The sequence below is a fragment of the Clostridium sp. AM27-28 genome (genome assembly GCF_003480955.1).
GTDB classification, from domain to species: Bacteria; Bacillota; Clostridia; order Lachnospirales; family Lachnospiraceae; genus Otoolea; species Otoolea fessa.
In genome coordinates this window covers 2,580-60,250 of the sequence record NZ_QUJT01000006.1, presented here as the reverse complement: position 1 = coordinate 60,250, position 57,671 = coordinate 2,580, and the positions used below count along the sequence as shown (strand labels likewise).

At 48.7% G+C, this 57,671-nt stretch carries 51 protein-coding genes, 2 tRNA genes, 1 rRNA gene and 2 riboswitches (1 of these 56 only partly in view); of the genes, 5 read left to right on the top strand and 49 right to left on the bottom strand.

The window, feature by feature from the left end; all coding sequences use genetic code 11:
• Positions 1 to 84 precede the first annotated feature (84 nt).
• Positions 85 to 975: a S8 family peptidase gene (locus DW720_RS08105; RefSeq protein WP_022359678.1), complete on the bottom strand. Its 891-nt coding sequence runs from the start codon at positions 973 to 975 to the stop codon at positions 85 to 87.
• Between the two features lie 71 nt (positions 976 to 1,046).
• Entirely contained in the window at positions 1,047 to 1,997 is a 951-nt protein-coding gene (locus DW720_RS08100; protein ID WP_118482373.1) for a polysaccharide deacetylase family protein, read from the bottom strand.
• 448 nt (positions 1,998 to 2,445) lie between these two features.
• Here DW720_RS08100 and DW720_RS08095 point away from each other — a divergent pair, with 448 nt between their 5' ends.
• Positions 2,446 to 3,852, top strand: coding sequence for an amidophosphoribosyltransferase (locus DW720_RS08095; protein WP_117796354.1), 1,407 nt, complete (start codon positions 2,446 to 2,448; stop codon positions 3,850 to 3,852).
• Between the two features lie 149 nt (positions 3,853 to 4,001).
• Here DW720_RS08095 and DW720_RS08090 read toward each other — a convergent pair whose 3' ends face one another.
• The 8 genes from DW720_RS08090 to pruA form a co-directional block, all read right to left on the bottom strand.
• Positions 4,002 to 4,325 (bottom strand): DUF3870 domain-containing protein, encoded by a 324-nt coding sequence (locus DW720_RS08090; RefSeq protein ID WP_022359681.1) that lies wholly within the window; start codon positions 4,323 to 4,325, stop codon positions 4,002 to 4,004.
• A 320-nt stretch (positions 4,326 to 4,645) separates the two neighbouring features.
• A complete protein-coding gene (locus DW720_RS08085; protein ID WP_118749495.1) occupies positions 4,646 to 5,656 on the bottom strand; it encodes a GGGtGRT protein in 1,011 nt (336 codons plus the stop codon).
• Between the two features lie 33 nt (positions 5,657 to 5,689).
• Complete coding sequence (locus DW720_RS08080) at positions 5,690 to 6,382, bottom strand: hypothetical protein (RefSeq protein ID WP_022359683.1); 693 nt, start codon at positions 6,380 to 6,382, stop codon at positions 5,690 to 5,692.
• A gap of 114 nt (positions 6,383 to 6,496) precedes the next feature.
• Positions 6,497 to 7,849: an MATE family efflux transporter gene (locus DW720_RS08075; protein WP_347560709.1), complete on the bottom strand. Its 1,353-nt coding sequence runs from the start codon at positions 7,847 to 7,849 to the stop codon at positions 6,497 to 6,499.
• A gap of 14 nt (positions 7,850 to 7,863) precedes the next feature.
• The gene (gene gltA / locus DW720_RS08070; protein ID WP_118749493.1) at positions 7,864 to 9,261 is read right to left on the bottom strand and encodes an NADPH-dependent glutamate synthase; all 1,398 of its coding nucleotides are present in this window, start codon (positions 9,259 to 9,261) and stop codon (positions 7,864 to 7,866) included.
• Positions 9,261 to 10,151 carry a sulfide/dihydroorotate dehydrogenase-like FAD/NAD-binding protein gene (locus DW720_RS08065; RefSeq protein WP_118491812.1) on the bottom strand — a complete coding sequence of 297 codons (891 nt, stop codon included), beginning with the start codon at positions 10,149 to 10,151 and terminating at the stop codon, positions 9,261 to 9,263. The genes gltA and DW720_RS08065 overlap by 1 nt, the downstream gene beginning before the upstream one ends.
• Before the next feature lie 91 nt (positions 10,152 to 10,242).
• Positions 10,243 to 11,631: a dihydrofolate reductase gene (locus DW720_RS16195; RefSeq protein ID WP_347560708.1), complete on the bottom strand. Its 1,389-nt coding sequence runs from the start codon at positions 11,629 to 11,631 to the stop codon at positions 10,243 to 10,245.
• A 661-nt stretch (positions 11,632 to 12,292) separates the two neighbouring features.
• Complete coding sequence (pruA, locus tag DW720_RS08055) at positions 12,293 to 13,918, bottom strand: L-glutamate gamma-semialdehyde dehydrogenase (RefSeq protein ID WP_118749492.1); 1,626 nt, start codon at positions 13,916 to 13,918, stop codon at positions 12,293 to 12,295.
• Between the two features lie 539 nt (positions 13,919 to 14,457).
• On the opposite strand from pruA, the gene DW720_RS08050 reads away from it, so the two are divergent.
• Positions 14,458 to 15,081 (top strand): hypothetical protein, encoded by a 624-nt coding sequence (locus tag DW720_RS08050; RefSeq protein WP_107000350.1) that lies wholly within the window; start codon positions 14,458 to 14,460, stop codon positions 15,079 to 15,081.
• A gap of 425 nt (positions 15,082 to 15,506) precedes the next feature.
• Here the strand turns inward: DW720_RS08050 and DW720_RS08045 are convergent, their stop codons facing one another.
• From DW720_RS08045 to pfkB, 9 genes are all read right to left on the bottom strand, one after another.
• Entirely contained in the window at positions 15,507 to 16,868 is a 1,362-nt protein-coding gene (locus tag DW720_RS08045; RefSeq protein WP_243099724.1) for a L,D-transpeptidase family protein, read from the bottom strand.
• A 420-nt stretch (positions 16,869 to 17,288) separates the two neighbouring features.
• Positions 17,289 to 18,179, bottom strand: coding sequence for a cation diffusion facilitator family transporter (locus DW720_RS08040; RefSeq protein ID WP_022359193.1), 891 nt, complete (start codon positions 18,177 to 18,179; stop codon positions 17,289 to 17,291).
• 101 nt (positions 18,180 to 18,280) lie between these two features.
• Positions 18,281 to 18,365: riboswitch (NiCo riboswitch) on the bottom strand.
• 89 nt (positions 18,366 to 18,454) lie between these two features.
• Positions 18,455 to 19,648 carry a VWA domain-containing protein gene (locus tag DW720_RS08035; protein ID WP_107000351.1) on the bottom strand — a complete coding sequence of 398 codons (1,194 nt, stop codon included), beginning with the start codon at positions 19,646 to 19,648 and terminating at the stop codon, positions 18,455 to 18,457.
• On the bottom strand, positions 19,638 to 20,453 hold the full coding sequence (locus DW720_RS08030) for a MoxR family ATPase (protein WP_022359195.1): 816 nt from the start codon (positions 20,451 to 20,453) through the stop codon (positions 19,638 to 19,640). The genes DW720_RS08035 and DW720_RS08030 overlap by 11 nt, the downstream gene beginning before the upstream one ends.
• Positions 20,454 to 20,702: 249 nt before the next feature.
• A complete protein-coding gene (locus DW720_RS08025) occupies positions 20,703 to 21,449 on the bottom strand; it encodes a DeoR/GlpR family DNA-binding transcription regulator (RefSeq protein ID WP_118749490.1) in 747 nt (248 codons plus the stop codon).
• A gap of 80 nt (positions 21,450 to 21,529) precedes the next feature.
• Positions 21,530 to 23,155, bottom strand: coding sequence for a phosphoenolpyruvate--protein phosphotransferase (ptsP, locus tag DW720_RS08020; protein WP_118482372.1), 1,626 nt, complete (start codon positions 23,153 to 23,155; stop codon positions 21,530 to 21,532).
• Positions 23,156 to 23,235: 80 nt separating this feature from the next.
• Positions 23,236 to 23,493 carry an HPr family phosphocarrier protein gene (locus tag DW720_RS08015; protein ID WP_022359198.1) on the bottom strand — a complete coding sequence of 86 codons (258 nt, stop codon included), beginning with the start codon at positions 23,491 to 23,493 and terminating at the stop codon, positions 23,236 to 23,238.
• 94 nt (positions 23,494 to 23,587) lie between these two features.
• The gene (locus DW720_RS08010) at positions 23,588 to 25,597 is read right to left on the bottom strand and encodes a PTS fructose transporter subunit IIABC (protein WP_118749489.1); all 2,010 of its coding nucleotides are present in this window, start codon (positions 25,595 to 25,597) and stop codon (positions 23,588 to 23,590) included.
• Positions 25,598 to 25,690: 93 nt separating this feature from the next.
• On the bottom strand, positions 25,691 to 26,611 hold the full coding sequence (gene pfkB, locus DW720_RS08005; RefSeq protein ID WP_118524616.1) for a 1-phosphofructokinase: 921 nt from the start codon (positions 26,609 to 26,611) through the stop codon (positions 25,691 to 25,693).
• Positions 26,612 to 27,014: 403 nt separating this feature from the next.
• Between pfkB and DW720_RS08000 the strand changes: the two genes are divergently transcribed.
• Both DW720_RS08000 and DW720_RS07995 read left to right on the top strand, forming a co-directional pair.
• Entirely contained in the window at positions 27,015 to 28,256 is a 1,242-nt protein-coding gene (locus DW720_RS08000; RefSeq protein ID WP_243099723.1) for a cell wall hydrolase, read from the top strand.
• Between the two features lie 218 nt (positions 28,257 to 28,474).
• Positions 28,475 to 29,044, top strand: a complete 570-nt coding sequence (locus DW720_RS07995) for a hypothetical protein (protein WP_118749488.1) — start codon at positions 28,475 to 28,477, stop codon at positions 29,042 to 29,044.
• Between the two features lie 150 nt (positions 29,045 to 29,194).
• On the opposite strand, the gene DW720_RS07990 is transcribed toward DW720_RS07995, so the two are convergent.
• The 10 genes from DW720_RS07990 to purE all read right to left on the bottom strand — a co-directional run bounded on the left by DW720_RS07990 (position 29,195) and on the right by purE (position 37,775).
• Positions 29,195 to 29,659, bottom strand: a complete 465-nt coding sequence (locus DW720_RS07990) for an Hsp20/alpha crystallin family protein (protein ID WP_022359203.1) — start codon at positions 29,657 to 29,659, stop codon at positions 29,195 to 29,197.
• 318 nt (positions 29,660 to 29,977) lie between these two features.
• A complete protein-coding gene (locus DW720_RS07985; protein ID WP_182427930.1) occupies positions 29,978 to 30,187 on the bottom strand; it encodes an EamA family transporter in 210 nt (69 codons plus the stop codon).
• Between the two features lie 17 nt (positions 30,188 to 30,204).
• The gene (locus tag DW720_RS07980; RefSeq protein ID WP_118742721.1) at positions 30,205 to 31,293 is read right to left on the bottom strand and encodes a DNA/RNA non-specific endonuclease; all 1,089 of its coding nucleotides are present in this window, start codon (positions 31,291 to 31,293) and stop codon (positions 30,205 to 30,207) included.
• 165 nt (positions 31,294 to 31,458) lie between these two features.
• Positions 31,459 to 31,914 (bottom strand): ribonuclease Z, encoded by a 456-nt coding sequence (locus DW720_RS07975; RefSeq protein WP_118742683.1) that lies wholly within the window; start codon positions 31,912 to 31,914, stop codon positions 31,459 to 31,461.
• A gap of 36 nt (positions 31,915 to 31,950) precedes the next feature.
• Complete coding sequence (locus DW720_RS07970; RefSeq protein ID WP_182436532.1) at positions 31,951 to 33,045, bottom strand: NlpC/P60 family protein; 1,095 nt, start codon at positions 33,043 to 33,045, stop codon at positions 31,951 to 31,953.
• A 545-nt stretch (positions 33,046 to 33,590) separates the two neighbouring features.
• Positions 33,591 to 34,130 carry a rubrerythrin gene (gene rbr / locus DW720_RS07965; protein ID WP_118742685.1) on the bottom strand — a complete coding sequence of 180 codons (540 nt, stop codon included), beginning with the start codon at positions 34,128 to 34,130 and terminating at the stop codon, positions 33,591 to 33,593.
• A 190-nt stretch (positions 34,131 to 34,320) separates the two neighbouring features.
• A complete protein-coding gene (purD, locus tag DW720_RS07960) occupies positions 34,321 to 35,595 on the bottom strand; it encodes a phosphoribosylamine--glycine ligase (protein WP_118742686.1) in 1,275 nt (424 codons plus the stop codon).
• Positions 35,596 to 35,605: 10 nt separating this feature from the next.
• Positions 35,606 to 36,199 (bottom strand): phosphoribosylglycinamide formyltransferase, encoded by a 594-nt coding sequence (gene purN / locus DW720_RS07955; RefSeq protein ID WP_118467813.1) that lies wholly within the window; start codon positions 36,197 to 36,199, stop codon positions 35,606 to 35,608.
• Positions 36,193 to 37,224: a phosphoribosylformylglycinamidine cyclo-ligase gene (gene purM, locus DW720_RS07950; protein WP_118570052.1), complete on the bottom strand. Its 1,032-nt coding sequence runs from the start codon at positions 37,222 to 37,224 to the stop codon at positions 36,193 to 36,195. The genes purN and purM overlap by 7 nt, the downstream gene beginning before the upstream one ends.
• Positions 37,225 to 37,262: 38 nt before the next feature.
• The gene (purE, locus tag DW720_RS07945) at positions 37,263 to 37,775 is read right to left on the bottom strand and encodes a 5-(carboxyamino)imidazole ribonucleotide mutase (protein WP_107000367.1); all 513 of its coding nucleotides are present in this window, start codon (positions 37,773 to 37,775) and stop codon (positions 37,263 to 37,265) included.
• 293 nt (positions 37,776 to 38,068) lie between these two features.
• Between purE and DW720_RS07940 the strand changes: the two genes are divergently transcribed.
• Positions 38,069 to 38,956: an RluA family pseudouridine synthase gene (locus DW720_RS07940; RefSeq protein WP_118749486.1), complete on the top strand. Its 888-nt coding sequence runs from the start codon at positions 38,069 to 38,071 to the stop codon at positions 38,954 to 38,956.
• Here DW720_RS07940 and DW720_RS07935 read toward each other — a convergent pair.
• The 20 genes from DW720_RS07935 to DW720_RS07835 all read right to left on the bottom strand — a co-directional run.
• On the bottom strand, positions 38,953 to 40,344 hold the full coding sequence (locus tag DW720_RS07935; RefSeq protein ID WP_182436531.1) for an RsmF rRNA methyltransferase first C-terminal domain-containing protein: 1,392 nt from the start codon (positions 40,342 to 40,344) through the stop codon (positions 38,953 to 38,955). The genes DW720_RS07940 and DW720_RS07935 overlap by 4 nt on opposite strands.
• A gap of 189 nt (positions 40,345 to 40,533) precedes the next feature.
• On the bottom strand, positions 40,534 to 40,761 hold the full coding sequence (locus tag DW720_RS07930; RefSeq protein ID WP_118673451.1) for a hypothetical protein: 228 nt from the start codon (positions 40,759 to 40,761) through the stop codon (positions 40,534 to 40,536).
• Positions 40,762 to 41,419: 658 nt separating this feature from the next.
• On the bottom strand, positions 41,420 to 42,076 hold the full coding sequence (locus DW720_RS07925; RefSeq protein WP_118749485.1) for a DUF6465 family protein: 657 nt from the start codon (positions 42,074 to 42,076) through the stop codon (positions 41,420 to 41,422).
• A 355-nt stretch (positions 42,077 to 42,431) separates the two neighbouring features.
• The gene (locus DW720_RS07920; protein ID WP_117796330.1) at positions 42,432 to 43,751 is read right to left on the bottom strand and encodes a sodium-dependent transporter; all 1,320 of its coding nucleotides are present in this window, start codon (positions 43,749 to 43,751) and stop codon (positions 42,432 to 42,434) included.
• A 249-nt stretch (positions 43,752 to 44,000) separates the two neighbouring features.
• Positions 44,001 to 45,074, bottom strand: coding sequence for a tryptophan--tRNA ligase (trpS, locus tag DW720_RS07915; RefSeq protein WP_117796329.1), 1,074 nt, complete (start codon positions 45,072 to 45,074; stop codon positions 44,001 to 44,003).
• 391 nt (positions 45,075 to 45,465) lie between these two features.
• Complete coding sequence (locus DW720_RS07910; protein ID WP_243099722.1) at positions 45,466 to 46,533, bottom strand: ABC transporter substrate-binding protein; 1,068 nt, start codon at positions 46,531 to 46,533, stop codon at positions 45,466 to 45,468.
• 236 nt (positions 46,534 to 46,769) lie between these two features.
• Positions 46,770 to 47,510, bottom strand: coding sequence for an ABC transporter permease (locus DW720_RS07905; protein ID WP_118491998.1), 741 nt, complete (start codon positions 47,508 to 47,510; stop codon positions 46,770 to 46,772).
• 35 nt (positions 47,511 to 47,545) lie between these two features.
• A complete protein-coding gene (locus DW720_RS07900) occupies positions 47,546 to 48,298 on the bottom strand; it encodes an ABC transporter ATP-binding protein (protein WP_118742688.1) in 753 nt (250 codons plus the stop codon).
• 2 nt (positions 48,299 to 48,300) lie between these two features.
• A complete protein-coding gene (tenA, locus tag DW720_RS07895) occupies positions 48,301 to 48,963 on the bottom strand; it encodes a thiaminase II (RefSeq protein WP_118467803.1) in 663 nt (220 codons plus the stop codon).
• Entirely contained in the window at positions 48,960 to 49,769 is an 810-nt protein-coding gene (gene thiD, locus DW720_RS07890; protein WP_117796327.1) for a bifunctional hydroxymethylpyrimidine kinase/phosphomethylpyrimidine kinase, read from the bottom strand. Before thiD ends, tenA begins: the two co-directional genes overlap by 4 nt.
• Positions 49,770 to 49,951: 182 nt before the next feature.
• Positions 49,952 to 50,587, bottom strand: a complete 636-nt coding sequence (gene thiE, locus DW720_RS07885; RefSeq protein WP_118467799.1) for a thiamine phosphate synthase — start codon at positions 50,585 to 50,587, stop codon at positions 49,952 to 49,954.
• A 54-nt stretch (positions 50,588 to 50,641) separates the two neighbouring features.
• Positions 50,642 to 51,463, bottom strand: a complete 822-nt coding sequence (gene thiM, locus DW720_RS07880; RefSeq protein WP_117796325.1) for a hydroxyethylthiazole kinase — start codon at positions 51,461 to 51,463, stop codon at positions 50,642 to 50,644.
• Positions 51,456 to 51,992 (bottom strand): energy coupling factor transporter S component ThiW, encoded by a 537-nt coding sequence (thiW, locus tag DW720_RS07875; protein ID WP_117796324.1) that lies wholly within the window; start codon positions 51,990 to 51,992, stop codon positions 51,456 to 51,458. The genes thiM and thiW overlap by 8 nt, the downstream gene beginning before the upstream one ends.
• A 393-nt stretch (positions 51,993 to 52,385) precedes the next feature.
• Positions 52,386 to 52,492, bottom strand: a riboswitch (TPP riboswitch).
• 457 nt (positions 52,493 to 52,949) lie between these two features.
• Positions 52,950 to 53,882: a translation elongation factor Ts gene (tsf, locus tag DW720_RS07870; protein WP_117796323.1), complete on the bottom strand. Its 933-nt coding sequence runs from the start codon at positions 53,880 to 53,882 to the stop codon at positions 52,950 to 52,952.
• Positions 53,883 to 54,006: 124 nt separating this feature from the next.
• Positions 54,007 to 54,738, bottom strand: a complete 732-nt coding sequence (gene rpsB / locus DW720_RS07865) for a 30S ribosomal protein S2 (RefSeq protein ID WP_022359217.1) — start codon at positions 54,736 to 54,738, stop codon at positions 54,007 to 54,009.
• Positions 54,739 to 55,361: 623 nt separating this feature from the next.
• A complete protein-coding gene (locus DW720_RS07860) occupies positions 55,362 to 56,138 on the bottom strand; it encodes a transglutaminase domain-containing protein (RefSeq protein ID WP_118749484.1) in 777 nt (258 codons plus the stop codon).
• 368 nt (positions 56,139 to 56,506) lie between these two features.
• Entirely contained in the window at positions 56,507 to 56,782 is a 276-nt protein-coding gene (locus DW720_RS15610) for a hypothetical protein (protein WP_147355507.1), read from the bottom strand.
• A 404-nt stretch (positions 56,783 to 57,186) separates the two neighbouring features.
• A tRNA-Gly gene (locus DW720_RS07845) sits at positions 57,187 to 57,259 on the bottom strand.
• A gap of 13 nt (positions 57,260 to 57,272) precedes the next feature.
• A tRNA-Pro gene (locus DW720_RS07840) sits at positions 57,273 to 57,347 on the bottom strand.
• A 135-nt stretch (positions 57,348 to 57,482) separates the two neighbouring features.
• Positions 57,483 to 57,671: ribosomal RNA gene (locus DW720_RS07835) — 23S ribosomal RNA — on the bottom strand; its annotated part runs 2,579 nt beyond the window's last position; the annotation flags it as partial.

The window sequence follows — 57,671 nt, the reverse complement described above, 5'->3', positions numbered from 1 at the left end:
TTACGCTGCCACCATTACTGTTCACACAAAACCTTCCGTTGCAAAAATGCCTGCCTGTACACGTCATCTGGCACCGCCCCGCTTCTACTCTAACAGCCGCCCGATATCCAGCGCCCCCCAGCCCTGTTGGTTGCGCGGCAGCCCCAGATCCACTGCCCGCTCTTTAAAGCGAAGCTTCACATCCCGGTTCGTCATGTCCGGGTTCTGCTCCAGCAGAAGCGCCGCCGCCCCCGCGACAAGCGGCGTAGACATGGACGTCCCGCTTTTAAAACGGTACCCGTTCCGCCGCAGGTTACAGCTCACAATCCGTGATCCAGGCGCCACAATGTCCGGCTTGCAGATGCAGGCGTCCGTCGGCCCCCGCCCCGAATAGTCCACCATCCGGCTGCCTGCCACCTCTACCTCCCGGTCATCATCCGCACATCCCACCGTGATGACCTTCCGGCTGATCCCCGGCGTTGTGATCGTGTGCGCGGCTGGACCATTATTTCCCGCTGCCACCACGACCACATACCCGGCATCCCACGCCGCATCGACACCGCGCACCAGCGCCGAATCCTCGCTCATTCCCTTCGGTGTAAAGGAGCCAACCGATATATTGATAATCCGGATCCCGTACTGGCTGCCATTCTGGCGCACCCAGCGAAGCCCTGCCAGCACATCCGATACATACCCATTTCCCCTCTGATCCAGCACTTTCAGGCAGACCAGCTGCGCCCCCGGCGCCACACCCTGATAGCGTCCCGCCGACGCCGTGCCGCTGCCGGCAATCATCCCTGCCACATGCGTTCCATGCCCATTGTCATCATACGGCTGCTGCTTTTTCTTAAGGAAATCCCGAAATCCGTAAACGCAATTTTCCAAATCCGGATGCAGAAATACCCCTGTGTCCAGGATCGCCACCCCGACGCCTTTTCCTGTCAGTCCTCGTCTGTACGCCTCATTGCAATGAATCCATTCTCTCGCCCGGTTCACAGGAAAAAGCCCCCATATTCTTCCCTTACTGTTAGAATATGGGGGCTTTCGCCGTATGTGAATGCAGCCTCTTATTTGTGGAAGCTGTAATAGACGGTTCCGCCTGCCAGTCCACCGCGGAACTGCGCCAGCTCACTGACCGTCACCAGCTGATAGCCACGCTCCACAAGCGCCGGAATGATCGTGACTGCCGCATCACCGGAAGCATTGTAAAGCTCATGCATCAGAACCACCGAGCCATCTTTTACCTGGTTTAACACGGTCTGCACCGATGAAGCCGCATTGCGCGTCTTCCAGTCCAGCGTATCCACATCCCAGAGTACGATCGGCTGGCTGATATTGGCAAGCACAGTGCTGTTTTTTCCACCGCCCGGAAGACGGACTGTTTTCGGTGCCTCGCCTGTGATCGCGGCAACCGCCTGATTGCAGGCCTCCACCTGCTGACGAATCTCCTGTGGGCCTAACTTCTGGAGATACTTGTGATCCTGCGTGTGATTTCCAATCTCATGCCCATTGGCATACATCCGCTGAATCTCACTCTTATAGGAATTCACACGGTTTCCGACCACATAAAAGGTCACACGGCCGCCGTACTGTTCCGCGCAATCCATGATGCGGTTTCCAACCGGGGCATACGGACCATCATCAAAGGTCAGTGCCACCATCGGTGCATTCGGATCGATATAACGACCGCCGCTGGCTACCATTCCATCCGGAACCTGGCTGTCCCCCTGCTCCGTTCCCTGTGTCTCAGAAGCAGTCTGTCCGTTATTTCCTGTCTCCTGGTTCTCTGTTGTCTGCTGTCCTTCCGCTGCGCCAGCATGATTCTCGCTGCCAGCAGCCGTCTGTGCATCCCCCGCCTCATTCTGGGAACCGGACGCCTGCTCCCGCCTCTGAATCAGCTCCATATCCGATGCCGGTCCGGACGGCACATCATCCGCATACGCCGCAAACGACGCCCCTACCGTACAGACCGCCGTAAGTAACAGTGCTACTGCTCTCATTTTCCATGTTTTTCTCATACCGCTCCAAACCCTCCAAATTGTTTTCTTTTTCTTCTGCCATTCCGATGCAATCCGGAACAGCCGACCATGTGACATACTCACGTACAATGGTTTTATTATATCACACTCTTCCTTTATTAAGAACACTTCGTCCCATTTTACTTCTTACATTTTTCTGACAAGGTTAGTGTTCACGCATACGTGCCCGGTAACGGAATTTGACGTGGTTTCGCATTTAAATACGGCAAATTCCTGCTACCTCCACGTTCTCTTATGACGCTTTCGATCCCAAATGTGCCTGCCTGTAAACAGCTCCAAAGAATATTCATAAGTATTTTTAATAAATATTTCATATTGTGTAATACACCTAATATATGCTATGATAAAAATGATGTCGTTACGCATCACAACGCGTGCAACGTAACACATGGAGTTTATTGACAAAAGAGTTGAAAGGAAGTAACAAATGGGCGGATTTTTTGGTGTCACATCAAAAACAAACTGTACACTGGATCTTTTTTTTGGTACGGACTATCATTCCCATCTGGGAACACGACGCGGTGGTATGGCGGTTTATGGAGAAAACGGTTTCAGCCGTTCTATCCACAATATCGAGAATTCCCCGTTCCGTACAAAATTTGAGCACGATGTCGATGAAATGCAGGGTAACATGGGCATCGGCTGTATCTCAGATATGGAACCGCAGCCTCTGTTAATTCAGTCGCACTTAGGAAGCTATGCCATTACCACAGTCGGCAAGATCAATAATGAAAAAGAGCTGATTCAGGAAGCATTTAAGAACGGGCATATTCATTTCATGGAAATGAGCGGCGGCAAGATCAATGCAACCGAGCTGGTCGGCGCCATCATCAGTCAGGCAGATTCCCTTGTTGAAGGTCTGAAACTGGCACAGGAAAAAATCAAGGGTTCCATGACCATTCTCCTGCTGACCCCGGAGGGCATCTATATCTCCCGTGACCGCCTCGGACGTACCCCGGCGATCATCGGACGCAAAGATGGTGCGTTCTGTGTTTCCTTTGAAAGCTTTGCATACATCAACCTTGGATACACGGACTACAAAGAACTGGGACCGGGCGAGATCGTCCGCATGAACGCCGACGGCGTAGAGGTACTCAGCCCGGCTCGCAAGGAAATGAAAATCTGTTCTTTCTTGTGGGTTTACTACGGTTATCCGACCTCCTGCTACGAAGGAATCAACGTCGAGGAAATGCGGTACCACTGCGGTCGTATGCTTGCCAAACGCGATCAGTCCGACGCCGATCTGGTAGCCGGAATCCCCGATTCCGGTATCGCGCATGCAGTCGGCTACGCCAATGAATCCGGCATTCCATTTGCCCGTCCATTCATTAAATATACCCCAACCTGGCCGCGTTCCTTCATGCCGACCACCCAGAGCCAGAGAAACCTGATCGCACGTATGAAGCTGATCCCGGTAGACGCCCTGATCCGCGACAAGAGTCTGCTCTTAATCGACGATTCCATCGTCCGCGGCACCCAGCTCGGCGAAACAACCGAATTTCTGTATCAGAGCGGTGCCAAAGCAGTACATATCCGTCCGGCTTGTCCGCCGCTGCTGTTTGGATGTAAATATCTGAACTTCTCCCGCTCCAATTCCGAGCTGGACCTCATCACACGCCGCATCATCCGCGACCGTGAGGGCGACAATGTTTCCCCGGAGCTTCTGGATGATTATGCAAACCCAGACAGCCAGAATTATAAGGAAATGGTCGAAGAAATCCGTAAACGCTTAAACTTTACCTCCCTGCAGTTCCACCGCCTCGACGATTTAATCGAGTCGATTGGTCTGGAACCGTGCAAGCTGTGTACGTATTGCTGGAACGGAAAAGAATAATGTTGTAGAATACGTTTCTATGATAACCAAAATGGCAGCCCATCAATTTCTGCTGATGAGCTGCCATCTTTATTCTGTTAATTCTCTGCCAATCGTTTTATCAGCACCGTGCCTTTATAGTTTATACAAGCACACCGCCAATACCCACATCACTTCTGCCCTGTCACCATCATATAACGGTTATGTGCGTCCTTCAGACAGGCAATGAGCGGCTTCTGAGTCAGTGCAAAATACCTTTCCCGGATACTCTGCTGCATCTCGTCCAAATCCGTTTTCAAACTCTTTCCAAGCAGCATCGACACAACAAAATTGCGCGTCACCGACAAAATCGTATTGCACTCCAGATCAAGAATCTTTCCCGTCGCCCGTTCTACTACAAAACTCACATAAAACTCGCCGTGCAGGCTGTAAATCGCGTCCTCCTTGCTCGGTTTCGCCTGACCTACAACCAGAATCGTATCATCCTTATACATTATATCGTTTCCCCTTTTCTTCGAAACTGCCCTGATAAAAGCAGTTTCATCCATATACTGGTTTTATGATACCATGTTCTTAGGAAAGGTACAAGCTACGCTTCCTCGAAACCATATAAAATATGTAGGATTACAATACATCGTAAAAGGAACCAAACGCTCTCACGAGAAAAGGGATCGAAATCGATCCCTTTTCTCACTCTTCTTAGGTTAACAAGTATGGTTAACAAATAGTTAACAAGTAATTAACAAATGATGTACTTTTTACTGCTTTTCACCACATCTAACCACCCTTAAAACCCTTGAAAAATCAATAATTTTTAGAATTTCCCAGCCTTCGCAGCTTCCTCAATACCTACCGCAACCGCCACAGTAGCGCCGACCATAGGGTTATTACCCATACCGATCAGTCCCATCATCTCTACATGAGCCGGTACAGAGGAAGAACCTGCGAACTGTGCATCGGAGTGCATACGTCCCATGGTATCAGTCATACCGTAAGAAGCCGGACCTGCTGCCATGTTATCCGGGTGAAGGGTACGTCCTGTACCGCCGCCGGATGCTACGGAGAAGTATTTCTTGCCTTTCTCTACGCATTCCTTCTTATATGTACCTGCTACCGGATGCTGGAAACGGGTCGGGTTGGTGGAGTTACCGGTGATGGAAACGTCTACGCCCTCTTTCCACATGATCGCTACACCCTCGGTAACGTCATTCGCACCATAGCAGTTTACTTTCGCACGAAGTCCCTTGGAGTAAGATTTTCTCCACAGTTCTTTTACTTCACCTGTATAGTAATCCATCTCTGTCTCTACATATGTAAAGCCGTTGATACGGGAAATGATCTGAGCCGCATCCTTGCCAAGACCGTTTAAGATAACGCGAAGCGGTTTTTTACGAACTTTGTTTGCTTTCTCTGCGATACCGATCGCACCCTCTGCGGCTGCAAAGGACTCATGACCTGCCAGGAAGCAGAAGCAATCGGTCTCTTCTTCCAGAAGCATCTTGCCTAAGTTTCCATGTCCCAGACCTACTTTACGCTGATCTGCTACGGAACCCGGAATACAGAATGCCTGCAGTCCCTCGCCGATCGCTGCAGCCGCATCGGCAGCTCTGCGGCAGCCCTTCTTAATAGCGATAGCTGCACCTACGGTGTAAGCCCAGCATGCGTTCTCAAAACAAATCGGCTGGATCTTCTTAACCTGCTCATATACATCCAGTCCGGCATCCTTCGTGATCTTTTCTGCCTCTTCGATCGAAGCAATGCCATAGCTATTTAATACGGAATTGATCTTGTCAATTCGTCTCTCGTATGATTCAAATAATGCCATTGTGATGTTCCTCCTTAACTATGTACCCTGTGCTTATTCCTGTCTCGGATCGATAATCTTAACTGCATCGTCTACACGACCGTACTGACCTTTTGCCTTCTCATATGCAGTGGTCGGATCGTCGCCCTTCTTGATGAAGTCGGTCATCTTACCTAAGTTTACAAACTGGTAACCAATGATCTGATCTTCTTCATCCAGTGCAATTCCTGTTACATAGCCTTCTGCCATCTCAAGGTAACGCGGACCTTTTTTCAGAGTTCCGTACATCGTACCTACCTGAGAGCGAAGTCCTTTTCCAAGGTCTTCAAGGCCGGCACCAATCGGAAGCCCCTCTTCAGAAAACGCACTCTGCGTTCTGCCATATGCGATCTGGAGGAACAGCTCACGCATGGCGGTGTTGATTGCATCACAGACAAGGTCTGTATTTAATGCTTCCAGTACGGTTCTTCCCGGAAGAATCTCTGCTGCCATCGCTGCAGAATGGGTCATACCAGAACATCCGATCGTCTCTACCAGAGCCTCCTGAATGATACCTTCCTTAACATTCAGGGTCAGCTTACAAGCACCCTGCTGCGGCGCACACCAGCCAACACCGTGTGTTAAACCGGAAATATCCTTTACTTCTTTGGACTTAACCCACTTTGCTTCCTCCGGGATCGGAGCAGCGCCGTGATTTACGCCCTGGGCTACTGGACACATATTTTCTACTTCTTGTGAATAAATCATTGTAAGACTCCTTTCGAAATGATTGGATTTTGTACTTTGTTAATTTTATCACATCAATCCTGTCCCTATTATCTCACGAAATTCTCAATTCGTCCATAGGTTTTTTGTAACTTTTCAGACGGTTTTCTCATCTTTCTTTCTCTCCAAAAAAACATACAAAAACAGGACAAAACTAACGAACAGAATACATCCCTTTACCATGCTGGAAATACTTAACGCCCACCAAATACCGCTAAGTCCCATCACCGAGGACAACAACACCGCCACTGGGATGCGCGCGGAGGTAAAGGTCACGCTGACGATCGACGGATACAGCGTCCGCCCCAGACCGGAAAACGCACCGATCGAGGTCTGTTCCACCATCATAAACATCTGGCTCAGTCCCACGATCCGCAGGTAATTGACGCCGAGCGCCATGACCTCTTCTTCCTGCAAAAAGATCGAGAACAGCGGACGCGCCATTCCGATCAGCAAAAATGTCGTGCAGAGTCCCCACGCCGCCGTCATCGCGATCGCACAGAAATAGCCGCGGCGCACACGGTCATACCGCTTCGCCCCATAATTCTGTCCGAGGAATGCATTGACTGCCGCCGAAAAGCCATCTCCGACCATCCAGGAAACGGATTCAATCTGACTGCCAACACGCTGTGCCGCCACTGCCAGATCACCCCATCCGGTGATAAGGCGGGTCAGAATCATCGAAATTCCTGCGTAAATCAGGTTCTGCACCGCCGACGGCACACCGATCCGCACGATCTCCCTCCAAACCTTCACTGGAACCAGCACCCAGAGACGCAGATGCGGAAACAGCACCTTTTCTCGCAGGACTGCCCGGAAAAACAGAAGACTTACGAGCGCCTGTGCCGTGACCGTCGCAGCCGCTGCTCCGCTGACTCCCAGTTCCGGAAATGGTCCGATTCCAAAGATCAGCACCGGATCCAGCACAACATTGAAGACAAGCCCCGCCACGTTGACGATAAACGGTGTCCGGCTGTTTCCCGCCGCCGTCAAAAGTCCGGTCAAGATCGCATTTAGATAAGAAAAGATCACAAGCCCACAGGCGATCCGCACATACCATTCTGCCTGTGCAATCACCTCCGGGCTGTTTAATTTAAAAAATCCAATTAACCGACTGGCTCCAAAGAGCGAAACCAGCCCATACAGCACGGCAAACAAAATTCCCAACTGCAGCGCACCTCTCGCATACTGCGCCGCACTGTCATTTTCTCCCGCACCAAGACAATGGGCGGTCTTTACCTGACCGCCCGTCCTCGCCAAAATCGCAAATCCCTGTGAAAACCAGGTATACATACCTGCCGATCCCACCGCCGTGACGGCGCCTGCCCCGAGACGTCCGATCCACGCCATATCAGTCAGATTGTAAAGCATCTGAACCAGAGAGGTCGCCATGATCGGAAGCGCCAGCCGGGTCAGTGCCGGGGCAATTGCTTCATTCAGCAAATCCACATGATGAGATTTCATTATTTTTCAGAAAGATACTCGTCGATGCCTCTTGCACCTGCTCGTCCGGCTTCCATCGCGAGAATAACCGTAGCCGCGCCAGTCACTGCGTCGCCTCCGGCGTAAACGCCCTCTTTCGTTGTCTTTCCATTGCTCTCATCCGCCACGATACATCTCCAGCGGTTGATCTCCAGACCTTTGGTCGTATTGGAAATCAGCGGGTTCGGGGAAGTACCCAGCGCCATGATAACGGTATCTGCATCGATCATGAAATCAGAACCGACCACCTCAACCGGACGTCTTCTTCCAGATTCATCCGGCTCGCCAAGCTCCATACGGCGGCATACGATACCTTTGACCCATCCGTTCTCATCCTCGAGAATCTCAACCGGGTTGGTCAGAAGGTCAAAATGGATGCCCTCCTCTTTTGCGTGATGTACTTCCTCCACACGTGCCGGAAGCTCTTTCTCACTTCTTCTATATACAATATGAACTTCTGCACCGAGACGCAGAGCCGTTCTTGCCGCATCCATCGCTACGTTTCCGCCGCCGACTACAACTACCTTCTTCGATTCCATGATCGGTGTGTCATAATCATCGCGGAATGCCTTCATCAGGTTATTTCTGGTCAGGTACTCATTTGCAGAAAATACGCCGTTGGCATTTTCACCCGGAATACCCATGAACTTCGGAAGTCCGGCACCAGAACCGATGAAGACTGCCTGGAAACCTTCTTCATCCATCAGTTCGTCGATTGTGATAGATTTTCCGATAACTACGTTTGTCTCAATCTTAACGCCCAGCTTGCGGACATTCTCGATCTCCGGCTGTACAACGCCGTCCTTCGGAAGACGGAACTCCGGAATGCCGTAGGTCAATACTCCGCCCGGCTCATGAAGTGCCTCGAAAATGGTTACTTCATAGCCCAGTTTTGCCAGATCGCCTGCACAGGTCAGACCTGCAGGACCGGAACCGATGACTGCCACTTTCTTTCCGTTTGTCTTCTCCGGCGCTGCCGGTACAAAACCATGCTCACGGGACCAGTCTGCCACGAAGCGCTCAAGTTTACCAATGGAAACCGCCTCGCCTTTGATACCGCGCACACACTGTCCCTCACACTGGGATTCCTGTGGGCAGACACGTCCACAGACTGCCGGAAGTGCCGAAGAAAGTGCGATGACTTTCGCTGCCTCTTCAATATTTCCCGCTTTTACTTCCTGGATAAACGCCGGAATATTGATGGAAACCGGGCATCCAGCGATACATTTTGCATTTTTACAGTTCAGACATCTCTCAGACTCCGCAACTGCTTCTTCCATATTATAGCCGAGACATACCTCTTTAAAATTAGTCGCACGTACCTTCGGATCCTGCTCTCTGACCGGCACCTTTTTCATCATATCTCTCTTTGCTTCCATTATTTGTCACCTCCGCACTGTCCGCATCCGCCGTGATGAGTATCGCCCTCTTTCAAGCGCAGCATCGCTCTGCCTTCCTGAGTCTTATAAATTCTCTGACGTTCCATCGCCTCGTCAAAATTAACAAGATGTCCATCAAACTCCGGTCCGTCTACGCAGGCAAATTTGACCTGATCGCCTACGGTGACACGACAGGCACCACACATACCGGTTCCATCTACCATGATCGGGTTCAGGCTGACAATCGTCGGAATCTCCAGTTTTTTCGTCAGCAGGCAGACAAATTTCATCATGATCATCGGTCCGATTGCAACACAGACATCGTACTTGCGTCCCTGTTTTTCAACTAAATCCTCGATGACACCTGTAACCATACCTTTAATGCCAAAGCTGCCATCGTCGGTTGTGATGTAAAGGTTTCCGGCTGCCTTCTCCATCTCCTCGGTCAGGATCAGCAGATCTTTGGTCTTAGAACCTACGATAACATCTACATCAATGCCGTGCTCATGCATCCATTTTACCTGCGGATAAACCGGAGCCGCACCGACGCCGCCGGCTACGAAGAGGTATTTCTTCTTTTTCAGCTCTTCTATATTCTCATGGATAAACTCGGACGGATTTCCAAGCGGTCCTACGAAATCATGGAATGCATCCCCAGCCTTGAGGGTGCTCATCTTCTCGGTAGAAGCTCCCACGGTCTGGAATACGATCGTGATCGTTCCTGCCTGACGGTCAAAATCACAGATGGTCAGCGGGATTCTCTCGCCCTCTTCGCCCATCTTGACGATGACAAATTCGCCCGGCTCACATGCACGCGCTACACGCGGTGCTTCTACAACCATCAGATAAATCTTATCTGCCAGTTTTTCAGCTTTTAAAATCGGGTACATTCTATTCCTCCTTACTGTTATATGAACATTTTATTGTTTGACTTTTCAGAATTCTCAATTATTTTACCACTTTGTCCTATTTTTGACAACCTTAGAGCGATTCCTTTTCCAGCTTCCGATATTCCCTGAATTCATAGCACAAATTGAAAAATGTCTGCTCGCCGCTTCGTCTTACCAGTTCCCAGCCTTCTTTCTCCAGATCAACCATATGTGTGTCTGCCACATAGGAAAAATCAATCCAGGTGATCTGCGCTGTGTCGCAGAACGGAAGGAACTGCCGGTAAATCGACTCGCCGCCGATGATGACGACATCTACATCTGTCAGATGTTTTTCCTGTTTCAGCTCGTCAATCCGCACCAGCGCCTCCTCGACACTGTGGCAGATCTCTGCCCCCTTTACGCTCAGAGCCTTCTTTTTTGTCAAAATCAGGTTGATTCTGCCATCCAGCGGTCGCTGAGCCGGGAAAGTCAGAAACGTTTTATAGCCCATCACGATGATTTTTCCCATCGTTTCCTGCCGGAATAATTTCTGATCCGCCGGGATCACCGTCAGCATCTGCCCTTTATTGCCGATACCCCAGTTCCGATCCACTGCCGCAATCAGCTGAAAATGTCTCGGAAACCGTTCCGGAAACTGTCTTTTGAGTGTCTTCATCATGCTCGCCGCATTGATATAGAATGCCTCGTCTGGCTGTTCTTTCTTATCTACATGAGAATGGAACACGCGCTCCATCTCCCGAAGCGCCGTCTCTTCTTCCGGGAACCGGTTCATAATATCAATCATTGCATCACGGCTGTCACGAAGCTTCTGCATCAGGACATCCCAGATCGTCGCCTTATCCGCTTCACTGACAAAGCCATAGTGGTTTAAAATAATCTCTTTTGCATCCAATTCCGATGAATACTCGATGGATTCTTCTGCCGCCTTATAGTCTACCAGAAACGACGGCATATAACTCCCATCATGCCCCATGACGCCTACCGTCTCACTGCACAGCATCAACTCATCGTCAATCAGGTAAGACATGGAACATTTCGTGTGGCCGATCGTCGCAAACGCGTAGATCGTATGGTCGCCCAGTTCGATCGTCTCACCGTCCTCCAGCGATACATCAATCTGTAAATCTGCATCGTCATATTCCGAATCCCATGGAAGCCCCGCCGCTTCTGCCGCCTCGCCGCTTAGACGCCGGATCGTCTTCAAAGCGCCCGGTTTCACTAAAATTTCTTTTGCGCGCTCGGAAGCATATGTTTTCACCCCCGGCCATGCTTTCCGCACCACCGGAAGCCCCGCTACATGATCATAATGGGAATGGGATAAAAGAACCGCGTCTAACTCTGCATCGCCCAGTTCTCTTTTTATATTTTCCACCATCTGATCGGCAGCATACGCCATCCCCGCCTCGAACAGGAGATTGGCTTTTCCCTTTATCAAAAACACTGCACCGCTTCCGCAGCCAGATACATCAATCACCGTCATTGCTTTCTCATCCTTTTTGTTTGAATTTAAAATCGAACTGAGAAAATTTGAACAAAAACAAATCCTCAAATCCATATTTCGTATTTGATTTTACTGGATCTTTATGAAAAATACAAGGACTGGTTCAAATCAGATGAATGTAAGGAATAATAGGGTAACTGTTCACAAATAGGAATTTTCTGAACTGAAAATTCTGTACGATACAGTTCTCGCAGCAGATTTTGCCGATTTGGAATGCGCAGCATCGGCAAAATCCCGTTGCTGGGCACACATGTGTGAGCAGTAACATAATGGGATTTTTAATAACAGAATGCCGCAATTTCATTCCAAACAAACGGAACAATATCTGAGCGGGTGTGGCTGGGATACTCGGACAGATTTTCTAAATTATAAAAAGGATCGGCACCGATATGAAATCGTGTGTTTCGTTACACAGATTCCGGATCAGCGCCGATCCTCTGGGTGGTTGGTTTTAATTTAGTAAATTATGGGGAAGAGCTGCACCCCAGCATGCTCAGTGGCTTCAGCGTGCTCAGTGCCCCAGCTCAAAAAAGCTGCGCTTTTCTTCGCTGGACGGGCTGCGCCCTATAAATCAGTCCAGCAAGACAGTTCCTTATGTGCAAGCACAACGTTCCTGTCTTACTGCCCTGCTTTGCACTGCTTATGCCTCAACCATGTACGGATATGTTACATCCAGGCACGGTACTCTGAGTTCTTTGATGGTTCTCGGGCTTAACCAGCGATACATGTTGATCTCGCTGCCGGCTTTGTCGTTGGTTCCGGATGCTCTTGCACCACCGAACGGCTGCTGGCCGATAACTGCACCGGTCGGCTTGTCGTTGATGTAGAAGTTTCCGGCTGTTCCTTTAAGTGCATCTTCCATCTTAACGATAGCTTCGCGGTCATCTGCAAAGATTGCTCCGGACAGACCATAGGACGTTGCGGTATCGCAGCTTGCCAGAGTCTCATCCAGTTTGTCATCCGGATATACATATACGGTCATAACCGGTCCAAAAATTTCCTCTACCATAGTCTTGAAATCTGGCTTCTTAGCCTCAATCAGGGTCGGATATATGAAATATCCCTTGGAATCATCGTATCCGCCGCAGATAACTTCTGCATCCTCGGATGCTTTTGCATAGTCGATGTACTCTTTGTTGGTCTTGAATGCGGATGCATCGATAACAGCGCCCATCAGGTTTCTGAAATCGGTTATATCGCCAATTTTAATCTTCTCAATCTCTGCCAGCATACCCTCTTTAACCTGCGGCCAGATGCTTGCCGGAACAAATGCACGGGAAGCTGCGGAGCACTTCTGTCCCTGATACTCGTAGGATGCTCTTGTCAGAGCTGCTACCAGACCCGGTACGTCTGCGGAATTGTGAGCAAAGATGAAGTCCTTTCCACCAGTCTCGCCAACCAGACGCGGATATGTTTTGTATTTCTTGATGTTCTCGCCTACTAAGGAGTAAACACCGCTGAACACTTCGGTAGAACCTGTGAAATGGAATCCTGCCAGGTTCGGATCGCTTAATACGTACTTGCTCATGTCAGAACCACGGCTCGGTACGAAGTTGATAACACCTGCCGGAAGTCCTGCAGCCATCAGGGCCTGCATTACATAGTAGTTGGAAAGAACTGCTGTGGTAGCCGGTTTCCAGAGAACTACGTTACCTGCGATCGCCGGAGCGGTCGGAAGGTTAGCACCGATGGATGTGAAGTTGAATGGGGAAATCGCGGTTACGAAACCTTCCAGTGGACGGTACTCGATGCGGTTCCAAACATTTGGTGTGTTGTTCGGCTGTCTGTCATAAATCTGCTGTAAGTAGTATACGTTGAAACGAAGGAAATCAATCAGCTCGCAGGTATCAATCTCAGCCTGATATGCGGTCTTGCTCTGTCCTAACATGGTAGCTGCATTTACTTTATCTCTCATCGGACCAGCGATTAAATCAGCTGCTTTTAAAAAGATAGATACGCGATGTTCCATCGGCATCTCGGTCCATGCTTTTCTGGCTGCCAGAGCCGCTGCGATTGCATCCTTTAACTCTTTCTCACCGCCGGAAGCTGCTTCTGCGATTACATGAGCATGGTCATGCGGCATAACTGCTTTGGTCTTTCTCTCTGTCCAAACTTCCTTACCACCGATGATCATCGGAACCTGAACAACCTGTGCGGACTGGCGCTCCAGTTCTTTCTTTAAGCTGGCTCTCTCCGGGCTTCCCAGAAGATATGCTTTTACCGGCTCATTTTTCGGCATCTCTACTTTGAAATATCCATTGCTCATTGTTCATCTCTCCTTTTTGACATTTTGTCTCATTCGTGATTATGATATGAAATTTTTTCTCACTTAATTTTCGTAAAATCTAATTTTTTCTTTTTAATTTTCATATCAGTGAATTTCTATGGCTAAATATTAGCATGTTTTTCATTTTATGTCAATACTATTTCATATTTAAAAATACATACTTTCATTATGTTTTTCTGTGCATATCGCATAATCTCTTTGCTTTTTCCTGTATTCTGTTTTGGATTGTAATTTTTATCGATCTTACTGTTCACGCATACGTGCCCAGTAACGGAATTTGCCGTGACTTCGCATTTAAATACGGTAAATTCCTGCTGCCACCACGTTTTCTTACGGCACTTTTGCTTCCAAAAGTGCCCACCCGGGAACAGTAACTATCGATTCTTGTAATTCTGTATGTTTTTTTATGCTTTGTTTACGGAACATGGTTTTTGTGGTATACTGATCCCGCCTGAAACAACTCACAAAAGTGAGTTTATCCTGAAAATAATTCACTTATATGAAAAAGGAGTTTGATTATGCTTAAATTAGAACGTACCAGCGTCATGAATCTGGAAAATGCCATGCGCGGTGCCCGCAATCCGATGAACAGCTGGGGACGGATGGACAGCTTTTATGATGAGAATGGCGAATATAAACTGGGACCGAACGATCTAGACCTTGCGAAACGTCTCCGCAAAGCAGGCAGCGACCACCGCAAGTTTCTGCGCCAGGTATTTGTCTCAGTCGATGTGACCGCACCTCTCTACTGGTGGAAAGAATATGATACTTATAAAGTAGCGACCGTCGCCAATTCAACCAGCACGATGCACAAAATCGCCAGCAAACCGTTTTCGATGGACGATTTCAGCTGCGACCACATGACAGCCGGAACACGCGCATTTATGGAAACAGTTATCGCCAAGCTGGAGGAAATCCGCCTGCGTTATCTGGAGACAAAGAATAAGGATGACTGGTATGATATGATCCAGCTGCTGCCGAGCAGTTATAATCAGATGCGGACTTGTTCGTTTAATTATGAGACACTGATTAATATTTATTATGCCAGAAAGGATCATAAGCTGGCGGAGTGGCATACATTCTGTGACTGGATCAAGACCTTGCCGTATGGGGAAGAATTGATTATTGGGGAAGGAAAATAGATAATTAGTTTGATTTTCGTGAGAGGGACGGAGAAAAAGCCGCCCGGGCAAAAATGATCAGGTTTCGAGGACTGGGATTTTCTAGGCATCTTCGGTTTGATTAAAAACAAAAAGAAATCCTCACAAAGCAAGTTTGTTGCGGTTTCTTTCAACATCAAATCCGAATCTGCCAAGTAAATCCACAGTCTCGAAAATTCCATTTTCGCTCGGGCGGCTTTTTCTCCTGTTTATTGGATGATAACTTGGTAAAATTTAAGATCCTGGTGTCATCCAGCGCATGAATGCGGCTGGATGACGACGTAGGATCTTTTTTCGTTCCGTATGGTAAATTACTTTATCCACCATCTACTTTCTTATCTAACTATATTCAAGAAAGTACCCCATGTCTTTCTTCTAAATACCGAATGTGCGCTTAGAGGAAATGTTTAGTTGTGACAGAGAACTGGCATTCCCTTGTATACTTTCTCGTAGAGAAGTTTTGCTTTATCAACCGGCAGATTGATGCAGCCGTGGCTGCCGGAATACTGGTAGATGGTTCCGCCGAATTTACTTCTCCAGCTTGCGTCATGGAAACCGATGCCGCCGTTGAATGGCATCCAATAGTCTACGTGACTTTCATATTCATATGTGCCGTCTGCCTGTTTGGCGCCGCGCAGAACGCGGTCGGCCTGCTTGTAGGTCAGGCTGTAAATACCTTCCGGGGTTGTGTAGTTTTTGGATACGTTTCCGGTTACGCACGGAGCATCCCAGGTCAGGGCGCCGTTTTCATACATATATACATGCTGGGCGCCGAAATCAACTTCTGCGTAGGTATTGCCCCAGTCTGCGTCTGAATGGCTGGCTGCCTGCTGGGAAAACTGGACTTCACGTTCCTGATTGATGCCTGTCTGCGCCATCAGAACCAGGTTGTCTGTCTCTGCAGTCTGGTCAATCTTCCATCCATAAGGGCCTGTCAAGGCAACCTCTTTTCCGGAAGTGGTATGGAAGGTACGGGTAGTTCCAGCTGTGTCGTATTTCGCTGCCAGCGCCTTGATGTAGGCAGCTGCCTTATCGCGGTCTACGGTAATGACACCATTCTCGCCGCCTGTATACCAGCTGACATATTCAGTACCGGACAGTGTCTCGGTTGCATCACCGATATGGAAGGTGATGGTCGCATTTTTAGCCTGGTTCATCTGGGCGCAGAGTGCTTTTAAGGATGCATCGTCGGAAGTCACCTGGATCGGTGTGTAACATCCTAATGCTTCCAGATCGATCTCTGTCATGCCGGAGGCGATCGCCGCATTGATCGCCGTCTGTACCTTTGCCTTATCCACAGATTCTCCCTTTACTTCCGGAACAATCGTGAAATCTTTTCCTTCTTCCCAGGCGGATATATGGGCATCTACCGTCGGTGCTGCACTATCTGACATACAATTTAAGGAAGCAATGCGGTTTGCAAGCATCGTCTGATCGCAGGAAAGCGGCATCGCGATCGTCAGCGCTCCTGCTCCAGCTGCCCCTGCTGCCTGCTGGTCAATCGCTGCCTGCAGCTCATTTGTAATCACTACTTTATAGCCGATCTCCGCTGCGGTGATCTCTTCTGTCTTGCCTCCGCGTTCTTTGATCGTTAATTTATAAGAACCGTAATTCTGCTCCAGCTTTGCCTTTGCTTCCTCGTTGCTCATGCCGCCGACTGCGACGCCATTTACACTTGTTCCATTTGCAAAACTGCCATCTGCCAGTACTGGCTGTGCAAACATCAGCACCAGTGCAGCTGCCGCACCAGTCATTTTAAGTATACTCATACTTTTATTTTTCATTTTTTCACAAACCTCTCTGCCGCGCCATATGGCTGCGGCCTGCATATATGGATTCTGAATCCTTATTATAGCAGAGTCGGAAAAAAAGTCCAGATCGATTCTAAAAAAGATCGCCAAAAGATCCGATTCGTAAGAATTTCTTAACGGTTCCTTTTTTCTTTCCTTTTTCTTTCATTTTTTCCATATTCATGATTGTAGTTTTTCCATTTTGCAGTATGATGGTATTCATTGCAAATGGGAAGTATAACTTTCAGGACGTCCTTAAAAATGTTTAAAATTTTCATGTTCCCAAAAGCGCCAAAAGGACCGCCGCATCTGGCATGCCCTCTTCTAAGTAAACAAGATTTTTATTGTTATCTTGGTCTGCTTAAAAGGAAATATGCCAGTCTGCGGCAGTCCTTCTTTCTATTTCCGGTCAATTTCCGGATTGACATGCACCATAATGTGTTTTACCTTCGGAAATGTCTTTTCAATGCTGTTATGCACCACCTCGGCAATCTTGTGCGCCTCCCGCAGCGGCATGGAACCATCTACCTCAATCTCAATGTCCGCATAAATTTTATTGCCAAAGATCCGCGTCTGAAGCAGGTCAATCCGCGCCACATCTGGATTCTGAAGAACGCAGGCGCGCAGCTGTTCTTCGGTCTTCTCATCACAGGAATGATCGACCATTTTATCCATCGCATCTTTAAAAATCTCATACGCCGCTTTCACGATAAAGACGAAAATAACCAGACTCGCGATCGGATCCATGACCGGAAATCCCATTCTCGCGCCCACGATTCCGACCAGCGCACCGATCGAGGAAAACGCATCGGAACGGTGATGCCATGCATCTGCCATCAGTGCGCTGGAATCAATCTTTTTCGCATAATATCGGGTGTACCAGTACATCGCTTCTTTACTGACAATGGATATAACAGCCGCTGCCAGCGCCAGCATTCCCGGAACCTGCAGGTGACTGTATTCTCCCTTGAGCACGTCCGTAAGCGCCTCCACGCCAATCCCCAGACCTGTCATAAAGAGAACCATCGAGAGGACAATCGCAGCCACACACTCCATCCGCTCATGTCCATACGGGTGCTCCTTGTCCGGCTGTTTGGACGACAGCTTAATTCCAATCACCACGATCATCGTGCTGAACACATCGGACGCCGAATGGATACTGTCACTGATCATCGCATTCGAATGTGCGAACACGCCGGCTAACAGCTTCATAAACGCCAAAAGGATGTTCACTACTATCGTTACAAAAGACACTTGATTTGCCACCTTCTGAAAATCATTCTGTTTCATATTCGTTACCTCCAAAAAATATCTCATGGCACTAACGATAGGTGGGTGCTGCAAACCCATAAAAAAGTATAAAAAAACACCCACGAACCAGTATGAGTAACTACTGTCCCGTGGATGAAACTAACTTCCACTGTCGCTTCTGCGACCCGACCCCATGATATTCACGGTCTGCTCAGTTTGTACTGTAGTTTGATATGCAGTGCAAAGAGTTTATGATGAATAATAGCACAAATTTACTTTGTTGTCAATATCGGGAACCGCCCCTTTTTCCATATTTATTTTTTCAATTCCTTAATTCCAGCCTCAAGTCCTGCCGCCGTCAGCGGAAACATCGGAATCTCCTCGCGGATCAGACTGATCGTGTACGCACCGTAGGCATATGCCCAGTTATTTTCCCGCATCGGGTTCAGCCAGATCGCCGACGGAAAACGCCGGTGCATCTCCTGCAGCCAGTAAATGCCCGTCCGCTCGTTGCTGTGGAAATAGTCGAGACTGCCGCCGCGGTACAGAAGTTCCGACGGCGCCATCGACGCATCCCCAACCAGAATTACCTTGTATTCCGGTTTCAGGTTGTGAAAGACCCACTCGGTCGAGATCTTATCCCTCCAGGAGCAGGACGGCGTCGTAAACAGCTGATCGTAGAAACAGTTGTGGAAATAATAAATCTTCAAATCCTTAAAATGGGACGACTGATTGACCGCCTGGAACAGCCGGTTGCACAGATCCGCATATGCCCACATCGACCCGCCGCTATCCATCAGAAGCAGAAGCTTCGTCTGGTTCTTTCTCGGGCGCTCCATGACGAGCTCCAGACGTCCGCCTTCGTCACAGGTCTTCTCGATCGTTTTCTCCACATTGAGTTCCGTTTTCGGTCCATCCTCACGGCAGGATAAAAGACGCAGCTTTTTGAGCGCCACCTGGAACTGCCGGATCTGGATAACCGCATCGTCGCGGAAATCGCGGTAATTCCGCTGTTCCGCCACCTGCAGCGCGCTCCGGTTTTTGCCCGGTCCGCCCACGCGGATGCCCTTCGGGCTGTAACCGGAATGTCCAAATGCCGACGTACCGCCGGTTCCAATCCACTTATTGCCGCCGTGGTGCTGCTCATGCTGCTCTTTCAGTCGTTCCGCCATCATTTTACGGATATCGTCCAGATCAAGTCCCGCAAACCGCGCATCGACCTCATCCTTATCATACGGCGTCTGCGCGTGCGCCTTGGCAAGCCAGTCTAAGACCTCCTTCGGAAGTTCCTCAAACGTCTGCACATTTTTAAAATATGCCAGAAATGCCTGGTCAAATTTGTCATATTCGGACTCTTTTTTGACCAGAACCGCCCTCGCCATATAGTAAAACTCCGTCAGGCTCGCGTCGTTCAGGTTCATTTCCAGCGCATCCATCAGGCTGTTCCACTCATTGAGGCTCGTCTTCATCCCGTAAGAACGGAGTAGATACAGAAAATCAGTAAACATATCGGTTATTCTCCACCAGCTTTAAATCCTCTGTCTTTTTTAAGAGTACCCCCGCAAACGGGATCTCCTTTTCCAGCTTCTCCACCGGCACGCCGCCGATCACAAGCGCCTGAATCCAGTCCAACACCTCGGAGGTACTTGGCTTCTTCTGCAGGCCGCGCAGATCGCGCACCCGGTAGAAGGCGTCCAGCACGCCGTCGATCAGCTTCTGGTCGAGATCCGGGTAATGTGCCTTGATGATCTTCTCCATCATCGGCTGCTCCGGGAATGCAATATAATGGAAGATACAGCGGCGCAGAAACGCATCTGGCAACTCCTTCTCCGCATTGGAGGTAATAATCACAATCGGACGGTGCTTCGCTTTGACAGTCTTTCCCGTCTCCGGAATGTAAAATTCCATCTTGTCAAGTTCCCAGAGCAGGTCGTTCGGGAATTCCAGATCCGCTTTATCGATCTCATCGATCAAAAGAACCGTCTGCTTTTCCTTCTCAAATGCCTCTCCCATCTTTCCGAGGCGGATATATCTGGCAATATCATCAACGCCGTCCGCACCAAACTGGCTGTCGTAAAGACGCTGTACCGTATCGTACACGTAAAGACCGTCTTGTGCGCGGGTCGTCGATTTAATATTCCAGATCAAAAGTTCCATATCGAGGGATCTGGCAATCGCCTCCGCGAGCATCGTCTTTCCAGTGCCCGGTTCTCCCTTGATTAAGAGCGGCTTTTTGAGCGCCGCCGCAATGTTAACGCTGCGGATCAGTTCATCCGAAGCGATGTATTCGTCACTGCCGTGAAATTGCTGCATGGTAAATTCTCCTTTTAGAAAGTTCTCCTTTTACATAACTGTAAACACTAACAAGGGCGGCATAACGATTCAGGATCCATGCTGACTGCGATCGGTTCGGATCCATCGTTCCTCCCGATCGTCATACATAATCCTGCCCGTTTGCCGCCCTATTGATTTTCTATAAATATAGCAATATTCTAATAGTTTGTCAAATCGTACATATGTTAGGATTTCATTAGAAAAACACGATTGTTACTGCTCACTATTCTACTTTGCCACCCGGATATTCTTGCTGCCGCTAAATCCTTCCGGCGGCTCTGTCTCCGTGAGGATCGTCGCTTCTTCAAACACCCCGAACGTTACCGAACTTACCATGCCGAATTTCTGGCTGTCCGCCAGCACATAGCAGCGCTCTGTCTGGCGCATTGCCTCTTGCTTGACTAATGCCTCATTCGGATCCGGCGTCGTGAAACCGTGGCGCTTGCTGACGCCGTTGGTTCCAAAAAATCCCTTTGTAAAATGATAGCCCTGGATCGTCAGGAGCGCCTGACTTCCGATGACCGCCTCCGTCGTGCCCTTTAACTCACCACCAATCAGAATTACGCGGTTTCCGGCGGCTGCCAGCCGTTTGGCATGTGATACCGCATTCGTCACAAACGTGGCGCTGCGCGCCGGAAGATAGTCTAAGATATACCCGGTCGTCGTGCCCGCGTCCAGATAGACAAAATCATCCGGCTGGATAAGTCCCGCCGCAAACTGGGCGATTCTCCTTTTCTCCTCCTGCTGCAATTCCATCTTCTGTGCCACTGACGGTTCGGTTCCCGTAAATGTCCCGTCCGAGGACACCGCGCCGCCAAACACCTTGGTCAGGCGCCCCGCCTTGTCAAGCGCATTCAGATCCCGCCGGATCGTCGATTCCGAAACTCCCAGCACCTCTTTAATCTCAGGAACTGTCACACTCCTCTTTTTATCCAGAAGTTCCAAAATCAGTTCGTATCTTTTTTCTGTCAGCATGACTCTTTTCCTTTCATCTTCTGCTGTGGTTGAACTTTTTTTAGCTCAATTTTTCACTTCTCTCTGTCTTAATATTCTTATCAACTGCAGCTGCTTTCGACAATGACCTTCCGAATCGGCAGCACACGCCCCGGCGATACGGAAAGCTCATCCACACCCATTTTCAGGAATTCTTTTGTCAAACTCAGATCCGCGCCCAATTCGCCGCAGATACCTGCCCAGATGCCCTCGGCGTGCGCATTTTCGACAACCATGCGGATCATCGCCAGCACCGCCGGATGGTGCGGATCGTAAAATGCATCCAGCTCCGGATTCTGACGGTCAACTGCCAGCGTATACTGGGTCAGGTCGTTCGTTCCGATGCTGAAAAAGTCCACTTTTTTCGCCAGTTCCCGGCTTACCATGACTGCCGCCGGGGTTTCAATCATAATGCCCTGCTTCGGGTCGCCAAACTGGAGATTCTGTGCGGTCAGCTCCGTCTTGACCTCCTCGACAATCTTCGCGATCGCCTCGACCTCCCAGACACTTGTGATCATCGGATACATGATCTGGAGATTGCCATAGGCACTTGCCCGAAACAACGCGCGAAGCTGTGTCTTGAAAATCTCCGGTCTTGTCAGGCAGATACGGATCGCCCGGCAGCCCATCGCCGGATTTTCCTCTTTTTTCAGTTCAAAATAATCGCACTGCTTGTCCGCGCCGATGTCCAGCGTGCGGATAATGACCGGTTTGCCCGCCATCGTTTCCGCTACCTGTTTATATACCTGGAACTGCTCCTCCTCCGTCGGAAATGTTTCTTTTTCCAGATACAAAAATTCGCTGCGGAACAGTCCGATGCCCGCCGCATCGTTATGAATGACCGACGCCAGATCCTTGCTGTTGCCAATATTCGCATACAGGCGGATCTTCTTGCCATCCAGAGTGACTGTTTCGCGCCCTTTCAGTGTTTGCAGCAGTTCTTTCTTCTCCTGTTCCTCCCGCTGCCGGCGGCGCATTGTTTCCAATGTCTCCTCATCCGGTTCCACATACAGGACTCCGTTCGTACCATCCACAACCGCAAATTTCCCATCTACCGTCTCATCGAGCGCCACGTCCGTTCCGATCAGCGCCGGAATGCTCATCGTACGCGCCAGGATCGCCGTGTGGGAATTGACGGAACCGTGTACCGTCACAAAGGATAGCACCTTGTCCTTTTCAAGCTGTACCGTCTCTGACGGTGCTAAATCATCTGCCAGAATAATCACCGGCTCGTCCGTATGGATGCCCTGACCTGCGCCTCCGGACAGAACGCGCACAATCCGCTCCGAAATATCTTTGACATCCGCCGCGCGCCCGCGCATATATTCGTCCTCCATCGCCGCAAACATCTGGGCGAAATTGTCACCGGTCACCGCAACCGCATACTCGGCATTGACCTTCTGCGTATCGATGATATTCTGAACCGCGTCCAGATAGTCCTCGTCCTCCAGCATGATCTGGTGAATCTCAAAAATCGACGCATTCGCCTCGCCAACTTCTTTTACCGCCTTTTCATACAACTCGCCGAGCTGGCGGATGGACTCCTGAACCGCCGCATTAAACCGCGCTTTTTCCTGCTCTGTATTCTCTATTTTCGTCCGTTTTACGGTCTGCTCGCCTTTCTGATACACACATATTTTTCCAACTGCGACACCGCCAAATACACTTTTTCCACGATACGTCTGCATGATCATTCCCCTTTCCATTGATCCATTATCGAAAAATGCCGCCATGTAATAATCCCTTACATCGCGGCATCTTTGTTAAACTACATATTTTCCTTCATAAACTGGCTGACTGCCTCATAAGCTGCTTCTTCGTCCTCGCCCTCAAAGGTCAGGGTTACTTCCTGTCCGTTCTTTACCGCCAGTCCCATGATACCGAAAATCTTTTTGCAGTCGCCGCTCTTTCCATCTTTCGCCAGCTTGATCGTACTCGTAAACTGTTTTGCCGCCTTTACCAGTTCACCTGCCGGGCGTGCATGGATTCCTTCCGGGTCTGTAATGGTATATTTAAACTCTTTCATGATGATGTTCTCCTTCTCATTATAACCTATTTTGATTGATTTGACCAAAAAATTTCTAATAAAGATTCACATTCCGTCAAAAAAAATTATTTATCTATTCTTCTACATTCTTCTTGAGAACTCCTAAGAGTACCGTCGAGATCGCCATGCCAACCACCAGTGCCAGCAGGTAGAACAGTGGATTTCCCATGACTGGGAATACGAAGATTCCGCCATGCGGCGCCATCAGCGTACAGTTAAATAACATGCTCATCGCTCCCGCAACACCCGAACCGACGATGCAGGCTGGAAGCACGTGTACCGGATCGGACGCTGCAAATGGAATCGCGCCCTCCGTGATGAATGCCAGACCCATGATGAAGTTGGTCGGTCCTGCCTCACGCTCCTCCTTTGTAAATTTCTTCTTAAACAGCATTGTTGCCAGCGCAATCGCACACGGCGGTGTCATACCGCCAATCATAACAGCTGCCATCACATCGTAGTTGCCGGAGGCGATTGCCGCCGTACCAAATACATATGCCGCCTTGTTGAATGGACCGCCCATGTCGATCGCCATCATCGCCGCCAGCACAAAACCAAGAATCAGCTTACTCGAACCACCCATGCTGCTCAGACCATTGTTTAACGCCATATTGATCGCGCCCATGACCGGCTCTACGACGAAGCTCATAACCAGTCCGATGAGCAGGACGCCCACAACCGGGTAAATCAGGACCGGAGCAATCTTTTCCAGTGCCTCTGGAAGATTCTCGCACGCTTTCCGAAGCGCCAGAATCAGATATCCGGCAATAAAACCTGCCGCCAGGGCGCCAAGGAAACCTGATTTTCCCTGAGAAGCAATCATGCCGCCGACAAAACCGACTGCCAGCGCCGGGCGGTCTCCAATCGCCATCGCGATGAAACCAGCCAGAATCGGGAGCATAAAGCCAAATGCCACACCGCCGACATTTTTAAACCATGCCGCCAGCGGGGTAATCGTACCAAAGTTTACACGCTGGTCGAGCGGAAGTGCATTCATATCTACACTGAAACCATCAATCAGAAACGCAATCGCAATCAGGATGCCGCCGCCGACTACAAACGGAAGCATGTGGGAGACACCATTCATCAGCTGTGTGTAAATCTGGTGTCCGACACTGCCCGATTTGCCGCCAGAGGCTGCCTTTGCCGGGCTGCTGTTTCCAGATGATGCTGCGTGGTAAACCGGTACCTCCCCGGACGCCGCGCGCTCCAAAAGCTCCGGTGCCTTGCTGATACCGTCCGAAACCTGACATTCGATCACTCGTTTTCCGTCAAACCGATCCATCGGCACCTGTGCGTCCGCTGCCACGATGATGCAGTCCGCCGCCTCGATCTCCTGTGCCGTCAGCACATTTTTTGCTCCGGCTGAACCGCGCGTCTCAACTTTGATCTTCCATCCCTTCGCGCGTGCCGCTTTTTCCAGGCCTTCGGCAGCCATGTAAGTGTGCGCGATACCGGTCGGACAGGAAGTAACCGCTAAGATCTTCGGTCCGGCTGTCTGTTCCGTCTCTGCACCCGCTTTTTGCGCCTGAATCTCCTGACCACCTGCTTGTGCGGCATTCTCTCCATTTGTATCTGCCGCTTCTTCGCCGGAATCAACCGCCAGTCTCTCATCGATGCCTGCCTGTTCTGCATCTGCCTTATCAATAATGGAAAGAAAGTCTTCCACCGAAGAGGCATTTCGCAGGGAATCTGAGAAATTCTCGTCCATCATGAGAACGGAAAGCTTGCTCAACACATCCAGATGTACGTTATCTTTTGTATTTGGCGCTGCAATCAGGAACAGCAGCGTGACCGGTTCGCCGTCCAGGGAGTCGAAATCCACGCCATTTTTGATGACCATCGCCGCCAGCCCCGGCTTTTTGACCGCATCACATTTTCCATGAGGAATTGCAATCCCCTCGCCGATACCGGTCGTGCTCTCTTTTTCTCTCGCATAAACCTGCTTGCGGAATGCCTCGACATCCGACAGCTTTCCGCTCGCCGCCATCAGCTCTACCGCCTTGTCCAGTGTCTCCGATTTGCTGGTGGGTGCCGCATCCAGCGATATACTTCTCGGATCCAGTAAATCAGTAATCTTCATATCTGTTGCCTCCCTATTTATGCCCGAATGTCAGGTATGCATTGCATATCCGGCAGTACATTTTGCCAGCTTCAAAAATGTCTGCATACAACCTCATCCGATTTTTGTGATTTTACAGTTCTCATACACTTTCTTTATCTCATCCTTCGTCGCCAGCTGCTCCGAAAAGGCGCTCGCGCTTCCAGCTGCCAGTCCCATGCGGAAGGCGTGTTCATAATCTCCGCTCTCCCCGTATCCGGCCAGGAAACCGGCTACCATCGAATCTCCGGCTCCGACACCATTTTTCAAGGTTCCCTTCGGTGCTTCCGCCGCATAGACGCTTCCATCCTCCGCCAGAAGAACCGCGCCCTTGCCTGCCATCGAAACCAGCACGTTGACCGCACCTTTTTCCTGCAGCTTCTTCGCATACGGAACAACTTCCTCCCGCTCCGAGAGCTTCACGCCGAAAATGTCTCCCAGTTCATGATTGTTCGGTTTGATTAAAAATGGATGGTGTCCCAGCACATTGAGCAGCAGATCCTTGGTCGCGTCCACAACAATCCGGACGTCTCTGCCATCCAGGCGCTCCATAATCTTCTGATAAATATCATCCGGCATCGACGCTGGAATACTTCCAGCCAGCACCAACGTATCATCCGCCCCCAGTCGGTCAAGCTGGGTCATCAGCGCATCCACCGCTTCCCGCGGAATCTTCGGTCCCCGACCGTTGATCTCAGTCCCGTCGATGGATTTCAGCTTCAGGTTGATGCGGGAGACTCCCTCATCCAGAGAAATAAACTCGGCTTTCACGCCCAGCTGCTCCACTTCCTTCCGAACCTCCTCGCCGACAAACCCGGCAGTAAAGCCAAACGCCGTATTGGCAATTCCAAGGTTTTGAAGGACCGTCGAAACATTGATTCCCTTTCCGCCCGGAAGCAAAAGCTCCGAATCCGTCCGGTTGGTCAGTCCGAGCTTAAAATCGCTCACTGACACAATATAATCTAACGATGGATTAAAGGTTACCGTATAAATCATAAGCCTTCATTCCTTTCTTATCTTGATTGATTCTGACTGTATTATAAAATCATTTTCATTCAAAATCAATCAAACTTATTCACAAACATGCTGCCTCTTTTTGGGTTATATTGCACAATTTTGATTTTTTATGATTGTTTTTGATTGATTGTTTCGTGTGAATTCCGGCGAAACGATTGCTGTCACTGATGGAATAGTGTTTCCAAAAACATCATTTTTACTCAGCTTCATCTCCTCTTCTAATCGTAAAATCCGCCTTTGTTGACAAGGATTTCCCTATTTGCTATAGTAAATGAAGAATTTTGTAATATCTTTGTAATATTTCCAAGATGTTTTTATATCAGAAAGGATATACGATATGAACGATTCCCCTTTGAAACCTGCTTCTTCCAGGCGCAAAAAAATGGATAAAACAATGATGGCGATCTATTTCCTGATCCTTTTTATTGTGGCCGGGGCGGCTCTGCTGGCATTTCTATGCCTCTCTAAACCTTCTGATAAGAAGAACAACGCCGGCTCTGATCCTTCCATCGCTTCTTCCAGCACCTTAAAAAACAGTCATCAGACCGGCACCGATGCTAAAAGTACGGCGAAAGCCAAAATCAAAGAAGAAAAGCCGGTCGATCCGTATGAAAATCTCGCGGTCGCCAATGTGGATGATGCGCTGAACCTGAGAGAAAAACCAGATACAGATGCCAAGGTACTCGGCACCTGCTTCCGCGGAGGCGGCGGTACCATTTTAAAACGCAAAAATGGCTGGACAAAAATCCGCTCCGGTGGGCTGGAGGGATGGCTCAAGGACGATTATCTTGTATTTGGCGATGATATCAAGCCGCTCGCCAAAGAGCTTGGTCTCTATATCGCTACCGTCAGCACACAGACACTCCATGTACGCGAGGAAGCCAGCACGGATTCTGCCATCGTCGGTCTGGCTGCCGCGGAAGACTACTATCCTGTACTGAGTCAGGAAACTGGATGGGTCAAAATCCAGCTTTCCGTTGACACCTCCGGTTACGTTTCTTCTGATTATGTCACAATCAGCGTCAAGCCAGGACGCGCAATCAGCATTGAGGCTGAGATGGCAGCGCTGGAGGCGGCACGGCAGGCTGCTGAAGAAGCTGAGCAGGCATCCAGAGCCGCCGAGGAAGCCCAGATTGCAGCCGCAAAATCGCAGGCAGAAGCAAACGCGGCTAAAGCTTCCTCCCAGACTTCGGGAAAATCTGGAAGCTCTTCGAAAAAGAGCACGGCTGCACCAGCCGCTAAATCATCCTACGTGATCTCCGCCTCCGAGAGCGACGTTTATCTGCTCTCCGCCTGCCTCACGATGGAAGCCAACGGCGGATCCTATGAAAGCTATCTGGCAGTCGGAAGTCTGATCGTCAACCGCGTCAAATCTGGCAAATGGGGCAAATCCATCTCCAGCGTTATCTACGCGGACGGACAGTTCCCAGGCGCGACCTCCGGCCTGCTTGACAAATATCTCGATAGAGGACCGTCCTCTACTGCCACCAAGGCGGCAAAGGCAGCGCTCGCCGGGGAGAATCAGATAGGCGACTACCTTTATTTTACCTCGACCAAATCAGCAAACTACGACAGCTACTCCAGCTATCAGGTGGTTGGTGGGAATTGTTTCTATAAAAAATAAAAGGCTTAAAAAGGCGGATTTAAACGCATTACATTAAACCTCATATACATTCCCATCGCCTTATGATATGATAATCATATCAGCAAAACATACAGGCAGAGGACACCTACTGTCCATACCTTATTGATAGGTACTCTCGGAGTCTTTCCTGCAAATCATCTCACAACATTAAGCACAGAAAGCTTCCGGGAGTCCATTGATTGCAAATGGAGGAAATTATGAGAAAATCAATTTATACCTTGATGGTTTCCACTCTCATCGCAGCCGCCAGCATGACCGCCTGCTCCAGCCAGCCGTCTGAAACAACCACGGCTGAAACAACTGCCGCTGAATCCACACAGGAAAACGATACATTAGCAGAAAGCAGCGATGCCAGCGAAACAACTACTGCCGGAGAAAAAGAAACCTCCCAGACAACGGATGCAGATCATGCAGAAGACGAGACTCTGAGCGAAAAAGAAATCACAGAACTTTACCGTGGTTTTGCCAGATCCCTTCAAAGCATCATCGCCAATAAAAATATGAACGATTTAGCCGAGCTGCTTGTCTATCCGTCCTACATCGGCATCGATGACGGGATTGTCGTAAATAACAGAACTGAATTTATGGCTCTCGACGCAGACAAGGTATTTACCGACGCGCTGATTGAGGCAGTCAAGACAGCCGATGTTTCTTCCACCGAACTGACCAAGGCAGGTTTCATCGTAGGCGATCCATCCGTTAAACCGGCAGTTACCTTTGGTCTGGACAAAGAGGGATCTATCGGTATCACAGCTATTAACTACTAATCAGAGATAAAATAGTGAAAAAGAGCGCCGCAACACTCACAAACCGGCTTTCCATTTCTGGTAAAACTGCTTCATGAGTGCCACAGCGCTCTTTTCTATGTTACAGCCAGACAACTGCATCCATCAATCCGGCTGACTGCTTCTTCTACATTATCCTTCAATCGCAATATATTTTTTCTGCTCGACTTCCGGTTTTGCTTCTTTCTTCGGAACAAAAATCTTCAAAATACCATGCTTAAATTCCGCCTTGATATCTTCCTCTGTTATATCATCACCGACATAGAAGCTTCTCGCACAGGAACCTGCGTAACGCTCTCTGCGGATGTAACGACCGGACTTTTTCTCCTTCTCGTCCTCATCCAGTCCCTTCGCAGCCTGAATCGTCAGATTACCATCTTCCAGGGAAATCGAAATCTCTTCTTTCTTAAATCCCGGCAGATCCATCTCCAGCTCATAGCCATCTTCCATTTCCTTGATATCGGTCTTCATCAGGTTCTGTCCATGGCGTCCATACAGCTTTTTCTCTATCTTCTGTCCGGCGTTATCATCATAAAACGGAAAATCATTAAAGAAATCATCAAACAAATTTTCTCCAAAAATACTCGGCATTAACATAAGTCATCTCTCCTTTTTTTCAGCTTACCAGCTGTTCATTATGTTTATAACCAACATTTTCGGAACCGGGACGGTCTGGGAACATTCCCGGAAGCGCTCAACCCTTTCTTTTTGCTTCCTCTTTGTTCCTCTTCCTTCGTTCTGGCTATGTTATAGCACTTTCCGTTAGCACTGTCAAGAGGTGAGTGCTAATTATTTGTGAATATTTTGTGAAATTGTCAATCCTTTTTCTCTCTATTGATACTGCCACACTAAAGAGGATAGGAGAATTCTTGCAAAGTGTTGTTAAAAAAGTAAATCTCTAATATTATTCTTATACTATTTCATAATCAAAACCGTCGCCAGAATACATACGAATCCAATCAACTCTGCCGGTGTAAAAACGGAATTCAGCCAGACCGCCGACAGGCACGCCGCCGTCAGCGGTTCCAGGCAGGCAAGCACCGAAGCGCGCACCGGTCCCGTCAAAGAAACTCCCTTAACCGTGTTCTCATCCGATTCTTTCCATACACAGCACAACCGAGACACTTTGCATCTCTGTTTTATCAGGGATTGCAGTTCTTACATGGTTCATATCCATCTGCAATCACTTCATCGCGCGTACCGGTAAATTCCTGCCGGTTTGCCGCCTTCATCTGGGTGACAGATGTGCAGCTTGGAAGATGAAATTTTTTCGAGTTGGTATTGAGAATGTAGGTCTGAACCGTCGCGCTGCTTCCAGAGGATCCAGCGCCGCCTCCCGACGAACCAGCTGCTCCCGATCCAGCCGATTGATTCTGGCTGCTGCCATTTCCAGCCGTTCCCTGTCCGGCTGTGCTTCCCGCACTTCCAGAACCGTCCGCCCAGCTTTCTCCTGTCGCATAATCGATCGCAATACCCGGCTGGACATTATAGACGTACACGCAGAACAGCACTCCCTCGCCCTGATCCTCGACGGATTCCGCCTCCATCAGGACGCCGGAGGCAACCAGATTATTGCCCTCAAAAACCGGCGTTACGCGGTACATGACATGGTTTCCGGTTTCTTTCACATAATCGGCTGTCAGATTTTCAAATGGCAGCATTCCCTGTACGTTCAGATAGCGGGTTCCGGTAATCAGGTTTTTGACATTGGCATTCTCCGCCGTAAGCTGGTAGCCGATCAGATGACAGCGGTTATAGAGATACTTTCCATCCACATTGTCATACTTCGCCGTATGCCAGCCCGCCGGCTTGACTTCCCCGATCGAGCCGCGCTTCTCCGTCGGCATCGTGTCCTGCGAAACCGAAGCATATGCCACGCCGCAGCGCCCCAGGCTGTCCAGATCACTGTAACTCTCAAATGATACATCCGTCAGGTCCGCATCGGTAAAATACGGCACATTTCCATTGACTGCCACATACGGCTGACCGGAATATGCCGGTACATCCGCCAGATTAAATGACGTTCCCGAAGCAGAAGATACACGGTTTCCACCATTTTCTGACGATGACACCACCTGCGAATCTCCGTCCGCACTTTCCGCCTGATTTTCCTCCGCGCTGACACTTCCGTTTCCATTCAGACTTCCCTCTGGAATCTCCTGCGCGCACGCTGAAACAGACAGCATCGCCGCTGCAGCCAGCCCCAGAAGCCACATTTTCAATTTTCTCATATGAATTTCTGCCTTTCCGTTTAAGCCTATCCCTTTCAGAGCCATGTAGATTTGTGCGTTCTGGCGCCTGATTTTCAGGTGCAGAACCGGCTCTTTTTTATATTTGACTTGTTTTTTATGTTTTTCTTACTCTTTTATATTGTACTTACTTTTTATGTATATTTTTTACCTGCGCACATACCGCTCTTCTGTGATTTTCTCATGCGAGGAACCCGCATATTCCTGCGTTTCTGCCAGCTTCCAGCTGCCCAGATCCATCTTAAAATACATATCTGCCGGATAATCCCGGTTCCAATGACAAAGAATCACTTCTTCGATCCGGCTCTCATACGGAACAACATCCTTGTCCTCGACAAAACAGTACTCTCCCGGCCCCGCCTTTTCCAAAAACTCTTCATCTGCCTGAATCTGCCCGGATTGCCCCAGTTGCCCGGATTGTTCCTGTTCTTTCGGCATATTTCCATTCACCTGTAAAAACTGTTTCTGGCTGTATGCATTCATCCACAGTTTTTTCCCACCTGTCAGCTCCAGAATACGCTTTCTAAGCACGCGGTCCTGGCTCTGCCGTCTGTGATTGAACATCATGCCGTTCTGATTATCCACACATACAATTATCTTCATCTCTCTTTTTCTCCCTTTTTCTATCTGCTGTACGCTTCATGTTTCCCAAGGAATCAAAGCAAGCGTCAGCTCCTCCATCCAGGTCCGCAGATTGGGACGCCTGACTGCCAGCGTGTTGACAATCACCGATCGTACACGCACCGGCATCGTTTCTCCTTCTTTTACCAGCCTGCTCACATCGTTTATGACATAAAAATTGCCATTCTCATATCCCAGATACATCATCACATGTCCCGGAAAATATAGAAGTGTGCCCGGTTCTAATACTTTTAAAATCTGCTTTTTTTCTGAGCAGCGCCGCCCCGCCAGCTCTATTTTTCGAACTGGCATCTGCAACTGCCCGGTCGTATTGCGAGGCAGGATCCATCCAAAACAGCGGTACACCTCCCGGATATAGGAAGAACAATCCCGGCTTTCCAGCATTCCGCCCCAGCCGTAGCGGTCTCCCAGACACTTGAACGCCTGTTTAATAATCTCCTCATTTGTCAAGCTCAAATATCCCACCGATACGTCCCGGCTCATCGGAATCAATCCTTTTTGCCGGAAGAAACTGCCATCCGGGGCGCGGCATGGAAGCCAGACGATGTAATTATTCCAAGACAGTCTGTTCTGTACCCTCTGTTCTGCCTGTGCTTCTGTTGTCTCTATTACCGCTCCTGTCCCTTTTTTTCTGTTTGTTTCTATTGTTTCTTTTATCTCTGGGATTCCTTCTTCCACGTACAATTCCAACACCGTCCCCATCCGAAGCCGGTATGCACTGGTTCCCGGATAGACTGCACTTGCTTCCAGCCAGACCATATCCCCTGTCACTACTAACGGATGGATCGGAAATGCCGCCATCAGCCATTCCGCCCGGTTCCGACAGACTGCCACCGACTCTGCCGATATCCAGCCCTCGCTGCATTCATTCCGAACATACAGATAACTCTCCTCCTGCACCGAACCCAAAATCAAAAGCGGTTCCCCGACCATACAGAGACAAAGTGCTGCCTCATCCCACTCCGGATCGGATGGATCCTCCTCATCGGCTAAAAAAGTCTCCATCGGAAACTGTTTGATCAACCCCTGTGAAGTCGCGATTCCATATTTGATATGAACATTTTTATTCACGGAATTTTGAGCATCACGCACAGTCCAATTTATCCCCTGTATCCCAAATGATAAGAAATTTCCACACCATTTATCATAAACAACTCTCTCTTCTTTGGCAAAGGCTTCATTTTTCAAATCATGCATTTCCGTTCCATATGTCCGTAAAATCCGTGCATTCAAATTTTCAATTTCTTCCGGCGTCATTTTTACTGATTCTGACACATTTTCTATATCGATCCAATGCTCTGCCTGGCATTGTTCCTTCGAAACATCTGGTGCGAATGATAAAAAAGACGATCTCATATGAACTGATCCAAAACAGCCTGCTTAATTTTCGTATCTTTTATATGATGCATCTTCCTTTTTTATACACAATAAGGAATCGGCAGCCCCCCAGCTGTCGTCTCGTCGTTTCCGAAAGTGCCCCCAGCTGACTGACCAGCAAATCCATCAGATCCTCGCCGTCCATGGCATATCCACTCTAACTCACATTACTGATACTCAATCACATACCAAATCCAGAACTACCTCTTGCGTCTCACATTCCCACAAAAGGCATCTGCTTCCACGATTGATCCCCAGATTTAGTAATTCTCCGCATGGATCTCGAAATAAGCCTGCGGATGTGCGCATACCGGACAGACTTCCGGTGCTTTCTCGCCTACTACGATATGACCGCAGTTGCGGCATTCCCATACCTTCACTTCGCTCTTCTTAAATACTTCCTGTGCTTCCACATTGTGAAGCAGGGCACGGTAGCGCTCTTCATGGTGCTTTTCAATCTCCGCTACCATACGGAATTTCGCTGCCAGTTCCGGGAACCCTTCTTCCTCAGCAGTCTTGGCAAATCCATCGTACATATCTGTCCACTCATAATTCTCGCCTTCTGCAGCAGATGCCAGATTCTCTGCGGTATTTCCCAGACCCTTTAATTCCTTAAACCACATCTTTGCGTGTTCTTTCTCATTGTCTGCGGTCTTTAAAAAAAGGGCGGAAATCTGCTCAAATCCATCTTTTTTTGCCTTGGATGCAAAATAGGTATATTTATTTCTTGCCTGTGATTCACCGGAAAAAGCCTCCCTCAGGTTCTTTTCCGTCTGGGTTCCTGCATATTTGTTAGCCATTGCATTGTCCTCCTTTTAATTGCATGAAAACAGTTCATCTTTTCTTTCTATTATAGCACGCTTGAATGTTTTTAATATGTTTTTCAAAAGCATTTTTTTCCAACATCCAGACAAAAACAGGGATATCAGACGTTCAAATCTGATATCCCCGTTTCTTTTCTAAATAGGAATCTACTACCTACCGCTTCCCCTACGCCTCATCAATCGCATGCCCGATATCATGGCGCATATATTTGTTAGCGAAATCGATCCACTCGGTCGCCTTGTATGCGTTGGCGCGCGCCTCTTTCAGGTCTTTGCCCTTTGCAGTAACGCCCAGCACTCGACCGCCATTTGTCACGATATCGCCGTCTGCATCGAACTTCGTGCCTGCATGGAATACATAGTAACCGTCCGTGTCTTTGAATTTCTCCAGACCGTGAATCTTGAAGCCCTTTTCATATTTCACCGGATAACCATCCGACGCCAGAACAACACAGACTGCCGCATTGTCCTCAAATTCAAGCTCAATCTGATCCAGAGTTCCGTCGATACATGCCTCAAAGACTTCCACGATATCGTTCTTCATGCGCGGCAGGACAACCTGTGTCTCTGGATCGCCGAAACGCGCATTGTATTCCAGCACCTTCGGACCATCTTCGGTCAGCATCAGACCGAAGAAAATGATGCCCTTGAAGGTACGTCCTTCCTTCTTCATCGCGTCAACCGACGGCTGATAGATGTACTTTTTGCAGAATTCGTCTACTTCTTTTGTGTAGAACGGGCTTGGCGAGAAGGTTCCCATACCGCCTGTATTTAAGCCCTGATCGCCGTCCAGCGCCCGCTTGTGATCCTGGGAGGAGGTCATAATGCGGATCGTATCGCCATCGACGAAGGAAAGGACAGAAACCTCGCGTCCTGTCATAAACTCCTCGATAACCATCTGATTGCCGGCAGAACCAAACTTCTTGTCCTCCATGATCTCCTTGACGCCTGCCTCTGCTTCTTCTAAAGTATTGCAGATCAGAACACCTTTTCCAAGTGCCAGACCATCTGCTTTCAAAACGATCGGCATCTTAGCGGTCTGTAAGTATTCCAGCGCCTTGTGCGGATCGGTAAAAGTCTCATAGGCTGCGGTCGGAATGTTGTATTTCTTCATCAGATCCTTGGAAAATGCCTTCGATCCTTCCAGAATCGCCGCATTTTTTCTCGGTCCAAATACACGCAATCCCTGTGCCTCGAACACATCCACGATACCGCCAACCAGCGGATCGTCCATGCCAATCACGGTCAGATCAACCTCATGCTCTTTCGCAAATGCCGCCAGCTTATCAAATTCCATTGCACTGATCGGCACACACTCTGCATACTCTGCGATTCCCGCATTGCCCGGTGCACAATAAATTTTATCTACCTTCGGACTCTGAGCCACTTTCCATGCGATCGCATGCTCACGTCCGCCGCTGCCAACGATTAAAACTTTCATGTTCTTCTCCTTATATTCTTCCGTTTGCAATCGCATCGATCGCCTGCGGAAGCAGTACCCACTCTGCCTGTTCCATCACGCGCTGCTGCAGCGTCTTCGGCGTATCATCCGGCTGCACCTCTACGGCTTTCTGGAAGAGGATCGGACCGGTATCGGTTCCCTCATCCACATAGTGAACCGTCGCGCCCGTCACCTTGACGCCGCGCGCCAGTGCCGCCTCATGCACCTTCAGTCCATAATAGCCGACGCCACAGAAGGACGGAATCAGGGACGGGTGGATATTGATAATTTTATTTCTGTATGCCTCGATCATCGCCGCCGGAATCTTCACAAGAAATCCAGCCAGAACGATGAGATCCGGCTTACACGCCTTGACGGTCTCTAAAAGCGCCTCATCGAATGCATCTCGCGTCTCATACGCCTTCGGAGTCACAACAAACGCTGGGACACCGTGTTTTTTCGCGCGCTCAATCGCATAAACGCCCTCATTGTTGCTGATAACCGCTACAACCTCTGCGTTCGTGATCTTGCCGTTATCAACCGCATCCAGGATTGCCTGCAGATTTGTACCGCCGCCAGACACCATTACAACGACTCTTAGCATAATGTTACTCCCTTTTCTCCTGCCTCAATAGAACCGATGATGTACGGTGTATCGCCAGCGGACTTCATTGCCTCCATCGCACGCTCTGCATCAGCCGCATCGACTGCTACAACCATGCCGATACCCATATTGTAGGTATTGTACATCATGTGCTCCTCGATATCGCCTTTCTTCGCCAGCATACCGAAGATCGGCGGAATCTGATAGCTGTCTTTCTTGATGACTGCGCGGACGCCGTCTTTCAGCATACGCGGAACATTCTCATAGAAGCCGCCGCCTGTGATATGGCTGCACGCTTTCACAGTCACGCCCGCATTCTTCACTGCTTTCAGCGCCTTTACATAGATACGGGTCGGTGCCAGAAGTGCCTCGCCAAGCGTGGTTCCCAACTCCTCATAGTAGGTCTCCAGTCCCTCTTTGTTGAGTTCCTTCTCAAATACCTTGCGGACCAGGGAGAAACCATTGCTGTGAACGCCGGTGGATGCCATACCGATCAGTACATCACCCGGTTTCAGGTTTTCGCCGGTAATCATGTCTTTTTTATCAACCACGCCGACAGCAAAACCAGCCAGATCATAATCTTCCTCCGGCATCAGTCCCGGATGCTCGGCTGTCTCGCCGCCGATCAGAGCTGCCTCCGACTGTAAGCAGCCTTCTGCAACGCCTTTTACGATATCCGCGATCTTTTCCGGATAGTTCTTGCCGCAGGCAATATAGTCCAGGAAAAACAGCGGCTCGCCACCTGCACATGCAATGTCGTTGACACACATCGCAACCGCGTCGATACCGATCGTGTCATGCTTGTCCATGATGATCGCCAGTTTTACCTTGGTACCACAGCCGTCCGTACCAGATAAGAGAACCGGCTCTTCCATCTCTTTAATCTTTGCCAGGGAGAATGCACCGGCAAAGCCGCCCAGACCTCCCAGCACTTCCTCACGCATCGTTTTCTTTACATGCTCTTTCATCAGTTCTACCGACTTATAACCAGCCTCAATATCTACTCCGGAATTCTTGTAATCCATGGTTTTCCTCCGTATGTCCTTGTTTATATTTTTTGTTTTTATTTCTGTGCCAGATACTCTTTATGTCCCAGCTTCTGTAATTTCTCATCCTTACCGGCTACTTCATTCTTCATCTCCTCGGAGTATGCCTTTAATTTCGCTAACAGCTCCGGATCGGAAGTTGCCAGAATCTTGGCTGCCAGAATACCCGCGTTCTTACCGCCGTTGATCGCTACCGTTGCAACCGGAATACCGGATGGCATCTGTACGATCGAATACAGAGAATCAACTCCGCCTAAATCCGAGGTTTTCATCGGAATACCGATCACCGGCATCGGGAACAGTGCCGCGCACATACCCGGCAGATGTGCTGCCTTGCCAGCACCTGCAATGATAACCTTAAAGCCCTTCTCCTCAGCGGATTTTGCATAGTTAAAAAAGATGTCTGGCTCACGGTGTGCAGAAATGATTGTCATTTCATAATCAATCCCCATCTTGTCCAGAAAATCTGCTGCCTGTGCCATGATCGGCATGTCCGAATCGCTTCCCATTACAATTCCTACTTTTGCCATCGTTCATTCTCCTTTTCTCTGCATTGTATTTATTAGTTCTGCTTATAAGTAATTTGAATAAAAACAGCCTTACTTATTAGTAATGATACTAGGTTTTTCATGGCAAGTCAATAGGGTTTCGAGAATCCTTCAAAATTTCGTCATACCTTCTCATGGGGCGCTTCCTGTTCCAAAATAGCGTAGCCGTAATCAGGAACAAATTTCACTCTGACATTGCAGCCCATCCTGCTTTTATGTTATCCTTATTGGAATGACAACAAATAACCCATTTTCACCCCAAAGAGGTTCCCTAAATGAAACGGACATTATCATACACCATTACAAATAAAAACAAGGCCGACACCATCGGCGCCTTCCTGCGCGATGCCGGATATTCCCGCCGCATCCTCATCGAGCTCAAACAGAACCCTGAGCAGATCTGCCTGAATGGGACTCCATCCTGGCTGAACACACCGCTTCAGATCGGAGACACCCTGACACTCTTTCTCCCGGACGAACCCGTTTCCTCAGATATTCTTCCGGTCAATCGTCCGATCGATATAGTATATGAAGACGAAGATCTCATAATACTCAACAAAGCCGCCGGAATGCCTGTCCACCCGTCCCAGGGGCACCATGAAAATACGCTGGCAAACGCCCTCGCGTACCGTTTTGCCTCGCGCGGCGAACATTTCGTATTCCGTGCCGTGAACCGCTTAGACCGAGACACCACCGGTCTTCTGCTGATCGCTAAACATAAAATAAGCGGCGCATTTCTCTCCGCCATGACTGCAAAAAAAGAAATACGCCGCGAATATCTCGCGATTGTCTCCGGGAAACCAGAAGAATCCGGCACCATTGACCTGCCGATCGCCCGAAAAGACGGTTCTACCATCGAGCGCTGCATCGATATGGAACATGGGGAACACGCCGTCACCCATTACCGGTGTCTCGATTACCGGGACGATCTCGACTGCTCCCTCGTCCTGCTACGTCTGGAAACGGGGCGCACCCACCAGATCCGGGTCCACATGAAAGCTATCGGGCACCCGCTTTTAGGTGATTTTCTATACAACCCGGATTACCGCTTCATCGGACGGCAGGCGCTTCACTCCTATACGGTGGCATTCCGGCATCCGATCACAGGGGAAGCAATGGAGTTTACGGCTCCGATGCCGGAGGATTTTTCCTTTTTCCATTAATACTGCTTTCTCAGTCCCTTCGGATAATGGTTTTTCAGCGTACCGCCGCTCTTCTTGCCCCATCCGAGCGAATACCCGTCCACACTCACAAGGCACCAGCCTTTTCCGGCGTCTTCCTCAGAAAGCTGGATCGTCTCGCCGCGCAGGTATGCCGCCGTCTCCGGCGCGTCGGCAGACAGGTTCACGTTCTGTTTTACCTCCGATGGATGCAGGGCAAGTGCCAGCGCGTGGGACGGCTCAAAACGGTTTTTCTTAAATTCTCCCATCTGAAGCCCCGGGCGAAGCACCCGCAGCCCCTTAAAATCGACCATCTCCTCCGGCGTCCGGTAAAGCTGGTCGCCAAACATCGTCATCGTACTGTCCGCTGTCCATTTCTTCGGCTCAATAAATATCTCTTTGCAGAAATCCTCATAGACTGCCAGAAGCTTCTTGTCCTTCATTGAAGCCGGATATTTACGCTTCACGATCTCCGGCTCACCCGTTTTTCGAAGAAGTGCCGCATAATGGCCTTCTCCCTCGGTCCGGTGCGGCCAGATACGGACCGTTTTCTCGATTCCATCCGTCACACCCGTCCCCCAGGCTGGAACGCCGTGCGAAAGTCCCGGATAGTCCGGCGTTTCCTCTAGCGCAAACTCTGGATGTGCCTCTAAGAAACGTCCGATCGCCTGCTCGTCCTCCTCCGGCGCAAAAGTACAGGTGGAGTACACCAGCCGTCCGCCCGGTTTCAGCATCGTCGCCGCATTTTCAAGAATCTCCTGCTGCCGCCCAGCACAACGATGCACATTCTCCGGACTCCATTCCGTGACCGCCGTCTCATCCTTGCGGAACATTCCCTCGCCGGAACACGGTGCATCCACGATGATCCCATCAAAAAATGCCGGAAAATACTTCGTCAGCCGCCCGGAATCTTCATTTGTCACAACCGCATTCCGGATTCCCATGCGCTCGATATTCTGCGAGAGAATCTTTGCACGCGCCGGATGGATCTCATTGCTCACCAGAAGTCCTTCTCCGCTCAGTCTCGCCGCCGCCTGCGTCGATTTTCCGCCCGGTGCCGCACAGAGATCCAGAATCATTTCTCCCGGCTGCGGGTTTAAAAGCGAAGCCGCAATCATCGCGCTCGGCTCCTGAATATAGTAAACGCCCGCATCGTGGTACGGATGACGCCCCGGACGATCCTCCGCCCCATAAGCGAATCCCTCCGCCGCCCACGCAACCGGATTCAGAGAAAATGGAGCCTTCTTAGCAAATTCAGCCGGATCCGCTTTCAGTCCGTTCACGCGCAGCCCCTGTGAGCGCTCCTTATCATAACTGGCGATAAACGCATCGTACTCCCTGCCAAGCATCTGTTTCATTCGTTCAGTAAATGCTGCTGGTAAATTTATCATAGTTTTGTATTATCCTTCTTAATCAAACATATAATTCATCTTTCCTAAATAATAATACTATTACATAAACAGCAATTCCGTCAACTATTTCTGTCTCTTCTTTCCAGTATCTTTTCCGCCCCATTTTCCCACACTATCCTCATGATTCGATGGATATTTACGTTCGTTCTCCTCCCATTTTTTAGTTTCTCACTCACACGCGGAAGCAATCCGTTTTCCTCCAATTTTTCCAGCATCAGCATTGCACTGCACCGGCGCGGGGAATTTTTTCTCTGGTGCCTGCTCTGCGGCGGCTTTCTCTACTCCCAACTCTCCCTGTACCGCCCCCGCCAGGCAAAATGCTGCCTGCTTCTCCTCACTGCCGCTGCCCTGCTGCCCTATGCCCCGGAGCACCTCCCAGTCTGTGCTATCCTTCACACGCTTCTGGCGCTGGCGGCTGCGCTGTTATTTCTTTATAATCTGTTTTATTTAAGCTTGCAGCTCTATTTTTCGTCCCCAGCTCCTGTCCATTATTCCCAAAGAACCTCCAATACTGCCTTTTTCAGCAAATTGACTCACTCTCTGGATTCTCCTGCTGCCCGTGGGCGCCTCTGCCTCCTGCTTCTCTGGATTTCTTGTGTTTTCTGTCTGGACAGCTGGATTTTATCGGGAATCATCAACAGTGCCATGGAGATTTGCCTGACCTTAACCGCTGGAGTACTGTTCTGGCTGTTTTTTCCTTCATTCCGCCCTGCACCGAATCATCCGCATTCCCTTTTATGATTTTAAAACATCCCCATATCAAAATATCCACAGATCAGTGAACCATCCGTGAGACCTGGCGCGTGATTCTGGTCAGCGAAGCTGACATATTCCATACAGAATCACTGTGCATCCTCGCGGAGCGTATTTTGTTTCATAGGACACATTTTTCTATGAAATAAAAAGCCAGTTCTATATCTCTCTTAATACACCAAAGATATAAAAACTGGCTTTTTACCATTCTTAGATTTTTATACCTGCTCCCTCATTTTAAGCAGATATGGTATGTAAACTTCCCGTCATACAGAGCCGGAAACTTCACCGAACGCCCACCTTAGTACACAATCTTGTACTCGCTGGAACCTTCTCCATTTACCACATAGTAAACGGCACGCTCTTCCGGTTTAACATACAGGGTCAGAGTCTCAATCTCGTCCTCTTTATGTCCCAGAGCTGCATATGCTTTCTTTGCTTCTGCCTCCAGCTTCTCGATAGAAATCTCAGAGCCTGCGTACTGTACGTATGCAACTGTCTTTACTTCCTTCTTCGCAGCTGTCTTCTTTGCTGCAGTGGTTGTCTTTGTGGTTGTCTTTGTAGTTCTCTTTGCAGTTGTTTTCTTTACGGTCACATCTGTCTCCTTTTTCTCTGCGGCTGCTGCCATCTCTTTCTTCTCTGCGAGGGCGGTCTCCTTCTTCTGTACCGGCGCTACGGCTGTTTCTTTCTTCTCTACATGTGCCAGTGCAGTTTCCTTTTTCGGAACGGATGCTACTGCCGTCTCTTTTTTCTCCACCGCTGCAACAGCTGTTTCCTTCTTTGCCACTTCCGCTACCGCTGTCTCTTTCTTTGCGACTGCTGCCACTGCCGTTTCTTTCTTCGCCACTTCAGCTACGGCTGTCTCTTTTTTCTCCACAACAGACGGAACCTTTTTCTCTTCCGTTGAAACAGATTTCTTTGCCGCTGTCTTGGCTAATGTTTTCTTTCTCTGAACCATATATCTCATCCTCCTTCTCTGCTTTCTCCGCAACGTCTTCCGGCTTGTGATTCTGTGCTCACTCACACGGCGCAGCTTTTCCGCCTGCGGCAATGCCTCATATCCGATTCATTCCCGACAGTCGAAGTAGGGACACCGCCTAATCACATCCTTGTCATTCTGCGGTATCCCCATAATTTAATTGTCTTATATTCAAGTTTCCCCAAGTTGTCTGTCTATTCAGATTATCACACAAATGATCTTTTTCCGCCCTTGATCCACCGTCAAGCACATCCTATCCCTATTTCCATGACCTTGTCTGAACTTTAACAAATTATACGGCAATTTCCTGTTTTTGTCAACAAAACCGCTCTTCCTACCGAATCGCCAAGTACAAATTATAAAATCCAGTTACACTGACGATTCCCACCATAATCGGCGTCAGGAATCGGATGCAGAACACCCAGAGTTTTCCCAGACGGAATTTCGTACCGTCCGCCTCGATCTCCGCAAGCAGATACTCCGGTTTCCATTTCCAGCCTACATAGTAGCACATCGTGAGTCCACCGAGCGGCATCAGAATATTATCCGTTACCAGTCCGGCGAAATCAAAGACCGACTGATTCAGGATTGTGACATCACTCAGGACGCCGAAGGACAGCGCACTCGGAATGCCAAGCAGCGTGATCGCCGTACCAATCACAAGCGCCGCATGCTTGCGTTCCCAGCCCAGCGAATCAATCGCAAAAGAGGCACAGACTTCCAGAAGTGCGATCGCACTCGTAACGGCTGCGAAAAAAACCAGCGCAAAAAACAGGATTGCAAAGAAAGTTCCCCCCGCAATATTCGCAAATACCATCGGCAGTGTGCCGAAAATCAGTCCCGGTCCCTGTCCCGGCTCCAGACCGAAGGCAAATACTGCCGGAAAGATCGCGATACCCGCGAGAACCGCAATCACGGTGTCCAGACCACCGACGATCATACAGCTTTTTGGAATATTTTCCTTTCCACTCAGATAGCTTCCGTAGGTGATCGTGATACCCATACAGAGACTCAGGGAATAAAACACCTGTCCCAGTGCCGCGCTGACAGAAGAAAGCGTGAACGCCGAAAAATCCGGCTGGAAGATAAATAACAGTCCTTTCGAAGCTCCCGGAAGCGTCACGCTTCTGAAAATGATGACAAATAACAGAACCAGAAGCATCGGCATCATCAATTTGCTCGCTTTCTCAATGCCATTGATGCCAAAATAGCAGACAGCTATAGTCGCTGCCATAAATACAATATGCCAGATCACCGGCTCGCTACTGCCGATAAAGGCGTTAAAATCCGGCGCTGCCGCCGTCGTCACATAGCTGGCAATATACTTTAAAATCCAGCCGCCGATGACGCTGTAATAACTCAAAATAATAAACGCCGCCAGTACGCCGAATATACCGACAATCCGTGCGTGCGGATGAATGTCCGCATATGCCTGCACCGGATCATGCCGCGTCTTCCGTCCCAGGGACATTTCCGTGATCATAACCGGCAGTCCGAGAACGACGATAAAAAACAGATACGCAACCAGAAATGGAAATCCACCGTTCTTTCCCATCAGATATGGAAATTTCCACAGATTTCCCAATCCAATCGCCGCCCCAGCCGTCGCCATAATAAAGCCCAGCTTACTCGCCCATTGTTTGTTTTTACTCATGTGTAGCCCTCTTAGTATTCTTTCATTTCATATTTGATATAGCCTTGCGTTATAACGCGGTACAGACTATTATATCGAATTTTAGGGACTATGTAAACCGTTTTTAAGTGGGAATCACGCAAAAAAGCCTGTCCCCCGACACCTTTCCCATGCCAAAAGACAGACTTTTCTCTATTTCTTAATTCAATTCATTTCCGGCAGCACACTCCCGGCATTCCAGAAAGCCACGCCGAATTTCCACTTTTTATCTTAGTCCTCGATCGTATCAATCAGGCTGTCATCATCAAAGTAATTGATCCGCATCGAAGCCTTCACATCGCGAAGTGTCTCAGCAGCCTTCGCCTCTGCTGCCTTGCTTCCCTCTTTCAAGATGTCAAATACATCCGGGATTCTCTTCTCCCATTCCTGGCGTCTCGCGCGAATCGGAGCCAGTTCAGCCTGCATGACGTTGTTTAAGAATTTCTTCACCTTCACATCGCCCAGACCACCTCTCTGGTAATGCGCTTTCAGCTCGTCCAGGTTCTGGTAATCCGGCAGGAACTCTGCAAAATACTCCGGACGGCAGAATGCATCCAGATAGATGAAGACCGGATTGCCCTCGACTTTACCCGGATCCTCGACACGCAGGTGATTTGGATCTGTAAACATGGACATGATCTTCTTCTTCACATCTGCTTCCGAATCAGAAAGGTAGATGCAGTTTCCAAGCGATTTGCTCATCTTTGCCTTTCCATCGATACCCGGCAGACGCAGACATGCCTTGTTGGACGGAAGCAGGATCTCCGGTTCCGTCAGAGTCTCGCCGTACACGCTGTTGAATTTGTGGACGATCTCCTTGCACTGCTCTAACATCGGCATCTGATCCTCTCCAACCGGAACGGTCGTCGCGCGGAATGCAGTGATATCCGCCGCCTGGCTAATCGGATAAGTAAAGAATCCAACCGGGATGCTTGCCTCAAAATTACGCATCTGAATCTCTGCTTTTACGGTAGGATTTCGCTGTACACGGGATACCGTAACCAAGTTCATATAGTAAAAAGTAAGCTCTGTCAGCTCCGGCACCATCGACTGGATAAAGATGGTGGATTTCTCCGGGTCAATTCCACAAGCCAGATAGTCCAGGGCAACCTGCAGAATATTTTTACGCACCTTTTCCGGATGATCTGCGTTATCTGTCAGCGCCTGTGCATCGGCAATCATAATATAGATCTCGTCGAATTTGCCGGAATTCTGAAGTCTCACTCTCTCGCTCAGAGAGCCAACATAATGTCCGACATGTAAGCGCCCGGTAGGACGATCGCCGGTTAAAATAATTTTCTTCATCTATTTGTTTCCCCTTCCATTCTGGTGTTTTTTCTTTAATGGATTTTTGCGCGTGACTGTTAAGGTACTGAACAGTTACGAAAATATTATATATCCTGGCTGGCAGACTGTCAACATTCTGAGACTCCATCTTCCCCAGTAACGCCCTGTTGTTTACTGTACACGCATACGTGCCCAGTAACGGAATTTGCCGTGGCTTCGCATTTAAATACGGCAAATTCCTGCTGCCACCACGTTTTCTCACGGCACTTTCGGTTCCAAAAGTGCCTACCCGTGAACAGTAACTCTGTTACCATTCTTGTCTTGCATATATATGTTAAACACCAGAATTTCCAGTTCCGGAAATTTACTTGCTCTGCGCAAACAGCCAGTCTCTGACTACTTCTGGCTCTTACTCCTGCAGGTTTACCATCACATCCGAAACATCCACTTTCTTATCGATCAGCCCGCTCTCGCTCATCCAGTCGATGTTTTCCTGCCAGCACTCTTCGGTCTGGGTCAAAAACGGAACCTCATCGCTCTCCATGAGCGGCAGAAGTGTCTCACAGGACTTCTCCTCCACGCTCTGGGTCAGAGGGAAGTTTTCCTCATTCTGATTATTCATCAGGATTGCCAGGCAGCCATTCGGATCGTTCTTAAAGTCTTCAAAGCCCTTCTTCGATGCGCGTAAGAATCCTTCCAGAACTTCCGGCTCCTGCTGGATCATTTCGTTGTTGGCAAGGAATACTTCCTCATAATAATTCGGGATTCCATATCCAGCTGCCATGAAGTAGTTGACATCAAAGCCCTCTTCCTCCATCTGCGGAACCTCATGGTTAACAAGGCATCCGATCGTCGCATCCACATTGCCGGTCGTCATAGAACTCATCAGTTCAAATCCGACATCGATCAGGTTTACATCCGATGCATCCGCTCCCACATATTCCATCATGCTCTTGACAACCGCCTCGCTGAGTGCTGTTCCGCCGTAACCAACGGTTTTTCCAACCAGATTTTCCGGTCCTGTGATATTCTTATCCTTTAAAGAAAGAACGACACTTAACGGGGACTGCACGATCGCACCGATGGATTTGATCTTCGTTCCCTGATTGGCAACCGCCTGGATCACATCCTGCTGATAGTACATGCCGATCTCCGCCTTTCCAGCCGCTACCAGTGATAACGCATCGTTCGCATTGGCCGGAAAACGCACTTTCACATCCAGTCCTTCTTCCGCATAATAACCGCGCTCGATCGCCGTATAAATAAAGGTATGGATCGCATTCGGATACCAGTCAAGAACCACATTGATCTCCTTAAGATCCTGACTTTTTCCTTCTTCCGAGGTCTGTTTCGCATCCGTGCCCTCTGCCTGAGCAGCTGTCTCACTCTTTTCGCTGGCCGTTCCACATCCGCCAAGTGTCATCATTCCCATCACTGCTGCCATCACTGCGGCAGCCATTTTCATTCGTTTTTTCATCTCATATCCTTTCATTTTTACAAATTTCCGTTTATATTTCCCTATCACTTACCTGTTTTCCAGTTCTTTTGGCATATGACTTGCTGGATTCACATACCAATCTCAAAGATCTGCACTTCTTCACAAGTAGCTTTTTTGTGAATACACTTTTTTCGGTCTGCAGCACACATTTCAAAAATACAGACTTTTCAATATCCGCACACATACTTCAAAATTTCATCCTATATCACAATTTCCTACTCATTCCTCCAGAAAATCATCCGCTTTTCAAGCAGCGAGACAATCCACGTTGCCGCCATCGCCACTACCGATAGGAGCAGAATCGGTGCAAATACACCGGCTCCATCTAACTGGGTCATCATTCTCCGGCTGAAATATCCGAGTCCGCTCTGGGCGCCCAGCCATTCTCCAATCGCCGCTCCGATGATCGACAGCGGTACCGCCATCTTGATCGCTGAAAAAAAGTACGGAAGCGTCGCCGGAATCTTTAATTTCAAAAAGATCTGACGTTTATCCGCGCCAAATGTAAACAAAAGTTCTTCCATTTCCGTCTTCACCGACCGGAACCCGTCAAATACCGTGATCGTGATCGGGAAAAACGTAATCAGCACCGTTACCAGCACCTTGCTCCAGATCGTGTAGCCAAACCAAAGGACAAACAGCGGCGCCAGCGCCGTCGTCGGGATCGTCTGCGAGGCGATGATCAGCGGATACAGCGCCTTTCTTGCCGTCTCACTGGCATCCATCAGCACAGCCAGTCCCACGCCCAGCACGATCGAGATCAAAAGTCCAATCACGACTACCGACATCGTCGCCGGCAGATGTGCCGTAAATAATGGACCCCGAAGTTCCCACAGCCGTACAACCACCTGAACCGGAGACGGGAGAATATAGGCCGCATCAATCCCCATAGCCGCTGCCTGCCATGTAAACAGAAGCACCGCCACCAAAATCAGGGCTGGAAGATTCGCATTCATCCGGCTTCCCATTTTATTTGTTTTTTTCTGTTCCATCACGCCTTCTCCTTCTTAAGCATTCCGATGAGTTCTTCCTTTAAGGACAGAATCTCCGGTCTGCGAAGCTCTTCCCGAGATCGCGGATATCCCGCCGGGACCTCGATGGAGCGCAGATGTGTGATCGGTGACTGTTCCACCACGAGAATCCGGCTGGACAGAAACACCGCTTCTTCCACATCATGCGTGATGAAAACAACCGTCTTTTTCTCCTTCTCCCACTGTTCCAGAAGCCACTCCCGCATAGACAGTCTTGTCAGATAATCCAGGGCTGAAAACGGCTCATCCAAAAGCAGAAGGTCTGAACCCGTCAGAACCGTTCTCGCAAAGGCGGCTCTCTGGCGCATACCGCCGGAAAGCTCTTTCGGCGTCTTATCTCCCCAGTCTGCAAGTCCAACCGATCGAAGCGCATCATCCGCTTTTTTCTGCATCTGTTCCTTCGAATATCCGCCCTGAATCTCCATCGGAAGCATCAGATTCTCCCGCACAGTGCGCCATGGAAACAGCAGATCCTGCTGCGGCATATATCCGCAGTAATTTTTCTTCGTTTCGATCGATTCCCCATCCACCCGGATCACACCGGAAGCCGGGGTAAGAAGCTTATTTACCAGCCGGAAGATCGTACTTTTTCCACAGCCGGAAGCGCCGATGATGGACACAAACTCCCCATTCTGGACTTCAAACGACAGATGGTCAATGATCGAAAAATCCTCTACCGCATATTGGAAACGCACGTTGTCAAATGTAAGCATATTTACCGCCTCATTTCCCACGCCATATCCCAGAATGCCGCTTCATAGCGGGAGCAGGCCACAAAAATATCCACCAGATGTTTCTTTTGTTTCTCAGACAGATCCTCTGCCAGACGGTTCATCCACTCTACAAGGACTTCATTTTCCTTGTGGTAAGACTCGGAAGCGTATCCCCGGATCCACTCTCCATAAAATGGATGTTTGTCGGCATCCGGTCTGTCTGCTGCGATTTTCTTCGCAATCCATTCATAGCTGAGGGCGCAGGACAATATCGCTGCTGCCGCCTCCGGCGTGCCCCCCTCATAAGCGATGCGAAGCATATACGAAGTATAAGAAAGGTTATCCAGAGCGACCGGCGTCTGTTCCGCCTCTTCTCTGGTTATCCCCAAACGTTCCATGTAAGCACGGTGAATATCCATCTCCCCATCCAGAATCGAGTGGGTATATCCGGCAAACAGGCGCATAAATGCGAGATCCGTTGATTTTGCCGCCCCGATGGAAAACACCTTTGTGTAATCAATCAGATACAGATAATCCTGTATCATATAATATTTGAATTTATCATGATCCAGACTGCCGTCCGCAATGCCTTTTACGAACGGTTTTTCATTGTAACCAGCCCAGATCTCCTTTGTGGCTTCCAAAAGCCTCTCTGTCATTGTCATACGCGTTCCTCCGCAAATCCTTTTCCCCGGAAATCAAATCCATGATCCATCGGACCGGATCCTTTGCCGAGATCCAGCATCGCTCCCAGTGCGCCGGAAATATATGCCTTGGCACGTTCCACCGCGGTGTCGAGATCATAGCCCTTCGCCAGATTGGATGCAATCGCGCTGGACAGGGTACAGCCCGTCCCATGGGTGTTGGAATTGTGGATGCGTTTTCCGTTAAACCAACGGTATCCGCCGTCCCGGTATAAAAGATCGTTGGCATCATTTAACTGATGTCCGCCCTTGCAGAGAACCGCACAATGGTACGTTTCACTGATCCATTTTGCTGCCGTAATCATATCGTCGGCAGACTTAATTTCCATTCCTGATAAGACCTCCGCCTCCGGAATGTTCGGTGTCAGAACCGCCGCTAATGGAAAAAGCGATTCTTTCAAGGTGTCGATGGCGTCGTCGCTGATTAACTTTGCTCCGCTCGTCGCCACCATAACCGGGTCCACAACAATGTTTTCTGCCTGGTACTCACAAAGCTTCTTCGCAATCGACTTGATCAGTCCGGTTGAAGAAACCATACCGATCTTTACCGCATCCGGACGAATATCCGTAAATACGCTGTCAATCTGCTGTTCCAGAAATTCCGGGGTTACCTCAAAAATCCCCTGGACGCCGGTTGTGTTCTGGGCCGTCAGCGCCGTGATCGCACTCATTCCATATACTCCATTGGCGATCATCGTCTTTAAATCGGCCTGGATACCGGCGCCTCCGCTGCAATCACTTCCAGCGATTGTTAATGCTGTCTTCATAATTAACTCCTTTCAGGCATCAATAACTTTTATAAGGCGACACAAGGTGGTGCCCCCAATGTGCCGCCATAAAAAACTTTTTGCAAAGTTTCTTACCATTTTTTTATGAAGCTTTTTTCACAAGCTTTTTCTTATAAACTTTTTCATGCCATTTTTTTGACAAAATGACAACGTTTTCATCTTTACAGAACCTTTTTTACAGCTTCCTTCAGTTCCTCTGCTGCCTTTTCAATATCATCGGCCGCAAACAAGGCGCTGACCACTGCAATGCCGTCCACACCTGTTCCTTTTAACAGTTCCAGATGTTCTTTATTCAGTCCGCCGATCGCAACAACCGGAATATCGACTGCCTGACAGATCTTGGCAAGCATCCCCGGCGTCACGGCATCGGCGTCCTTTTTGGTTCCCGTCGGATAGATGGCTCCGACTCCCAAATAATTCGCCCCATGCTTTTTCGCAAGAAGCGCCTGTTCTACATTTTTGCAGGAAACGCCGATGATCTTATCTGGTCCCAGCTTTTCCCGGACCTTTCCCGCTTCCATATCGCTCTGTCCCACATGGACGCCGTCCGCATCCACTGCCAGGGCAATCTCCACGTTGTCATTGATCACAAACGGAACCTGATACTTTCTGCAAAGCATTTTAAGCTTCTTTGCCTCCTCCAGAAACTCCGCCTCGTCAAGCTCCTTTTCTCTCAGCTGGACAAACGTCGCCCCGCCCTTCAAAGCTTTCTCAACCTGACTCTCCAGAGTTTCCCCCTTCAGCCATGCGCGGTCTGTCACCGCGTAAAGCAGCATATCTTCCGGTCTGCAGTTCATCTGCATTTCCTCCTTTTCTCAGCTGTTCTTATAAAAACGGACACTAAAGCTCTATTATCTTACTTCAAATTTTGCTCCAGCCTCCAGCGCTTCTCCGTTCATGCGATAAATAGCATCAATGATATAATTCCGATAAGTCGCATTGCCGTCCAGTTCACTTAAACGGGCGTATGCCGTCTCCCCGGCCAGTCCCATCGCGCAGACTGCCGCAGCAGCTGCCTCAAGCGGCTGTTCCTGGTTGGCTGTCACAAAGGCCGCCGTCAGAGCCGAGAGCTGACAGCCGGTTCCCGTGATGGAAGACATCTCCGGACGACCGTTGTAAATGCAGTATGCCTTCTCCGCATCCGCCACAATGTCGATCGCACCGGTGATCGCAACGACCGCATTCATCTTTCCGGCAAATGCCTTCGCAAAAGCTGCCGCCTCGTCCAGATTTTCCTTCGTCACCCGGTCTGCCAGATCGGCATCCACGCCCTTCGTCGTCCCATTTCCAAGTGCCAGTGTCTTGATCTCCGAAATGTTCCCGCGGATCACGGTAAACCTGACTTCCTTTAAAAGCTGATTGGCGGTCTCTGTTCTGAGTTTCGACGCACCGGCGCCTACCGGGTCTAAAACTACCGGATGACCCAGCTCATTTGCCCGCTTTCCGGCAAGCAGCATGGATTCGATGGTCCGGCTGTTTAATGTGCCGATATTGATATTCAGTCCGCCGCAGATGGTCTGGATATCCGAAACTTCGTCCTTATCATCCGCCATGATCGGGGACGCGCCGCATGCGAGTACCACGTTGGCACAGTCATTGACAGTCACGTAGTTCGTAATGTTGTGGATTAACGGACATTTTTCTCTTACATTATCAAATATTTCTTTAAACATGTGCTGGCTTCTCCTCTCTCAGTGCTTCCTGCATTCCTGCTAAAATATTGGCTTTCTTTAAACTTAAAATCAGAACCGCGCTTATGATCGCGCCTCCCGCGGTCGAGATCAAAAACGGAACCACATAGGCATAGACAGCCAGTCCCGCCGCGCTCTTTCCCATCAGGAAAACCGCCACCGGATATGCCGCAAATCCGCCCAGAATGGACGTTCCAAGCACCTCACCGATCAAAGTTGCGAACACACTCTGCGTTTTCTTGTAAACCAGTCCGCAGATCAGGGCGCCAAACATACTGCCCGGAAATGCCATCAGACTTCCAAGTCCTAACAGATTTCGGATCAGCGCCGCTGCAAAGGCCGCTCCCAGTCCATAGCCCGGTCCCAGAAGAACGGCACACAGGATATTTACCATATGCTGTACCGGGGAACACTTACTTCCGAACACCGGAACGGAAAATAAACTTCCTACGACGGCAACGGCACAGAATACAGCCGCAATCGCCAGTTTTTTCGTGTTTGTCTTATTCATTTTTCTTCTCCTTCTTTGAAAATTTGCAACTGTTCTGTTTCTTTGATATTCTTGAACAGTTACGAACAATTTACGTTTTCTGCATGAAATTCGGTCGATACTCTCTGGTATCCTCTCACGCCGGAACACGGCTTCCCATCGCTGCCTACAAAGCCCAGGGCGCTCCCCCTCAGCTCGCCGCACACATGCGGAATACGTTCCCCCTTTCAAAGAATTTAATTTTAAAAGAATGTGCCCTGGCACATTCCCGCGCCGAGCGCGGTTGCTTGCGACATGATTCCCTTCCGCCGCAGTGCGATCCCGCCCGGTAGGGCTTTTTATATAACAGGAAATTTCAACGGATTTTCCTGTTATATGAAAAAACAGGAGATACCCCTGCGGATATCTCCTGTAAAAATTCATCTCATGACTTCCTACGACGGCATTATCCGCATCAGGTTAAAGGGTCGAAGTTCGATTACTTCCTCTCAGCCCGCCAACGAGCTCCCCTGTTTTTATCAAATTTGCAATGTTTCCCTGCTGAACCATCGCCAGACTTATTATAACGCATCTGGCGGAATTTTCAAGTGTGACTTTCTGGTACACTTTTATCCCCTATCCTTTCACGATCAAGGTCAGCGTAAGCGCCCGCCAGATTCCGGTGAGTCCCATAATGCCACCCAAAAGAATCGCTAATGGGATCCTGAGACCGGTAAATGTAATGCTGAGCAGACTGCAAAGGCGCGTCTGCAATCAGCTGAGGCGTTCCATTCGTGTTATTACACAAATCCCCCAAAACCTCTACACAACTCACTACACACTTTTTTACACAATTCGCATAAGAAGATATAATAAATTGCAACAAGTTATATAAAAAAGTATCAAAAAACAGTACACAAAAAAGTGCTGAAACCCTGCATAAATACTGGGTTTCAGCACTTTCTAATAAGTTATATGAAGTTACAACAAGTAGTTCGCTTACTGTGCCATCTGCTTTGCAACTTCCTCTGCAAAGTTCTCTTCCTTCTTTTCGATACCTTCGCCAGTCTCGAAACGAACGAACTTCTTAACAGTGATCTTCGCACCATTCTCTTTAGCAACCTGAGCTACATACTGAGCTACGCTCTGCTTGCCATCCTCAGCCTTAACATATACCTGATCCAGAAGGCAGATCTCTTTGAGCTCTTTCTTGATACGACCCATAACCATGCCGCTGATGATCTTGTCGTTTGCGTCCGGCTTCTCGTTCTTAGCTGCTACAGTCAGGATCTCTTTCTCTTTTGCGATGTAATCTGCATCTACTTCGCTGTCGTTGGTGTACAGCGGTTTCAGAGCTGCAGCCTGCATAGCTACGTTCTTAGCCATCTCTTTGATTGCATCGTTTACAACGTCAGTCTCAACGTCTACCAGAACGCCGATCTTGCCGCCTGCATGGATATAGGAAGCAACGAAACCATTCTCCTCAGCTAACTGAGCAAAACGACGGATCTTCATGTTCTCGCCGATGATGGAGATCTGGGAAGACAGAGCCTCTGCAACTGTCAGGGACGGATCCTTTGCCCATTTTTCAGCCAGGAATGCGTCAATATCTGCTGCGCTTGTGTTCAGCGCCTGCTCAGCAACATCAGATACATAGTTCTGGAACTTCTCGTTCTTAGCTACGAAGTCTGTCTCTGCGTTTACTTCTACTACAACTGCCTTCTTTTCATCAGCGGTAACCTTAGTCATAACGATACCCTCTGCTGCAATACGGCCAGCTTTCTTAGTAGCGCCTGCAAGTCCTTTTTCTCTCAGGAACTCAACAGCTTTGTCCATGTCGCCATCTGTAGCTGCAAGAGCTTTCTTACAGTCCATCATACCAGCGCCTGTCATTTCACGTAACTCTTTTACCATTGCGGCTGTAACTGCCATCTTAAATCCCTCCGTGTATATAAATTCAGGTACACGTTCGTATACCCGCGCGGAGCACGCTTTTATGCGGAAAACCGCGGCGTGCTCCTGGTCTTTTGGTTTCAGTTTTTAATTTTGGGGTTAATTAAGCCTCTGTAGCCTCTGCTTCGCCCTCTGCTGCAGCTGCCTCAGCCTCGCCCTGCTTAGCTTCGATAACAGCGTCTGCCATTCTGGAAACGATCAGTTTTACGGCACGGATAGCATCATCGTTACCCGGGATTACATAATCCAGCTCTTCCGGATCACAGTTAGTATCGATGATACCGATCAGCGGAATACCCAGAGTATGAGCCTCCTGTACGCAGATTCTTTCCTTCTTCGGATCTACTACGAAGATAGCATCCGGGATCTTCTTCATATCTTTGATACCGCCCAGGTTCTTCTCCAGCTTCTCCCACTCTTTTTTCAGCTCGATAACTTCTTTCTTCGGCAGAACGTCGAAAGTTCCGTCCTCAGACATAGCCTCGATCTGTTTTAATCTAGCGATACGGCTCTGGATGGTCTTGAAGTTTGTCAGCATACCGCCTAACCATCTCTCGTTTACATAGAACATACCACATCTCTCAGCCTCGGTCTTGATAGCGTCCTGAGCCTGCTTCTTTGTACCAACGAACAGGATTGTGCCGCCGTCTGCTGCGATATCGGATACTGCCTTGTAAGCCTCATCTACTTTACCTACAGATTTCTGAAGGTCGATGATGTGGATACCATTTCTCTCGGTGTAGATGTACGGAGCCATTTTCGGGTTCCATCTTCTGGTCTGGTGTCCAAAATGTACACCTGCTTCGAGTAACTGCTTCATTGAAATAACGCTCATGTTTCTTTCCTCCAATTTTGGTTTTTCTTCCGCCGTCTTCTCATGCTTTCCGCGGGGACTCATAATGAGCACCGTCCTGCGCAAATCCGACCGGCGTGAATTTTCAGCCTTTATACTATATCACAGGCAAGGTATACATGCAAGTGGAAATTAAAAAAATCACGCATTTTCCTTCATTTTTCTTCGTTTCTTGAATTTCTTCCAGCAAGCATATACGGAATGATAATACAAAGCCTTCAGTAAAAACTTTTAGCAATTCTATGTAAATTAAAAGCGGGCTCCGAAAACCTCGGAACCCGCATAAATCCTAGAAATAAAAAAGAGCGCGAGACGGGACTCGAACCCAACCTTTACTTAAAAAACATATTATTTATAGGAGGTTTTAGGACTGCTCTTCTGTATTCAACCCCTTACTCAACCCCACATAAAAATAGTATATTCGATGAAGACTGTCAAGGGTGCCTTTGGCACAACGCTTGCCCTTGATAGGCTGGATTTTAAGCATAAGAATATATCGAAAATGGAATAAACCAGAAAGGTCTGCTATCCCTTTCTGGCTTAATTACTGATTTTTTGCATATTAAAAACTTCATAAATATAGTATCATTTTGGGATCGTCCCTATTAATAATGTGGTATATTATATTTATCAAGAATGCTATACATACCAGATACATCCCCTACATCAGCATATTTATCAAATAAATCACCATCTGACTTGGTAATATAGTATGTGCCATTTTTATTAATGATAGGAACCATGCCCGATTTGCTAGCCTCCATTGATAAGACTGTAAGACAGTTAGAGCTAGTGTCGGCACCAGTACTTCCGTTAGCTAAGGTTAACCCTCCCCCACAGGAAAACTCAACATAACCAGGAGTCATTCCTAAAACTCCTACGGCACCGGTGTCATAGTTGGTAGGATCACTGTAATATTCTACCCCATTAATGGTTACTTTCAACATATCATGCTCTACCCCATTAAGAGCTCCGGTAGAAAGTACAGCTTTAATGTTACACTTCTCACATAACGCTAATGTTAAAGCTGTATAATCACCGCAGACACCTTTGCCATCTCTGATCGTATAAGCGATATGAGGATTCTTGTAATTGATATCGTAAGTAAGGAATCCACAAACCTTGTTGACGATAGCCGTATATCTAGCCATCTCATCCTGGATGTCAACGATATCTCCCTTATTCGCCTCCGCCCACGCTCTACAATCAGCTACAGCTTCAGCCTGCCACCACTGTGTAGTGCCGTACATACTATCGTACTCGCCAGCAGATAATCCTTTAGGAACGATCCATGTTGGCTCCTCTGCTGCGAAAGATGTTAAACTCATTCCAAGTGTCATAGCTGCTGTTAGAGCTACTAATGCTAATGTTCTTTTCTTCATTTTATATATCCCCCCCCCTCATATTTTATAATCGATAGTGTGCAAAAATCTTGCATTTCTTTACATTTCTTACTATACCATAGTGCCATGTAATAATCAAGCGCAGAGTCGCAATATTGCGACCAAATATTTGACTGAACATTTTATAATGCACTCAATCAAGTATTTGGAGGTGCTACGTGACTACCGATTCTAAAGTAAAATCCGATAACGCAATTTCATTAGGCAGTAATATTAAAAAGTTACGTCTTGAACATTCCTATACACAGGCTTATATGGTTCGTCAGATGCAGCTTCTTGGATGCAACACCACCAAACAAAATTATTCAAAATATGAAAAAGATTTAGCCCATATTTCCGCTAGCGAATTAGTTGCCATTGCAAATATCTTTAACATCTCCATCGATGTACTTTTCACTTTCGTGTAACATTCCTATCTTTTTCATCCACTCCGTACACTCCATACAATAATAAATCTTGCAAAGATACGTAAAATACTCTTCTGGATCAGATGGCATATTCATTTCAATAAGTCCGCTCTCTTCTGCGCATTTTTTTAATGCTTCTAACATTATTTTCCAAAGTTCTTTATGTATATCTTGTTCGTATGGTGCTTTAAAGTTATCATAAAATAAATTATTCATATCTAGCTTTTAATAAAGAACATCATTTATATCAGGATGATTTTCTATTCTTCCAGAATGGGCGGCATATTACCCCGCTTGTAATAAGTAACTGCATTCGAAAATATTGCCATCACATTAATATAAATCAAAAAGGGATTCACAAAATCAGAAAAACATATATTTCTGCTTTGCTTGATTCGGGCATCAATATTAATGAGATTCGCAAACAAGTCGGGCATGAGGACGAACGAACGGCTTTACATAATTACAGCTTTAACCATATTAAACAGCTCAGAATGAGGCAGATATGGAACGGGCACTTTCTTAAATTAAGTCAACCCTACTCAACCCCGGAAACAGAATGTAAAAAAAAAGAAGCCGGAATCCTTTGAAATTAAAGGTTCCGGCATAAAATGAAAAAGAGCGCGAGACGGGACTCGAACCCGCGGCCTCGACCTTGGCAAGGTCGCGCTCCACCAACTGAGCCACTCGCGCATATTTGTAAGAATCGGGGTGACAGGATTCGAACCTGCGACCTCCTGGTCCCAAACCAGGCGCTCTAGCCAAGCTGAGCCACACCCCGTCATCCACGTTTATATTTGATTTTCTTGAACGTTTATATACCTTCAAAACTGCACACTGAATTTCTTCTACTTTCTATCTTTCATCCTTCAGGAAATAACTTCCTCTTACCTATCCAATTCTTAACCATATCCTTTTGGTTAAGCCCTCGACCGATTAGTAACAGTCAGCTTCATGCATTACTGCACTTCCACCTCTGCCCTATCTACCTCGTCGTCTTCAAGGGGTCTTACTACTTGCGTATGGGATATCTCATCTTGAGGGGGGCTTCACGCTTAGATGCCTTCAGCGTTTATCCCGTCCCGGCTTGGCTACTCTGCCATGA

What these genes read in the sequence shown, in the direction of transcription:
- DW720_RS08090 (WP_022359681.1), bottom strand. Translation starts at nt 4,325, where the DNA reads ATGTATAAGGATGATACGATTCTGGTTGTAGGTCAGGCGAAACCGAGC.
- DW720_RS08065 (WP_118491812.1), bottom strand. Translation starts at nt 10,151, where the DNA reads ATGTACCCGATTTTAAAAGCTGAAAAACTGGCAGATAAGATTTATCTG.
- gltA (WP_118749493.1), bottom strand. Translation starts at nt 9,261, where the DNA reads ATGGAAGCAAAGAGAGATATGATGAAAAAGGTGCCGGTCAGAGAGCAG.
- trpS (WP_117796329.1), bottom strand. Translation starts at nt 45,074, where the DNA reads ATGAAGAAAATTATTTTAACCGGCGATCGTCCTACCGGGCGCTTACAT.
- DW720_RS08095 (WP_117796354.1), top strand. Translation starts at nt 2,446, where the DNA reads ATGGGCGGATTTTTTGGTGTCACATCAAAAACAAACTGTACACTGGAT.
- DW720_RS08040 (WP_022359193.1), bottom strand. Translation starts at nt 18,179, where the DNA reads ATGAAACAGAATGATTTTCAGAAGGTGGCAAATCAAGTGTCTTTTGTA.
- DW720_RS07905 (WP_118491998.1), bottom strand. Translation starts at nt 47,510, where the DNA reads ATGAATGCGAATCTTCCAGCCCTGATTTTGGTGGCGGTGCTTCTGTTT.
- rpsB (WP_022359217.1), bottom strand. Translation starts at nt 54,738, where the DNA reads ATGAGCGTTATTTCAATGAAGCAGTTACTCGAAGCAGGTGTACATTTT.
- DW720_RS07860 (WP_118749484.1), bottom strand. Translation starts at nt 56,138, where the DNA reads ATGAAGAAAAGAACATTAGCATTAGTAGCTCTAACAGCAGCTATGACA.
- purD (WP_118742686.1), bottom strand. Translation starts at nt 35,595, where the DNA reads ATGAAAGTTTTAATCGTTGGCAGCGGCGGACGTGAGCATGCGATCGCA.
- DW720_RS07975 (WP_118742683.1), bottom strand. Translation starts at nt 31,914, where the DNA reads ATGAAGATAATTGTATGTGTGGATAATCAGAACGGCATGATGTTCAAT.
- rbr (WP_118742685.1), bottom strand. Translation starts at nt 34,130, where the DNA reads ATGGCTAACAAATATGCAGGAACCCAGACGGAAAAGAACCTGAGGGAG.
- DW720_RS08000 (WP_243099723.1), top strand. Translation starts at nt 27,015, where the DNA reads ATGGATAAAACAATGATGGCGATCTATTTCCTGATCCTTTTTATTGTG.
- DW720_RS08035 (WP_107000351.1), bottom strand. Translation starts at nt 19,648, where the DNA reads ATGTTTACTGATTTTCTGTATCTACTCCGTTCTTACGGGATGAAGACG.
- DW720_RS07940 (WP_118749486.1), top strand. Translation starts at nt 38,069, where the DNA reads ATGAAACGGACATTATCATACACCATTACAAATAAAAACAAGGCCGAC.
- DW720_RS08030 (WP_022359195.1), bottom strand. Translation starts at nt 20,453, where the DNA reads ATGCAGCAATTTCACGGCAGTGACGAATACATCGCTTCGGATGAACTG.
- DW720_RS07980 (WP_118742721.1), bottom strand. Translation starts at nt 31,293, where the DNA reads ATGAGAAAATTGAAAATGTGGCTTCTGGGGCTGGCTGCAGCGGCGATG.
- DW720_RS08085 (WP_118749495.1), bottom strand. Translation starts at nt 5,656, where the DNA reads ATGGCATTATTTGAATCATACGAGAGACGAATTGACAAGATCAATTCC.
- purE (WP_107000367.1), bottom strand. Translation starts at nt 37,775, where the DNA reads ATGGCAAAAGTAGGAATTGTAATGGGAAGCGATTCGGACATGCCGATC.
- DW720_RS07995 (WP_118749488.1), top strand. Translation starts at nt 28,475, where the DNA reads ATGAGAAAATCAATTTATACCTTGATGGTTTCCACTCTCATCGCAGCC.
- thiW (WP_117796324.1), bottom strand. Translation starts at nt 51,992, where the DNA reads ATGAATAAGACAAACACGAAAAAACTGGCGATTGCGGCTGTATTCTGT.
- DW720_RS08100 (WP_118482373.1), bottom strand. Translation starts at nt 1,997, where the DNA reads ATGAGAAAAACATGGAAAATGAGAGCAGTAGCACTGTTACTTACGGCG.
- DW720_RS07990 (WP_022359203.1), bottom strand. Translation starts at nt 29,659, where the DNA reads ATGTTAATGCCGAGTATTTTTGGAGAAAATTTGTTTGATGATTTCTTT.
- DW720_RS07925 (WP_118749485.1), bottom strand. Translation starts at nt 42,076, where the DNA reads ATGGTTCAGAGAAAGAAAACATTAGCCAAGACAGCGGCAAAGAAATCT.
- DW720_RS08010 (WP_118749489.1), bottom strand. Translation starts at nt 25,597, where the DNA reads ATGAAGATTACTGATTTACTGGATCCGAGAAGTATATCGCTGGATGCG.
- thiE (WP_118467799.1), bottom strand. Translation starts at nt 50,587, where the DNA reads ATGAACTGCAGACCGGAAGATATGCTGCTTTACGCGGTGACAGACCGC.
- purN (WP_118467813.1), bottom strand. Translation starts at nt 36,199, where the DNA reads ATGCTAAGAGTCGTTGTAATGGTGTCTGGCGGCGGTACAAATCTGCAG.
- DW720_RS15610 (WP_147355507.1), bottom strand. Translation starts at nt 56,782, where the DNA reads ATGAATAATTTATTTTATGATAACTTTAAAGCACCATACGAACAAGAT.
- thiD (WP_117796327.1), bottom strand. Translation starts at nt 49,769, where the DNA reads ATGAAGACAGCATTAACAATCGCTGGAAGTGATTGCAGCGGAGGCGCC.
- purM (WP_118570052.1), bottom strand. Translation starts at nt 37,224, where the DNA reads ATGGATTACAAGAATTCCGGAGTAGATATTGAGGCTGGTTATAAGTCG.
- DW720_RS08050 (WP_107000350.1), top strand. Translation starts at nt 14,458, where the DNA reads ATGCTTAAATTAGAACGTACCAGCGTCATGAATCTGGAAAATGCCATG.
- DW720_RS07900 (WP_118742688.1), bottom strand. Translation starts at nt 48,298, where the DNA reads ATGCTTACATTTGACAACGTGCGTTTCCAATATGCGGTAGAGGATTTT.
- DW720_RS07910 (WP_243099722.1), bottom strand. Translation starts at nt 46,533, where the DNA reads ATGAAAAAACGAATGAAAATGGCTGCCGCAGTGATGGCAGCAGTGATG.
- DW720_RS08045 (WP_243099724.1), bottom strand. Translation starts at nt 16,868, where the DNA reads ATGAGTATACTTAAAATGACTGGTGCGGCAGCTGCACTGGTGCTGATG.
- DW720_RS07920 (WP_117796330.1), bottom strand. Translation starts at nt 43,751, where the DNA reads ATGAGTAAAAACAAACAATGGGCGAGTAAGCTGGGCTTTATTATGGCG.
- tsf (WP_117796323.1), bottom strand. Translation starts at nt 53,882, where the DNA reads ATGGCAGTTACAGCCGCAATGGTAAAAGAGTTACGTGAAATGACAGGC.
- pfkB (WP_118524616.1), bottom strand. Translation starts at nt 26,611, where the DNA reads ATGATTTATACGGTAACCTTTAATCCATCGTTAGATTATATTGTGTCA.
- DW720_RS16195 (WP_347560708.1), bottom strand. Translation starts at nt 11,631, where the DNA reads ATGACGGTGATTGATGTATCTGGCTGCGGAAGCGGTGCAGTGTTTTTG.
- DW720_RS08025 (WP_118749490.1), bottom strand. Translation starts at nt 21,449, where the DNA reads ATGCTGACAGAAAAAAGATACGAACTGATTTTGGAACTTCTGGATAAA.
- pruA (WP_118749492.1), bottom strand. Translation starts at nt 13,918, where the DNA reads ATGAGCAATGGATATTTCAAAGTAGAGATGCCGAAAAATGAGCCGGTA.
- DW720_RS08080 (WP_022359683.1), bottom strand. Translation starts at nt 6,382, where the DNA reads ATGATTTATTCACAAGAAGTAGAAAATATGTGTCCAGTAGCCCAGGGC.
- DW720_RS07935 (WP_182436531.1), bottom strand. Translation starts at nt 40,344, where the DNA reads ATGATAAATTTACCAGCAGCATTTACTGAACGAATGAAACAGATGCTT.
- thiM (WP_117796325.1), bottom strand. Translation starts at nt 51,463, where the DNA reads ATGTTTAAAGAAATATTTGATAATGTAAGAGAAAAATGTCCGTTAATC.
- tenA (WP_118467803.1), bottom strand. Translation starts at nt 48,963, where the DNA reads ATGACAATGACAGAGAGGCTTTTGGAAGCCACAAAGGAGATCTGGGCT.
- DW720_RS08015 (WP_022359198.1), bottom strand. Translation starts at nt 23,493, where the DNA reads ATGAAAGAGTTTAAATATACCATTACAGACCCGGAAGGAATCCATGCA.
- ptsP (WP_118482372.1), bottom strand. Translation starts at nt 23,155, where the DNA reads ATGCAGACGTATCGTGGAAAAAGTGTATTTGGCGGTGTCGCAGTTGGA.